Annotated in this window: 53 protein-coding genes (2 of these 53 only partly in view); 26 read left to right on the plus strand and 27 right to left on the minus strand. The window is 69.4% G+C overall.

Annotation, left to right across the window (positions count from 1 at the left end; all coding sequences use genetic code 11):
* From AB0M51_RS15180 to AB0M51_RS15195, 4 genes are all read left to right on the plus strand, one after another.
* On the plus strand, window positions 1-842 hold the 3' portion of the coding sequence (locus AB0M51_RS15180) for a helix-turn-helix domain-containing protein (protein ID WP_344188886.1). 106 nt of this gene lie to the left of the window's left edge; 842 of the gene's 948 nt are visible here — the last part of the coding sequence; its start codon lies beyond the left edge, outside the window; it ends in the stop codon at window positions 840-842.
* Between the two features lie 99 nt (window positions 843-941).
* On the plus strand, window positions 942-2,702 hold the full coding sequence (locus AB0M51_RS15185) for an ABC transporter ATP-binding protein (RefSeq protein ID WP_344188885.1): 1,761 nt from the start codon (window positions 942-944) through the stop codon (window positions 2,700-2,702).
* A complete protein-coding gene (locus AB0M51_RS15190; RefSeq protein WP_344188884.1) occupies window positions 2,699-4,477 on the plus strand; it encodes an ABC transporter ATP-binding protein in 1,779 nt (592 codons plus the stop codon). The genes AB0M51_RS15185 and AB0M51_RS15190 overlap by 4 nt, the downstream gene beginning before the upstream one ends.
* A 59-nt stretch (window positions 4,478-4,536) precedes the next feature.
* Window positions 4,537-6,315, plus strand: a complete 1,779-nt coding sequence (locus tag AB0M51_RS15195) for an alpha/beta fold hydrolase (RefSeq protein ID WP_344188883.1) — start codon at window positions 4,537-4,539, stop codon at window positions 6,313-6,315.
* Here the strand turns inward: AB0M51_RS15195 and AB0M51_RS15200 are convergent.
* From AB0M51_RS15200 to AB0M51_RS15210, 3 genes are all read right to left on the minus strand, one after another.
* A complete protein-coding gene (locus AB0M51_RS15200) occupies window positions 6,287-7,192 on the minus strand; it encodes an LD-carboxypeptidase (protein WP_344188882.1) in 906 nt (301 codons plus the stop codon). The genes AB0M51_RS15195 and AB0M51_RS15200 overlap by 29 nt on opposite strands.
* Before the next feature lie 10 nt (window positions 7,193-7,202).
* Window positions 7,203-10,532: a phosphodiester glycosidase family protein gene (locus AB0M51_RS15205; protein WP_344188881.1), complete on the minus strand. Its 3,330-nt coding sequence runs from the start codon at window positions 10,530-10,532 to the stop codon at window positions 7,203-7,205.
* Between the two features lie 151 nt (window positions 10,533-10,683).
* Complete coding sequence (locus tag AB0M51_RS15210; RefSeq protein ID WP_344188880.1) at window positions 10,684-11,007, minus strand: rhodanese-like domain-containing protein; 324 nt, start codon at window positions 11,005-11,007, stop codon at window positions 10,684-10,686.
* 131 nt (window positions 11,008-11,138) lie between these two features.
* On the opposite strand from AB0M51_RS15210, the gene AB0M51_RS15215 reads away from it, so the two are divergent.
* Both AB0M51_RS15215 and AB0M51_RS15220 read left to right on the plus strand, forming a co-directional pair.
* Window positions 11,139-11,972 (plus strand): NEW3 domain-containing protein, encoded by an 834-nt coding sequence (locus tag AB0M51_RS15215; RefSeq protein ID WP_344188879.1) that lies wholly within the window; start codon window positions 11,139-11,141, stop codon window positions 11,970-11,972.
* Between the two features lie 72 nt (window positions 11,973-12,044).
* The gene (locus tag AB0M51_RS15220) at window positions 12,045-13,001 is read left to right on the plus strand and encodes a hypothetical protein (protein ID WP_344188878.1); all 957 of its coding nucleotides are present in this window, start codon (window positions 12,045-12,047) and stop codon (window positions 12,999-13,001) included.
* Here the strand turns inward: AB0M51_RS15220 and AB0M51_RS15225 are convergent.
* Together AB0M51_RS15225 and AB0M51_RS15230 are read right to left on the minus strand one after the other, a co-directional pair.
* Window positions 12,994-13,434, minus strand: coding sequence for a DUF2871 domain-containing protein (locus AB0M51_RS15225; RefSeq protein ID WP_344188877.1), 441 nt, complete (start codon window positions 13,432-13,434; stop codon window positions 12,994-12,996). The genes AB0M51_RS15220 and AB0M51_RS15225 overlap by 8 nt on opposite strands.
* A 10-nt stretch (window positions 13,435-13,444) precedes the next feature.
* Entirely contained in the window at window positions 13,445-14,302 is an 858-nt protein-coding gene (locus tag AB0M51_RS15230) for a DNA-formamidopyrimidine glycosylase family protein (protein WP_344188876.1), read from the minus strand.
* 102 nt (window positions 14,303-14,404) lie between these two features.
* Between AB0M51_RS15230 and AB0M51_RS15235 the strand changes: the two genes are divergently transcribed.
* Window positions 14,405-14,545 (plus strand): hypothetical protein, encoded by a 141-nt coding sequence (locus AB0M51_RS15235; protein WP_344188875.1) that lies wholly within the window; start codon window positions 14,405-14,407, stop codon window positions 14,543-14,545.
* Here the strand turns inward: AB0M51_RS15235 and AB0M51_RS15240 are convergent.
* Window positions 14,502-15,359, minus strand: coding sequence for a class I SAM-dependent methyltransferase (locus AB0M51_RS15240; RefSeq protein ID WP_344188874.1), 858 nt, complete (start codon window positions 15,357-15,359; stop codon window positions 14,502-14,504). The two genes, AB0M51_RS15235 and AB0M51_RS15240, sit on opposite strands and share 44 nt — an antisense overlap.
* A 72-nt stretch (window positions 15,360-15,431) precedes the next feature.
* Here AB0M51_RS15240 and AB0M51_RS15245 point away from each other — a divergent pair, with 72 nt between their 5' ends.
* A complete protein-coding gene (locus AB0M51_RS15245) occupies window positions 15,432-16,601 on the plus strand; it encodes a DUF418 domain-containing protein (protein ID WP_344188873.1) in 1,170 nt (389 codons plus the stop codon).
* On the opposite strand, the gene AB0M51_RS15250 is transcribed toward AB0M51_RS15245, so the two are convergent.
* Complete coding sequence (locus tag AB0M51_RS15250; protein ID WP_344188872.1) at window positions 16,589-16,852, minus strand: hypothetical protein; 264 nt, start codon at window positions 16,850-16,852, stop codon at window positions 16,589-16,591. The two genes, AB0M51_RS15245 and AB0M51_RS15250, sit on opposite strands and share 13 nt — an antisense overlap.
* A 71-nt stretch (window positions 16,853-16,923) precedes the next feature.
* On the opposite strand from AB0M51_RS15250, the gene AB0M51_RS15255 reads away from it, so the two are divergent.
* The 5 genes from AB0M51_RS15255 to AB0M51_RS15275 all read left to right on the plus strand — a co-directional run bounded on the left by AB0M51_RS15255 (window position 16,924) and on the right by AB0M51_RS15275 (window position 21,679).
* The gene (locus tag AB0M51_RS15255; RefSeq protein ID WP_344188871.1) at window positions 16,924-17,877 is read left to right on the plus strand and encodes a helix-turn-helix domain-containing protein; all 954 of its coding nucleotides are present in this window, start codon (window positions 16,924-16,926) and stop codon (window positions 17,875-17,877) included.
* A 95-nt stretch (window positions 17,878-17,972) separates the two neighbouring features.
* Window positions 17,973-19,043 carry an acyltransferase gene (locus tag AB0M51_RS15260; RefSeq protein WP_344188870.1) on the plus strand — a complete coding sequence of 357 codons (1,071 nt, stop codon included), beginning with the start codon at window positions 17,973-17,975 and terminating at the stop codon, window positions 19,041-19,043.
* A 57-nt stretch (window positions 19,044-19,100) separates the two neighbouring features.
* On the plus strand, window positions 19,101-19,796 hold the full coding sequence (locus AB0M51_RS15265; protein WP_344188869.1) for a PadR family transcriptional regulator: 696 nt from the start codon (window positions 19,101-19,103) through the stop codon (window positions 19,794-19,796).
* A gap of 147 nt (window positions 19,797-19,943) precedes the next feature.
* A complete protein-coding gene (locus tag AB0M51_RS15270) occupies window positions 19,944-20,915 on the plus strand; it encodes an ATP-binding cassette domain-containing protein (protein ID WP_344188868.1) in 972 nt (323 codons plus the stop codon).
* Window positions 20,912-21,679 carry an ABC transporter permease gene (locus tag AB0M51_RS15275; RefSeq protein WP_344188867.1) on the plus strand — a complete coding sequence of 256 codons (768 nt, stop codon included), beginning with the start codon at window positions 20,912-20,914 and terminating at the stop codon, window positions 21,677-21,679. Before AB0M51_RS15270 ends, AB0M51_RS15275 begins: the two co-directional genes overlap by 4 nt.
* A 40-nt stretch (window positions 21,680-21,719) precedes the next feature.
* Here the strand turns inward: AB0M51_RS15275 and AB0M51_RS15280 are convergent, their stop codons facing one another.
* On the minus strand, window positions 21,720-22,778 hold the full coding sequence (locus AB0M51_RS15280; protein WP_363749484.1) for an adenosine deaminase: 1,059 nt from the start codon (window positions 22,776-22,778) through the stop codon (window positions 21,720-21,722).
* A gap of 65 nt (window positions 22,779-22,843) precedes the next feature.
* On the opposite strand from AB0M51_RS15280, the gene AB0M51_RS15285 reads away from it, so the two are divergent.
* On the plus strand, window positions 22,844-24,649 hold the full coding sequence (locus tag AB0M51_RS15285) for an ABC transporter ATP-binding protein (protein WP_344188865.1): 1,806 nt from the start codon (window positions 22,844-22,846) through the stop codon (window positions 24,647-24,649).
* A complete protein-coding gene (locus AB0M51_RS15290) occupies window positions 24,636-26,423 on the plus strand; it encodes an ABC transporter ATP-binding protein (RefSeq protein ID WP_344188864.1) in 1,788 nt (595 codons plus the stop codon). Before AB0M51_RS15285 ends, AB0M51_RS15290 begins: the two co-directional genes overlap by 14 nt.
* Here AB0M51_RS15290 and AB0M51_RS15295 read toward each other — a convergent pair.
* The gene (locus AB0M51_RS15295) at window positions 26,420-26,887 is read right to left on the minus strand and encodes a nitroreductase family deazaflavin-dependent oxidoreductase (RefSeq protein WP_344188863.1); all 468 of its coding nucleotides are present in this window, start codon (window positions 26,885-26,887) and stop codon (window positions 26,420-26,422) included. The genes AB0M51_RS15290 and AB0M51_RS15295 overlap by 4 nt on opposite strands.
* A gap of 112 nt (window positions 26,888-26,999) precedes the next feature.
* On the opposite strand from AB0M51_RS15295, the gene AB0M51_RS15300 reads away from it, so the two are divergent.
* Window positions 27,000-27,686, plus strand: coding sequence for a TetR/AcrR family transcriptional regulator (locus AB0M51_RS15300; RefSeq protein ID WP_344188862.1), 687 nt, complete (start codon window positions 27,000-27,002; stop codon window positions 27,684-27,686).
* Here the strand turns inward: AB0M51_RS15300 and aat are convergent.
* The gene (aat, locus tag AB0M51_RS15305) at window positions 27,679-28,344 is read right to left on the minus strand and encodes a leucyl/phenylalanyl-tRNA--protein transferase (protein WP_363749485.1); all 666 of its coding nucleotides are present in this window, start codon (window positions 28,342-28,344) and stop codon (window positions 27,679-27,681) included. The genes AB0M51_RS15300 and aat overlap by 8 nt on opposite strands.
* 119 nt (window positions 28,345-28,463) lie before the next feature.
* Here aat and AB0M51_RS15310 point away from each other — a divergent pair, with 119 nt between their 5' ends.
* Window positions 28,464-29,159: an EcsC family protein gene (locus tag AB0M51_RS15310; RefSeq protein ID WP_344188860.1), complete on the plus strand. Its 696-nt coding sequence runs from the start codon at window positions 28,464-28,466 to the stop codon at window positions 29,157-29,159.
* A gap of 11 nt (window positions 29,160-29,170) precedes the next feature.
* Here the strand turns inward: AB0M51_RS15310 and AB0M51_RS15315 are convergent, their stop codons facing one another.
* Both AB0M51_RS15315 and AB0M51_RS15320 read right to left on the minus strand, forming a co-directional pair.
* Window positions 29,171-30,010 carry a helix-turn-helix transcriptional regulator gene (locus AB0M51_RS15315; RefSeq protein WP_344188858.1) on the minus strand — a complete coding sequence of 280 codons (840 nt, stop codon included), beginning with the start codon at window positions 30,008-30,010 and terminating at the stop codon, window positions 29,171-29,173.
* Window positions 30,011-30,041: 31 nt separating this feature from the next.
* Window positions 30,042-30,968, minus strand: coding sequence for a hydroxymethylglutaryl-CoA lyase (locus AB0M51_RS15320; protein ID WP_344188857.1), 927 nt, complete (start codon window positions 30,966-30,968; stop codon window positions 30,042-30,044).
* 56 nt (window positions 30,969-31,024) lie between these two features.
* On the opposite strand from AB0M51_RS15320, the gene AB0M51_RS15325 reads away from it, so the two are divergent.
* Window positions 31,025-31,669, plus strand: a complete 645-nt coding sequence (locus AB0M51_RS15325; protein ID WP_344188856.1) for a GNAT family N-acetyltransferase — start codon at window positions 31,025-31,027, stop codon at window positions 31,667-31,669.
* A 56-nt stretch (window positions 31,670-31,725) separates the two neighbouring features.
* Here AB0M51_RS15325 and AB0M51_RS15330 read toward each other — a convergent pair whose 3' ends face one another.
* From AB0M51_RS15330 to AB0M51_RS15350, 5 genes are all read right to left on the minus strand, one after another.
* Window positions 31,726-33,030: a type IV secretion system protein gene (locus AB0M51_RS15330; RefSeq protein ID WP_344188854.1), complete on the minus strand. Its 1,305-nt coding sequence runs from the start codon at window positions 33,028-33,030 to the stop codon at window positions 31,726-31,728.
* Window positions 33,030-33,809, minus strand: coding sequence for a hypothetical protein (locus tag AB0M51_RS15335; RefSeq protein ID WP_344188853.1), 780 nt, complete (start codon window positions 33,807-33,809; stop codon window positions 33,030-33,032). Before AB0M51_RS15335 ends, AB0M51_RS15330 begins: the two co-directional genes overlap by 1 nt.
* Before the next feature lie 92 nt (window positions 33,810-33,901).
* Window positions 33,902-34,711, minus strand: coding sequence for an ABC-2 family transporter protein (locus tag AB0M51_RS15340; protein WP_344188852.1), 810 nt, complete (start codon window positions 34,709-34,711; stop codon window positions 33,902-33,904).
* Window positions 34,704-35,519, minus strand: coding sequence for an ABC-2 family transporter protein (locus AB0M51_RS15345; protein WP_344188851.1), 816 nt, complete (start codon window positions 35,517-35,519; stop codon window positions 34,704-34,706). Before AB0M51_RS15345 ends, AB0M51_RS15340 begins: the two co-directional genes overlap by 8 nt.
* Window positions 35,516-36,532, minus strand: a complete 1,017-nt coding sequence (locus AB0M51_RS15350; protein ID WP_344188850.1) for an ATP-binding cassette domain-containing protein — start codon at window positions 36,530-36,532, stop codon at window positions 35,516-35,518. Before AB0M51_RS15350 ends, AB0M51_RS15345 begins: the two co-directional genes overlap by 4 nt.
* Window positions 36,533-36,728: 196 nt before the next feature.
* Between AB0M51_RS15350 and AB0M51_RS15355 the strand changes: the two genes are divergently transcribed.
* Complete coding sequence (locus AB0M51_RS15355; RefSeq protein ID WP_344188849.1) at window positions 36,729-37,280, plus strand: MarR family transcriptional regulator; 552 nt, start codon at window positions 36,729-36,731, stop codon at window positions 37,278-37,280.
* Window positions 37,281-37,615: 335 nt separating this feature from the next.
* Complete coding sequence (locus AB0M51_RS15360; protein ID WP_344188848.1) at window positions 37,616-39,058, plus strand: molybdopterin-dependent oxidoreductase; 1,443 nt, start codon at window positions 37,616-37,618, stop codon at window positions 39,056-39,058.
* Here AB0M51_RS15360 and AB0M51_RS15365 read toward each other — a convergent pair.
* Window positions 39,039-39,650 carry a TetR/AcrR family transcriptional regulator gene (locus AB0M51_RS15365; protein ID WP_344188847.1) on the minus strand — a complete coding sequence of 204 codons (612 nt, stop codon included), beginning with the start codon at window positions 39,648-39,650 and terminating at the stop codon, window positions 39,039-39,041. The two genes, AB0M51_RS15360 and AB0M51_RS15365, sit on opposite strands and share 20 nt — an antisense overlap.
* 56 nt (window positions 39,651-39,706) lie before the next feature.
* Here AB0M51_RS15365 and AB0M51_RS15370 point away from each other — a divergent pair, with 56 nt between their 5' ends.
* The 4 genes from AB0M51_RS15370 to AB0M51_RS15385 all read left to right on the plus strand — a co-directional run bounded on the left by AB0M51_RS15370 (window position 39,707) and on the right by AB0M51_RS15385 (window position 44,422).
* Window positions 39,707-40,405 (plus strand): hypothetical protein, encoded by a 699-nt coding sequence (locus AB0M51_RS15370; RefSeq protein ID WP_344188846.1) that lies wholly within the window; start codon window positions 39,707-39,709, stop codon window positions 40,403-40,405.
* A complete protein-coding gene (locus AB0M51_RS15375; protein ID WP_344188845.1) occupies window positions 40,402-42,465 on the plus strand; it encodes a YhgE/Pip domain-containing protein in 2,064 nt (687 codons plus the stop codon). Before AB0M51_RS15370 ends, AB0M51_RS15375 begins: the two co-directional genes overlap by 4 nt.
* A gap of 61 nt (window positions 42,466-42,526) precedes the next feature.
* Window positions 42,527-43,924, plus strand: a complete 1,398-nt coding sequence (locus AB0M51_RS15380; RefSeq protein ID WP_344188844.1) for a ricin-type beta-trefoil lectin domain protein — start codon at window positions 42,527-42,529, stop codon at window positions 43,922-43,924.
* Between the two features lie 9 nt (window positions 43,925-43,933).
* Window positions 43,934-44,422 carry a DinB family protein gene (locus AB0M51_RS15385; RefSeq protein WP_344188843.1) on the plus strand — a complete coding sequence of 163 codons (489 nt, stop codon included), beginning with the start codon at window positions 43,934-43,936 and terminating at the stop codon, window positions 44,420-44,422.
* Here the strand turns inward: AB0M51_RS15385 and AB0M51_RS15390 are convergent.
* Window positions 44,409-45,284 (minus strand): DMT family transporter, encoded by an 876-nt coding sequence (locus AB0M51_RS15390; RefSeq protein ID WP_344188842.1) that lies wholly within the window; start codon window positions 45,282-45,284, stop codon window positions 44,409-44,411. The genes AB0M51_RS15385 and AB0M51_RS15390 overlap by 14 nt on opposite strands.
* Window positions 45,285-45,364: 80 nt before the next feature.
* Between AB0M51_RS15390 and AB0M51_RS15395 the strand changes: the two genes are divergently transcribed.
* Window positions 45,365-46,255, plus strand: a complete 891-nt coding sequence (locus AB0M51_RS15395) for a LysR family transcriptional regulator (protein WP_344188841.1) — start codon at window positions 45,365-45,367, stop codon at window positions 46,253-46,255.
* 27 nt (window positions 46,256-46,282) lie between these two features.
* On the opposite strand, the gene AB0M51_RS15400 is transcribed toward AB0M51_RS15395, so the two are convergent.
* The 8 genes from AB0M51_RS15400 to AB0M51_RS15435 form a co-directional block, all read right to left on the minus strand.
* Window positions 46,283-46,786 carry a hypothetical protein gene (locus AB0M51_RS15400; protein WP_344188840.1) on the minus strand — a complete coding sequence of 168 codons (504 nt, stop codon included), beginning with the start codon at window positions 46,784-46,786 and terminating at the stop codon, window positions 46,283-46,285.
* Between the two features lie 145 nt (window positions 46,787-46,931).
* Window positions 46,932-48,173, minus strand: coding sequence for a hypothetical protein (locus AB0M51_RS15405; RefSeq protein WP_344188839.1), 1,242 nt, complete (start codon window positions 48,171-48,173; stop codon window positions 46,932-46,934).
* The gene (locus AB0M51_RS15410; protein WP_344188838.1) at window positions 48,170-49,072 is read right to left on the minus strand and encodes a carbohydrate ABC transporter permease; all 903 of its coding nucleotides are present in this window, start codon (window positions 49,070-49,072) and stop codon (window positions 48,170-48,172) included. The genes AB0M51_RS15405 and AB0M51_RS15410 overlap by 4 nt, the downstream gene beginning before the upstream one ends.
* Before the next feature lie 10 nt (window positions 49,073-49,082).
* On the minus strand, window positions 49,083-49,973 hold the full coding sequence (locus AB0M51_RS15415; protein ID WP_344188837.1) for a sugar ABC transporter permease: 891 nt from the start codon (window positions 49,971-49,973) through the stop codon (window positions 49,083-49,085).
* Window positions 49,973-51,343: an N-acetylglucosamine/diacetylchitobiose ABC transporter substrate-binding protein gene (ngcE, locus tag AB0M51_RS15420; protein WP_344188836.1), complete on the minus strand. Its 1,371-nt coding sequence runs from the start codon at window positions 51,341-51,343 to the stop codon at window positions 49,973-49,975. The genes AB0M51_RS15415 and ngcE overlap by 1 nt, the downstream gene beginning before the upstream one ends.
* 112 nt (window positions 51,344-51,455) lie before the next feature.
* On the minus strand, window positions 51,456-52,124 hold the full coding sequence (locus AB0M51_RS15425) for a putative N-acetylmannosamine-6-phosphate 2-epimerase (RefSeq protein WP_344188835.1): 669 nt from the start codon (window positions 52,122-52,124) through the stop codon (window positions 51,456-51,458).
* Complete coding sequence (locus tag AB0M51_RS15430; protein WP_344188833.1) at window positions 52,121-53,008, minus strand: BadF/BadG/BcrA/BcrD ATPase family protein; 888 nt, start codon at window positions 53,006-53,008, stop codon at window positions 52,121-52,123. The genes AB0M51_RS15425 and AB0M51_RS15430 overlap by 4 nt, the downstream gene beginning before the upstream one ends.
* Complete coding sequence (locus AB0M51_RS15435) at window positions 53,005-55,659, minus strand: hypothetical protein (RefSeq protein ID WP_344188832.1); 2,655 nt, start codon at window positions 55,657-55,659, stop codon at window positions 53,005-53,007. Before AB0M51_RS15435 ends, AB0M51_RS15430 begins: the two co-directional genes overlap by 4 nt.
* 127 nt (window positions 55,660-55,786) lie before the next feature.
* Between AB0M51_RS15435 and AB0M51_RS15440 the strand changes: the two genes are divergently transcribed.
* Window positions 55,787-56,843 carry the 5' portion of a glycoside hydrolase family 172 protein gene (locus AB0M51_RS15440; RefSeq protein WP_344188831.1) on the plus strand. Its footprint extends 29 nt past the window's final position, so only the first 1,057 of its 1,086 coding nucleotides appear in the window; its start codon is at window positions 55,787-55,789; its stop codon lies beyond the right edge, outside the window.

Genomic DNA, 56,843 nt, shown 5'->3' on the forward strand with positions numbered 1-56,843 from the left:
CCGACCTGGGCGCACTGGTCGCCGACGGGCTGTTGAGGGTGGACGGCGGCCGGTACAGCGCCGTACCGCCGGCTCTTGCGTTGCAGGGCCTGATCGACGACCGGCAGCTCGAGCTGGATCGGGCCGCGGCCCGGGTGCGGGAGCTGGAGCGGCTGCACAGCACTACGCCGTACGGCGCCCGGCCGGCACCCGTCGAGTTGGTGGCCGGGTCTCAGGCGCACGACTACCTGCTCGCGATCCATCGGGCGACCCGTTCCGAAGTACGGGCATTTGAGACGCCGCCTTATGTGAAACCGATCTCAGTCGAGGACGCACAGCCGGTGGCCGCGGCGATACAGCACGGGGTCGCACACCGGATCGTGTACAGCCGGGCGGCGGTGGACGAGCAGGGACTGGACACGCTGCTGGTGACCCTGTCGGTCGGCGAGCAGGCCCGGGTGACCGGGGACGTACCGATGCGGCTGGCGATCTATGACGACCGGATCGCGACGTTGCCGGCGGTCACCGGTACACGTACCGACGAGGGGCTCCTGGTGGTCCGGCCGAGTGCTCTCCTGGACGCCCTGATCGCTTTGTTCGAACGGGTCTGGGCCTCGGCGCTACCGCTCACGCTGACCGCCGGGGAGACCGCCGGGACGGCCGACGCCGAGGACCGGGTCCTGGTCGCGCTGCTGTCGGCGGGGATGACCGACCAGGCGATCGCGCGGCAGCTCGGGATCAGTCTGCGAACCGTCGGCCGGCGGATCCAGCGGGTCCAGAACAGCCTGCACGCGGAGACGAGGTTCCAGGCCGGCGTGGCGGTCGGGCTGGCCCGATCCGGCACCGATCCGGACCCGGGATGAAAAGAGTTTGACGGGCTGTCGGCGGCGGCACCTAGGCTTGATCCATTCGCCTGGTCAGGCCTCTCTTTTCAACCCTTCTATGCCTCATTGCGAGACGTCATGTCGTTGCGCCTCATTCCGTTCGCCGATCCGGGTGTGCCCGATACCCGGTCCGGCCTCCGACTCATCATCTGGCTGGAGCATCAGCAGCTCCGCGGGCAGTTGCTCGCCGTGTTCTGGGGGCTGGTGTACTTCGGCGGGATCGCCGCCGCGCCGGTCGCGGTCGGGCTCGCCGTACAGGCGGCCATCGACCTGTCCTGGCCCAAGCTGATCCTGTCCGGCGGGCTGCTGCTCGCCTTCGGTGCGGCCAAGGCCGGCGCCGACTCCTTCTTCCACCGGGCCGTCGTGACCAACTGGATCAGTACGGCGTCCCGCCTGCAGCAGCTGCTGTTCCGCAAGGCCGCGGAGCTCGGCTCGCTGCTCACCCGGCGGATCGCCGCCGGCGAGGTCGTGCAGGTGAGCAGCGGCGACGTCGAGAAGATCGGCTGGTTCGTCGAGGTGCTCGGCCGGTTCGTGGCCGCACTGCTGACCTGCTTCGCGGTCGTCATCGGTCTGCTGCTGTACGAACCCCGGCTCGGGCTGGTGGTCGCCGTCGCCGTCCCGGTGCTGGCGTTCTCGATCGTCCCGCTGATGGGTCCCGCGGAGCGCCGTGCGGACGAGCAGCGGGCCAAGGGCGGCCGGGCCACCGAGCTCGCCGCCGACACTGTCGCCGGGCTGCGCGTGCTGCGCGGCATCGGCGGTGAGCAGCTGTTCCTGGAGCGGTACCGCGCCGCCTCGCAGGAGTACCGGACGAGCGCGGTGCGCAGCGCCCGGATGTGGTCGCTGATCGCCGCGCTGCAGGTGCTGTTCTTCGGGCTGTTCCTGGTCGTCGTGGTGTGGATGGGCGTCCGGCTGGTGACGTCCGGCCACATCTCGGTCGGCGAGCTGGTCACGACGTACGGCTTCATCACGTTCATGCTGGTGCCGCTGCACACGTTCGAGGAGACCGCGAGCGCGTTCATCTTCTCGAAGGTGTCGGCCCGCCGGGCGGCGCGGGTGCTGTCGCTGCAGCGGACCGACGAGACGAAGGCCACGGCCGAGGCGCAGCTGCCGGTGGGCGACCTCCTCGACCCGGTGACCGGCCTGCACGTCCCGGCCGGAAGCTTCACCGCGGTCGTCAGCGGCGACCCGGACGCCGGCGGTCTGCTGGCCGACCGGCTGGGCGGTCACAGCCCGACGGCGACCGACGAGGCCTCCGTGCAGCTCGACGGTGTCGCGCTGGACGACCTGCCGCTGGACTCGGCGCGAACGGTCGTGCTCGTGCAGGATAAGGACCCCGTGCTGTTGTCGGGGACGGTCCGCGACCTGTTCGACGTACCGGCCAGTGGTGCGGTCTCCGCGGAGACCGCGCTGGACGCGGCGCAGTGCGAGGACATCCTCGACGTCCTGCGGCAGACGCTGCCGGCGGGTGAGACCGACGCGATGAACGCGGTGCTGACCGAGCGGGGCAGGTCCCTGTCCGGCGGTCAGCGGCAGCGCGTGGCGCTGGCGCGGTCGCTGTACGTCGACCCGCAGGTGCTAGTGCTCGACGAGCCGACCAGTGCGGTCGACGCGCACACCGAGGCCCGGATCGCCGACGGCCTGCAGTTGCTGCGCCACGGCCGGACCACGGTGGTGTTCACGTCGAGCCCGCTGATGCTGGACCGCGCGGAGCGGGTGGTGTTCGTGCCGGACGGCCGGGTGGCCGCGGTCGGTACGCACCACGAGCTGCTGCAGAGCAATGTGCAGTACCGCGCGGTCGTCACCCGTGAAGAAGAAGCGACGTTCGAGGAGTCCGTGTGAAGCGCCCTGACTACGACCCGGCAGCCCCGCAAGAGGTAGTGCGGCTCCCGGTGGCGCAGGGCACGACGGTCCGCGCGTACATCAAGACGCTGTTCCGCAGGCACCGTCGGCAGTTCCTGTGGCTGACCGTGGTAAACGCGGTGGCGGCGCTGAGCGGCATGGTCGGTCCGTGGCTGCTCGGCAACGTGGTGCAGAAGCTGTCCGAGGGCCGCACCGACGTCAAGCTGCCGTCCGTCGTGATCGGGTTCGTGATCGCGCTCGCGGTCCAGACCGTGTTCACCCGGCTGACCCGGCTGCGCGGTGCGGTGCTCGGTGAGGAGATGCTCGCGGACCTCCGCGAGGACTTCCTGGTCCGCGCGGTCGGCCTGCCGCCAGGCGTGCTGGAGCGGGCCGGTACGGGTGACCTCCTGTCCCGGATCACCACCGACATCGACCGGCTGTCGCACGCGATGCGGGACGCCGTACCGCAGCTGACGATCGCGATCATCTGGGCGGCGCTGCTGATCGGGGCGTTGATCGTGACCGCGCCGGCGCTGGCGGTAGCTGTGGTGATCGCGGCGCCGATCCTGGTCGTCGGCGGCCGGTGGTACTTCCGCCGCGCGCCCTCGGCGTACCGGTCGGAGGCGGCCGGGTACGCCGCGGTCGCCTCGGCGCTGGCTGAGACGGTCGACGCGGGCCGCACCGTCGAGTCGCACCGGCTCGGGCACCGTCGCATCCAGTTCGGCGACACCCGGATCGGCCAGTGGGTCGCCTGGGAGCGGTACACGCTCTATCTGCGGATGATCCTGTTCCCGATCATCAACATCACCCACACGGTCGCGCTGGCCGCGGTGCTGGTCATCGGTGGCGGGTTCGCGATCCAGGGCTGGCTGACGGTCGGTGCACTCACCACCGGTGCGCTCTACATCCAGCAGCTCGTCGAGCCGGTCAACATGATGATCCGCTGGTACGACGAGTTGCAGGTCGCGCAGGTCTCGCTGGCGCGGCTGGTCGGCGTCCGGGAGGTCGAGACGGACGACCCGACCGGCGAGGACGAGCCGGACGGGCGGACCGTGCTCGCCGACGACGTACGGTTCGGGTACCTGGAGGGTCGCGACGTGCTGCACGGTGTAACGCTGACCGTCCAGCCGGGTGCCCGGGTCGCACTGGTCGGGCCGTCCGGTGCGGGCAAGTCGACGCTCGGCCGGTTGCTGGCCGGCATCTACTCGCCGCGCGTCGGTGACATCACCTTGGGCGGTGCGGCGCTGGACCGGATGTCGGCGGAGCAGGTTCGCAGTCACGTTGCCCTGGTCAACCAGGAGCACCACGTGTTCGTGGGCAGCGTGCGGGACAACCTGCGGCTGGCACGGCAGGACGCGTCGGACGCGGACCTGTGGGCGGCGCTGCGGTCGGTGGACGCCGACGGTTGGGTTGCCGGGTTCGACGACGGTTTGGACACCGAGGTCGGGTCCGGCGGGGTCTCGCTGACGCCGGCACAGGCGCAGCAGGTCGCACTCGCCCGGCTGGTGCTGGCTGACCCGCACACGCTGGTCCTGGACGAAGCGACCTCGTTGATGGACCCGCGCGCGGCCCGTCACCTCGAGCGGTCGCTGGCGACCGTTCTGGAGGGCCGGACCGTGGTCGCGATCGCGCACCGACTCCACACCGCCCACGACGCCGACGTGATCGCGGTCGTCGAGGACGGCAAGATCGTCGAACTGGGCGCCCACGACGAGCTCGTGGACGCCCAGGGCGCCTACGCCGCACTCTGGCACTCCTGGCACGGCGACCGCTGACAAGGAGACGAGAGGGCGGCCGGCGCCGGACGCCCTCTCCGTCGTGTGAGGATGGCCGAGTGCTGCTGACCACGTTGTTCTCGCTGCCCACCACGCTGGCTCTCGACATCGACGACTCGGGCCGGATGCTGGTGCTGTACGACGGCACCGGCACGCGTCAGGTCAACGAGGTCGCCCCGGACGGGACCTGGCGTGCACTGACCGACCTGGGCGACACCTGCCGCGGCGCCCGGTTCGTCCCGGGCAGCAGCCAGGTCGTCGTCGAGCACGACACCGGCGGCGACGAGCGCGGTCAGCTCTCACTGCTCGACCTCGCCGAGGACGGTCTCCCGACGCTGACGCCACTGGTCCACGACGCGGAGTACATCCACCATCTCGTCGCGGCCCGCGCCGGCCGGATCCTCTACACCACGAACCGCCGCAACGGCGTCGACTTCGACCTGATCGCCCGCGACCTGGCCCGCGGCACCGAGACCGTGCTGTACGACGCGGGCGGCTGGGTGATGGGGGTGGACCCGTCCCCGGACGACAAGTGGGTCGTCCTCTCGAAGGCCAGCAGCCCCGCGAACTCGATTCAGCTGCTGCTGGTCGACACGTCGAGCCGATCGATCACCGAGCTGACGCCCGCGGACGCGCACAACGACCAGGGCCCGGTCGCCTGGCTGCCCGACTCGTCCGCGTTCCTGGTGTCCACCGACGCCGACCGCGACCGCAGGGCTGTCCGCCGGTACGACGTGGCCGACGCGGCGTGGAACGACGTACTGGTGGACGACGCGCGGGACCTCGCCGCCTGGCCGTCGCCGGACGGCGTGCACCAGCTGGTCGGCGTACTCGAGGACGGCGAGGTGGCGCTGGCGCTGCACCGGCTGGAGGACGGCGAGCTGATCGCGCCGGTCGGCCTGCCCGCGGGCGGCTGTGCGGCGCTGACGATGATGACGCCGGACCCGATCTGGTCGGCGGACGGCTCGTTCGCGGCGATCACCTACAACTCGCCGGTCACCCCGCCGACGGTGTACCGGTACGTCCCGAACGGCGAGCTGACGGCGATCGACACGGTCGACGTCCCTGTCGAGCTGCAGCATCCGGAGAGCCTGCGGGTGCCGTCGTTCGACGGCGAGCAGGTCCCGGTCTTCGTGTTCCGGCCGACCGCTCCGGACCTCGGCTCCACGGTGGTCCACGTGCACGGCGGGCCCGAGGGCGCCGCGATGCGGATCTGGAGCCCGATCATCTCGTCGCTGGCCGGGGAGGGGCACACGGTCGTCGTACCGAACGTCCGCGGCTCGGCCGGCTACGGCAAGCGCTGGTACTCGCTGGACGACCGCGAGCTGCGGCTGGACTCGGTGAAGGACCTGGCCGCGATCAACGCGTGGCTGCCGACGATCGACGCCGACCCGCAGCGGGCCGCGCTCTGGGGCGGCTCGTACGGCGGGTACATGGTGCTGGCCGGGCTCGCGTTCCAGCCGGACCTGTGGGCGGCCGGCGTGGACATCGTCGGAATCGCCTCGCTGGTGACGTTCCTGGAGAACACCTCGGACTACCGCCGGGCGATGCGGGAGCGCGAGTACGGGTACCTGGCCACTGACCGGGAGTTCCTGGAGTTCGCGAGCCCACTCAGCCGGGTCGACGACATCCGGGCGCCGCTGTTCGTCATCCACGGCGCGAACGACCCGCGCGTGCCGTTGTCCGAGGCCGAGCAGATCACCGAGGCGTTGACGCGGCGCGGCGTACCGTGCGAGCTCCTGGTCTACCCGGACGAGGGCCACGGCCTGGCGAAGCTCACGAACCGCCTGGACGCCTACCCGCAGGCGTTCACGTTCCTGCGAGACCACCTGGCGTAAGGGTCCCGGCCGTTGCATCGAGCCGTACCGGAAGCCCCAGCGGTACGGCGAGGTTCAACGGCTCGTGCCCGATCGCCGCGCCTTCCACCATCGGGACGCCGAGCGGCTCGAGCCGCTCCCGGATGGTGTCGTCGAGGCCTTCCCCGCCGTCGCTGAAGTCACCGATCACCAGCCCCGTCACCTGGTCGAACCACCCGGCGCGCAGGAGCTGCGTGAGCAGCCGGTCCGCCTGGTACGCCTCCTCGTTGACCTCCTCGAGTACGACGACCCCGGCCGGCGGCGCGTACGTCGGCGTACCGACGCTGGACGCCAGCATCGCCAGATTCCCGCCGCGCAGCAGGCCCTCCGCCACGCCGTCGACGACAGTGCGAGCACCACGCAGGAGGTCCGTGACCGTCTCCGGCTCGAACAGCAACGCCCGCAACCGCTCACGTCCCGTGTCGTCCGCCAACTGCTCCACCGCAGCAGCCATCGGCCCGTGCATCGTCACGAGCCCCCGGGCGTTCAACGGCTCGTGCAACGCGGTGATGTCGCTGAACCCGACGAACCACTTCGGTACGGCGACCAGCTCGTCGAAGTCGACGTACTCCAGCATCCGCTGCACGCCGTACCCACCCCGCGCGCACAGCACCGCGGCGTACCGCGCGTCCAGCCACGCGTTCCGCAGGTCCTCGGCCCGGGCCTTGTCGTCGGCGGCCAGGTACTTGAACCGCTCGTGCCCGGCCAGCACCGACGGCATCACATCGACGTCGAGCCCCCAGGACCGGATGTACTCCACGCCGGCCGCAAGCCGCCCGCCGTCCACGCGCCCCGACGGCGCCACCACAGCAACCCGGTCACCTTCCCGCAGCCGCTGCGGCAGCACCACGTCGTTCACTCCGCTGACGCTACCAACCGACCTGGATGGTCGTGCTCTTGGAGACGCCGTTGACGGTCACGCCCAGCTCAGCGGTGCCCGGACGCAGGGCGCTCAGCTGCCCGGTGGCGGGGTCGTACGCCGCGACCGCCCAGAACGGCGCGCTCTTCGCGGCACCGATGTACATCGTCTGCGAGCCCCACCAGTCCGCCGAGACCGGGAACGAGACCGGGACCCGGCGATCTTCCTGGATGACGGTCGCGGCCGCCGTGGCGGTCTGGTTGCGGCGCATCGTGGCCGGGGCGGTCAGCTCGAGGGCGTCGACGTGCGGGCGCATCTCGACCTGGAACCACGGCCTGCTCGACGGGCTCGCCGAGGTGGCGATACCGACGAGTGCCCAGCCGGTGAAGCCGCCGGCGTCCGGCGCGGCCGCCGGGCTCTTGCCCGAGTTCCCGGTCAGCGGGAGCAGTACGCCGTCGGTGCGGGTCGCGGCGAACGTCCCCGCGTGCCCGGCCATGTACGCGGCCCCCTTGCCGGTCGACTTGCGGAAGTCGGCGAGCCACTTCACGATCATCGCGGCTTCCTTGCGATCTCCGAGCTGCGAGTTCTGCGTCGGCGACGGGTCGTCGATCGGGTGGTGCGCGAACACCACGACGTTCTGGATCGACTTGTCCCGCGCCGCCTCGTCCAGCTGCTTGCGCAGGTCCGCGATCTGGTCGAACCCGCCGGCCCGGAGCGAGCCGAGCGACGAGTCCCGCAGGACGAACCGGGTGCCCTTGTGGTCGAACGTGCTGGTCGGGTTGCCGAAGACCTTCTTCCACTCGGACAGGTCGCCCGGGCCGTACGTCTCGTGGTTGCCCGGCACGTAGTGCACCGGCACCTTGCCGGCCACCTCCTCGTCGATGACCTGCTTGGCCAGCGCGATGTCCGGGCCGAACGCGCGGTCGACGAAGTCGCCGTTGATCACCAGGAAGTCCGGGTTCTGCGCCAGCGCCTCGCGGATCGTCCGCCGGGCCTGCTTCACGTAGTCCGAGTTCGGGTCGTCGGCGGTGAACTGCGCGTCCGACATCACCGCGAACCGCCACCGGCCGCTCGTGGTCACGGTCCCGTCGGTGACCACCATCGGGTCGATCACCTTCGGCGGCGGGGCCATCGTCACCGGCGGCGCGCTGCGGACGGTCAGGTCGTCGATCACGATCCGGCCCGAGTACTGCCGGGTCGGCGAGGTCTCCACGACGTAGATCCGCCAGAACCGCAGCGGGTAGGTCAGCCCCGGCGGGATGTCCGCCTCGACGTACTTCCAGCCGGTCCAGTCGACGGCGGCGGCCAGGTTGAGCGTCTGCGCCGTACCGCCCGCGGCGTCGTACGCGTTCGCGCGCAGCCAGGCACCCTTGCCGTCTCCGTACACCCAGGCGCCGAGCTTCTGCGGCTGGCCGGGCAGCGTCTGCTGCGGGGTCTGCGAGAGGTACGCCGCCCGCGTGGCCGTGCTGCCGGTCAGCGAGTAGTCGAGGGCGATCGCCTGGCCGCCGTCATGTCCTTCGGCCGCGGACCGGGAAGCGGTGGCTGCGCCGGCCGGGACGGCGTTGGCGGCCCACTTGGTCACGTCGTCGAGGCTGTCGACGACAGTGCTGGTCAGGCCGGCCGTGATGCTGAGCTGCGTGCTCAGGGTGCCGACCGTCGCGGTCACGACGGTGGCCACGGCGTCGTCGCCCAGCGCGCCGACCTCGAAGCCGTTGCCCTTCGCAACTACCTTGATCTTGGTGGCGTCGTAGCTGAGCTTGACGTCGCGCGGCTCGATCCAGGTGGAGAACCCGTCGGCGTCGTACCCGTCGACCTCGAAGAACCCTTTCGCGTTCGAGTCCGCGAGCGACACCTGGCGGGTCGACGGGGCCAGCCGGGCCGGGGTGCCGAGGACAGTCATCGGGAACCTTCCGTTCGCCGTACCGCGGGTGGCGGTGACGATCACGTCGCCTGCGCGCCGGCCGGTCACCACGCCCTGCTGGTCGACACGGACGTTGCTGCCCGCGTACCAGGACGGCGTACCGGAGGCGGGGGCGTACGTCTCGTCGTACCCGGTCGCCTTCAGGACCCGACTGAGGCCGGTGAGGACGCGGGAGCTGCGGGAGATGTCGGTGTCCGGGCCTTCGGAGGAGGTGCCGACCGCCTCGACGCGGAAGCCGTCCAGCCGGCCGCTGCCCTTGACCGGCAGCAGGCCGAGACCGTTGGGGATCAGCCGCTCGTTGCCGTCGGACGGGTCGTTGACGACGTCCGGCGCGGCCTTGCCCGGCGTGCGGGCGAGCATCGTCGAGGAGCCGCCGCCGTCCAGGTTGAGCGCGTCGTCAGCACCGAGGCTGATCATCAGCTGGCCCATTTCCTTCAGCGACAGACCGCGCGAACCCGTCGCCCGGCCGTCGACGGTCAGCAGGATCATCCGGCTGCCGTCGGCGTCGAACCCGATCGCGGTCCGCGGCGCCAGGTCGGCGTCCGGTACGTCGGCCGGGACCTTGCCGTCCTTCGCGAGCTGGTAGTTGCCGCTGACCGCGGCCGCGACGTCGGCGGCGTCCGGGCGGAGGCCGTACGCGATGTCGACCTTGTCGCCGACATGCAGCGCGGTCAGCGCGTCGGCACCGGCCTCGCGACCGATCAGCGCCTGCTCGTTCGCCGCCAGCGGGGTGGTGGCCGGAGTGGTGGCGGAAGAGGCGACCACTCCGTCGCGAAGGATCACCTCGCGGACGGTCGGCAGGCCGTCGACGGTCCGGGTCCGGGCCGCGTCGCCCCACTCCGGGGTGTAGAGGCCGATCCCGCCGGAGTTCACGGCCGGCGAGTTCAGGTTGGTCAGCTCGAGCTTGGTCGGCCCATCGGTAGCGGTGCCCTGCAGGAACAGCTGGGCGATCTTGCCGAGCCCGTCCTTGCCGATCACCGCGGTGTCGTTGTGCCCGGCGGCCGGCGCGTTCACCAGCTTGCCGGACTCGACCCCGACGCCGAGCGGCGCGTTCGTGTCGTTGATGTCGAAGAAGTCGCCGTTCACACCCGCGATCGCGCCCCGGCCGGCCAGCTGCCGGCTGAGCGGCTGCGTGCCGGAGATCTTCCCGGTGTTCACCAGGTCGACGGTCACGCCGTGCTTGCTCAGGTCGGTGTCGAGGATGTCGCCGCGCTGCCAGCCCTTCGGGTCCAGCCGCTCGAACGACGTGTAGTTCGCCCCGGGCGCGACCGGGCTGTCGGACCGCGACGTCAGGACGCCGTTCTCGGCGATCGCGGCGTCCGGGATCCCCGCGGGCTGACCGACCGCCGGACTGACCAGCACGCCGGCCAACAGCCCACCCACGCCGATCGCTGTGGTCAAGGGACGGATGAGCGACACAGGAGCCTCCCCACGGTGGACGGACGCGGTCATCCGACGCCGCGCGCGCTACCGCCTTATGAGCCGCAGGTGTACGCCGATCGACCGACCGGTGACAAACTAACCCCTGCGGTCACCGTGCGGAAGGTTTTCTTCTCAGTCCGTCAGTCCGTCAGTCCGTGCTGACCGGGCGACCGGAGATTTCCCAGGCGTGCATGCCGCCGTCCAGGTTGATCGCCTCCCGGCCGACCTGGTTCAGGAACTGGGTGGCCATCCCGGAACGGCCGCCGACCGCGCAGACGCAGAGCACCTTCTGGTCCAGCGGCACCTCGCCGACCCGCTCCTGGAGCTCGCCGAGCGGGATGTGCGTGGCGCCCTCGATGTGGCCGCGGTCCCACTCGTCCGGCTCGCGGACGTCGAGGACGAACGCCTCCGCCAGCAGCGCGTCGTCGAGCTCGCTCACCACGACCGAGGGGATCTCCTGGTTCCGGAACATGCACCCAGCATGTCAGACACCCGGTAGGCGCCGCGTCACGGCCGGTGCCGTACGGCGGTTGCCGGCCTGGACCGGATAAAACGTTGACCCCGGAGGGTGGATCCAGGACCGTAGGCGCAGGGAGGTCGCGGGTGGCGCTGATTCAGGGGATCCCGGGGGAGTTCGCACCGCAACCGTGGGGTGAGGCGATCCTGCGGAGCCGCGAGCTGTTGCTGCTCCGGATCGCCTGCCGTCCCCCGGACCACGAAGTACGGCTGCCGGGACTGGCGACCACGCCGCGGCACGTCGTCGAGGACCACAGCGGGCGGGCGCTGACCTGGCGCCGGGACGGCGACGACCTGGTGGTCCGGCTGCCCGAAGCCGGTGATCCGCCGGTCGTCCGGGTCGCGTTGGCCGGGAAGCTGCGGATCGTCCCGGAGGACACGGTCACCGCGAACGCCGACGGCGTCTGGGACCTGACCCCGGCCGGCCCGACCGCACACCTGGTGGCCCGGCGCGCGGCCGACGTCGCGATCCGGTTCTTCGGCATGATCGAACCGGACAGACCGCACCAGATCCGGCTCGCCGGCCGCCGGTACGGCGTCACCGGTCACCAGCTCACCCGGACGACGATCGGCCCGTTCCCGATGCCGGAGCGCCGCGTCGTACCGCTGGCCGTACCGACCGGTGTACGCCGGATCCTGGTCGCGCCGGTCGGCACGGCGCTGGCGTCGATCCACCCGGGCCGCGGCGAGCTGACGGTGGTCGTGACGAACTTCGGCCGTACGCCGGCCCGCGGCGAGGTGGAGCTTCCGCTGCCGTCGGGCTGGTCGGCGTCCGCGCAGGTGTGGCGGTTCGACGGGCTCGAGCCCGGACAGTCGATCGGCTGGGCCGTACAGGTCACCGGGACCGGCAAGCACGAACTGCGCGCGAGGCTCGACGCGGGGCGCCGCTCGGCATCCTCACCGTACGTCGTCCACCTGTGACCGCTTGCATTCTGAGAGCGCTTCCCCTCTACTGGCAGTGATCGATCTACCGCCCCGATCGAGGAGTCACGCATGCCCACGAAGGTATCCAGAAATTCCGTCCGCCTGCTCGCCGCCGGGATCCTGCTCGTCACCGGCGCCACCGTCACCCCGGCGACCGCCGTACCGGCCGGTGACGCGACCACTGCCGTACGCGCGCCCGCCCTTCCCGCCAAGGCCCCGGCCGGTGCGCTCGACGCGACCGGGTACTGGACCGCGGAGAAGATGCGGAACGCGATCCCTGCCGATCTTCCGACGGGAACCGCAAGTCCTGCAAAACAAGGGACTTCGAGCGGTGTCGCGTCCAGACCGGTGGCGCCGCGGGCCGGGTACAAGCTCGCGAACGACGTCGTACCGAGCACGGCAGGCAAGCTGTTCTTCACCGACAACGGGCTCAACTACGTGTGCTCGGCGTCGACGATCAACAACAGCTACAAGAACCTGATCATCACCGCTGGACACTGCGTGCACAGCGGCCAGGGCGGCGGCTGGCACTCGAACATCGTGTTCGCGCCGGCGTACTACAACGGCCAGTCCGGGTACGGCCTGTGGAACTGGAGCCAGGCGCGGACGTTCAACTCCTGGATCAGCAACAGCGACTTCACCCACGACCAGGCGTTCGTCACGCTGCAGCAGCGCAACGGCGCGAACCTGATCGACGCGGTCGGCGGGAACGGGCTGGTCTGGGGGAACGGCCAGAGCCAGGCCGGCACCCGGATCTGGGGCTGGCCGGCCGAGGCGCCGTACAACGGCGAGGTGCCGTACTACTGCGACGGCACCACGTACGCGTGGGGCACCTCGGACGCGGCGCTGACCTGTTCGATGAACGGCGGCGCGAGCGGCGGGCCGTGGCTGAAGGACCGGATCGACGCGAACCTCGGGTACGTGTTCGCGGTGACCTCACGCCGGACGACGAGCGGTACGCCGACCTTGCTGTCGACGCCGAACACGGCCGACGTGAAGACGATGTTCGACCAGATGACTACTTAGCTTCCTCCAGCTTCCCGGCCTCGGTCTCGGCCTTGGCCGGCAGGCACTTGCCGAGGTTGATGAAGAAGAAGATCAGGCCGAGGGTGATCGTGACGTGCCCCAGCCCGGAGATGCCGTCCAGCGCGGCGCCGGGCTGGTGGCCGAGCACGACCATCGTCCCGCGGAGCAGCATCATGCCGACGGTCAGCGCGAGCCCCGCGTTGTAGACCCAGAAGAACGCGGTGAAAAGCTTGCCGTCCGACAGCGTGAACAGCTTCTCCAGCGCGAGCACGATCAGGAAGAACAGCATGCCCAGCGCGAGAATGTGAGTGTGGACGACGCTCAGCTGGGAGTCGCCGGTGAAGTCCTTGGCCTTGGTGAGTTCGCGGTAGTACAGCCCGCTGATGAGGCCCAGAATCATGTAGACGTGTGCTGCCACGTAGATCTTCCGCATGCGCGGGAACCTACTTCAGGAGCTTCGACAGCCTCCGGTCGGCCAGTGGTTTGCCACCGGTCTGACAGGTCGCGCAGTACTGCAGGGAGGAGTCGGCGAAGCTCACCTCGCGGACGACGTCGCCGCACACCGGACACTTCTGGCCCTTCCGGCCGTGCACCCTCAAGCCCGACTTCTTCTCCGACTTCAGGTCCTGGACGGCGAGCCCGGCGGACCGGTCGACGGCGTCCTGGAGGGTTTCACGCATCGCGTCGTACAGCGTCTTGAGCTCGTCGTCGGACAGGTTCGACGCCGGTTTGAACGGGCTCATCTTCGCGACGTGCAGGATCTCGTCGGAGTAGGCGTTGCCGATGCCGGCGATCACGGACTGGTTCCGCAGGACGCCCTTGAGCTGGACGCGGCCCTCGCGTTTCAGGATCGCGCCGAAGTCGTCGAGCGACAGCGTGAACGGGTCCGGCCCGAGCCGGGCGATCCCCGGGACCTCGGCGGGGTCGCGCACGACGTACACCGCGAGCTTCTTCTGCGTGCCGGCCTCGGTCAGGTCGAACCCGGAGCCGTCGTCCAGCACGGTCCGGAGCGCGATCGGGCCCTTGCCCGGACGGACGAGCCCGGTGTTCTGCTCTTCCTTCCACCGCAGCCAGCCGGCCCGCGCCAGGTGGATCACCAGGTGCACGCCCTGCGCCGAGAAGTCCAGGAACTTCCCGTGCCGCTGCACGTCGTCGATCAGCAGCCCGGCCATCGCCGAGATCGGCGGGTCGTAGGTCTTCAGCGCGCTGATCGCGGTGATGTCCGCCCGCACGAACGCATGCCCCACCGCCCGCTCCCGCAGGAACACGGCCAGCGACTCCACCTCCGGCAACTCAGGCATACCCCTAGTGTGCCCGACGCCAGGGACAGTTCCGGTGGATCACCCATGGAGGGGGGTTGTCACGGCCGGTAGCGTCGGTGGCAACCGAGTAGGGAGGCCCTGATGGGGTTCGTGAAGACGTTGGTGAAGGGCGCCGTGGTCGCCAAGCTGGTCCAGGTCGCCCAGCGCGAACTGAGCAAGCCGGAGAACCAGGCCAAGATCAAGCAGGCTTTCCAGAAGGTGCAGCAGCGGCGGGCGTCGTAGGTTTGTGCGCCTGCAGGGTGTAGGTGGCGGCCAGGCGGTGCGGGTTCTCCGTCAGGCGCCACTCACCGGTCGCGTCCTCGGTCATCAGACCGGGGAGCGCGTTCCAGGGCGCGCTGTCGTGCTCGGCCAGCGAGTCGAACACCAGCCCGGCCCGCTGTACGGCGGTGATCGTCTCGCCGAGCCCGTGACTCCACTCGTGCGTCGCGGTGCTGGTGAACTCGGCGTCGGTCTCGACGTACGTCCCACCCGCGTCGCCCACGCTCGGTTCTTCGGTCTCGAAGTACGGGTAACGCACGTCGAGGTACCGCTCACCCGGCTCCAGGGTCCCCAGCATCGGGTGGCCCTCGCGGACGAACAGTCGCCCGCCCGGCTTCAGCAGCCCGGCGACCACCTCGGCCCAGCGCGCGATGTCCGGAAGCCAGCACAAGGCCCCGATGCCGGTGTAGACGAAGTCGTACGACGCCGCCCCCAGCACCCGCACCGCGTCGTAGACGTCCGCGACGTGCGCATCCAGCGACAGCCCGAGCCGCCCGGCCAGCGACCGCGCGTGCTCGATCGCCGGCGCCGAGAAGTCCAGCGCACTCATCCGCGCCCCGAGCCTCGCCAGTGAAACGGTGTCGGTGCCGATGTGGCACTGCAGGTGCACACCGCGCAGGCCGCTGACGTCACCGAGCCGCGGCAGGTCGAAGCGCACCACGCCACTCAGGTACGCCGGGTCCGTGAGGAACTGCGCCACGTGGTAGTCCGGCGATGCCACGTGCGCCGGGACCCGTTCGTCCCAGTTGGTCCTGTTGACGTCTCGGTAGTCGGCCATAGAGCTAAGTCCACCTTCAAGGAGGATCCAGCGCTACTGCTTTCGGCGGCCGGCGCTGATGTGCTGGGTGGCATGGGCCAGGTGCTGGAGCGGGCGCGGATTCAGGATGTCGATGCGCTGCGGGGGTTCGCCCTGCTGGGCATCTTGGTCGTGAACATCACGTTCGCGGCGTCCGGGTATCCGATTCACGTCGCGGAGGACCCGGCGTACAGCTCCTGGCTGGATCATTCGGTGCGGTGGCTGTCGTCGGTCTTCGTCGACATGAAGTTCTATCTGCTGTTCTCGTTCCTGTTCGGGTACAGCTTCCAGTTGCAGATGCAGGCTGCGCAGCGGGTGGGCGCCTCGTTCCGCCCGCGGATGTTGCGTCGACTGGGCGGGCTGTTCGTGCTCGGGGTGCTGCACGGCATCTTCCTGATCACGGGCGACATCTTGAGCGTCTACGCGATCATCGGCCTGCTCTTGGTGGCCATGCGGCGGGTGAAGGATCGTACGGCGCTCCTGGTCGCGGGAGCGATCTACGCGTACCTCTTCGTCACCCTGGCGATCGCGGCGCTCTTCCTGGACACCTCAGCGGTGCTGGACCCGACCACAGCAGTAGCGGCCGCACAGGGGACGGCCGCGAATCTGGCGGGCTCGTTCAGCGACGTCATCGGCGAGCACGTCCGCGCGTTGCCGACGTACGGCCTCTCACTGCTCACCGTGCAAGGCCCGACCACCCTGGCTGCGTTCTTGGTCGGCATGGTGGCCGGCCGGCGCCGTCTGCTGCAGAACGTCGACGGATCCGACGCACTGCTCCGGCTGATCCAGCTGGTCGGTTTCGCCATCGGGATCACCGGCGGGCTCGTCTACGCGTCCGGCGGCAACGGTGACACCCGGGCGGTGCTGATGAGCGTGATGACGGCGCCGTTCCTGACCGCGGCGTACGTCGCGTCGCTCTTGCGGATCATGCACTCCGACCGCGGCGAGGACCTGCGCCGGCTGCTCGCCCCGGCCGGGCGGATGGCGCTGTCGAACTACCTCGGCCAATCGGTGGCGACCCTGCTGATCTTCACCGGGGCCGGCTTCGGGCTGGTGGGGCAGGTGTCGCCGTTGGAGACCGTGGGCTTCGCGGTCGGGATCTTCGTGCTGCAGGTGATGCTGAGCCACGCGTGGCTGAGCAGCTTCCACTACGGCCCGGTCGAAGGGTTGCTGCGAGCGGTCACGAACGCGACCGCTCCCAGCTGGCGTGCTCAGGCCGCGTGACGGCCGTGGGTGATGCGGGCGGTGCGGATGGAGTGCACCGTCCCGGTGGTCGAGGCGGGCCTGGCGGTGAAGGGCTTGGCCGTCGCGCCGAGCGCGAGCAGGTCGAGCTTGGTCCGGGCCACGTCGCGGTCGTCAGCGATCCAGGAGCCTCGCGGTCCGGCCGCCGGACCGGTCGAGTTGCGCCTGTTGCTGACCTCCAGAGCCGCGATCACGGCCAGTACGAGAAGTACGAGAACTACGTATCCGGTCATGGCAGTAATGATTCTATCTTCCAGATCCTGCCACCAGTGGCACTATTGACATAGTCCGATAAAATTCTGCCATGCTGCAGAAGATCGCGGTCGTGCTGATGGAGGACGTCGCCCTGTTCGAGTTCGGCGTCCTCGCCGAGGTGTTCGGACTGGACCGCACCGACGACGGCGTACCGCCGTTCGACTTCAAGGTCTGCTCGACCACGCCGGGCGTCCCGATGGAGACCAGCACGCACTCGCAGGTGATCGCGCCGTACGGCCTGGAGGAGCTCGAGGACGCCGACCTGATCGGCGTCCCGGCGACCACGTGGCGGCACGCGTACGACGAGCGCATCCTGGCGGCGCTCCGGAAGGCCGAGGCGCGCGGCGCGATCCTGCTGACGGTCTGCTCCGGCGCGTTCGTCCTCGGCGCCGCCGGCCTGCTCGACGGGCGGCCCTGCACCACGCACTGGCGGTACATCGACAAGTTCATGGACCAGTTCCCGACCGCGAAGATCGACCCGGACGTGCTGTTCGTCGACGACGGCAACATCATCACCAGCGCCGGTACGGCGGCCGGCATCGACGCCTGCCTGCACCTGGTCCGGCGCGAACTCGGCAGCGCAGTCGCGACCCGGATCGCCCGCCGGATGGTGGTCCCGCCGCAGCGCGACGGCGGCCAGCGCCAGTACGTCGAGGTCCCGGTGCCGGAGTGCTCCGCAGAGAGCCTGCAGCCGGTGCTGAACTGGATGATCGACAACCTCGCCGTCGAGCACACGGTGCCCGCGCTGGCCCGGCGCGCCCAGATGTCCGAACGCACCTTCGCCCGCCGCTTCGTCGCCGAGACCGGCACAACCCCTCTCAAGTGGGTCACCACCCAACGCGTCCTCCGCGCCCGCACCCTGCTCGAACAGACCCGGATGGGCATCGAGCAGATCGCCACCGAGTCCGGCTTCGGCACCGCTGCCCTGCTGCGCCACCACTTCCGCCGCGTGGTCGGCGTACCGCCGCAGGACTACCGGCGGACGTTCCAAACCGCAGGCTGATGTGAGGAAGGCATCACCGGGTCGATTTGCATCACCACCCCACGCTCTGCCTAGGGTCACAAGGGGGTAACGAGCGACGCGTAGATGGAGTGGTTGTGACGACGCCGGACCGCCCTCCGGGAAGAACCGCACGCAGGCTGAGCTGGGACGTGGTGCGCGTCCTGTCGGTGCTCGCCGTGATGTTCACCCACACGACCTACATGGGTCCGTTCCTGCACCCTGAGCTCGGTGCGCCGCTCGGGAAGTACCCCTTTCAGGTCGGCGCCAGCATCCTGCTGGTGATCAGCGCGTACTTCGTCTGCGTGACGATCCGGAAGGGGTCCACGCCGCGCTGGCTGTGGCGCCGCGCCTGCCGGGTGCTCCCGCCGTACCTGGCCGCCGTGCTGATCACGTACACACTGCTGCTCTTCTTCGGGCCGCGGAACTGGACGCTGCCGACCCGGCACGACCTGTGGGGCAACCTGACGCTGGCCGCCTCGTTCGACCCGACCGTGCAGCTCATCGACGGCTCGTACTGGACGCTGCCGTTGCAGTTGATGGCGTTCGCCGCGGCGGCCCTGCTCTGGCCGCGCGGCATCGGACCGCGGATCACCACGATGCTGTGGATCATGATCCTCGCGCCGGTCGCCCTGCAGTGGAACGGCCGCATCGACCACAGCCCCGTCTGGGTGATCCAGCTGTGGAACGGGCTCGGCATCCACCGCCTGCAACTGTTCGCGATCGGCATCGCGATCTGGCTCTGGTCGAAGCACCGGATCGGCGTCCTGCATCTCGCCGCCTTGCTCGTGGCGACGGTCTTCGCCCAGCACGCGCACACCGCGGACCTGCCGTCCTCGCTCGGCATCGGCGTACTGCTGGTGCTCGTCGCAGTGGCCGCCCGCGGCCCGGAATGGACGGTGTTCGCGCGGTTCAAGCGGCCGATCCAGTTCCTGGCGCGGATCTCGTTCGCGCTCTACCTGCTCAACCAGGTGATCGGCTACCTGATCGCGTACCGGCTGATGGAGCTCGGCGCAGATCGGCTGACCCAGATCGTCGGCGCCACGGTGGGCGTGGTGGGTCTCGCCTGGCTGCTCACGAAGTACGTCGAGGAGCCGACGTACCGCACCCTCGCCGCCCTGCCGGTGCGCGGACTGGGGGCCCGGGCGTTCGCCTGGCTGAATACTTGACATCGGATACCCGCAAGCTAATACTCGATTTCGAGTAATCGAGATCGAGGGGGTGTCATGGCCCGACGCAAGGTCGGCAATCCGCTGGCGTTCGCCGTGCTCGGCAGTCTCGGCGAGCGGCCGATGCACCCGTACGAGATCTCCACGATGCTCCGGGCCCGCGGCAAGGACCAGAGCATCAAGGTGAACTACGGCTCGCTCTACTCGGTCGTGTCCAGCCTGGAGAAGCACGGCTTCGTCGAGGCGCTGGAGACGGTCCGCGAGGGCAACCGGCCGGAGCGGACGGTGTACCGGATCACCGACGCCGGCCGGGCCGAGTTCGAGGACTGGCTCACCGAGCTGGTCGGTACGCCGTCCCGCGAGTTCCATCCGCTGGAGGCGGGCCTGGCGTACCTGCCCGGCCTGCCGCCCGACCGGGCCGTCGAGCTGCTGGAGCAGCGGCTGGCGGTCGTCGACGCGGAGATCGAGCAGGCGGTCACGGCGCACGGGCAGATGGAGGCCGTCGGCTTCCCGCGGATCTTCTGGGTCGAGTCGGAGTTCCGGCTGGCGCTGCTGCGCGCGGAGTCGGCGTACGTCCATCAGCTCGCCGAGGAGATCCGCACCGACCGGCTCGGCGGGTCGAAGTTCTGGCGGATGGCCTGGAAACGCTATCTGGAGGACGGCATCGCCCCGGGCGACCAGTTGAAGGATCCGGTCAAGTACTTCGGGGAGGAGTTCGCCTGGATGCGGGCGATGCCGCCCGAATCGCGATAAGCAGGGCGGCCCTCGCTCCACGGTGCGGCAACACCGGGACCAAGGGCCGCAGTTCCTCGAGTCGGTCCGAAGACCTGGCACCCAAGGCGCAACCATCAGGATAGCCAGCCCGACGACCGGCTCTCGCACCCACAAGGGAGTCATCTGATGGCTACGCATGCCGTCGAAGCGGTCGACCTGGTCAAGACGTACCCGGCCGGCCGGAAGAATCCACCGCTGCGCGCGCTCGACGGCCTGACCGTGAGCGTTCCGGAGGGCATGGTCCTCGGCCTGCTCGGGCCGAACGGCGCCGGCAAGTCCACCACCGTGAAGATCCTCACGACCCTGTCCCGGGCCGACTCGGGCACCGCCAGGGTCGCCGGGTACGACGTGAGTCGCGACCAGGACAAGGTCCGGCACGCGATCGGGTACGTACCGCAGAAGTCCAGCTCGGACCCGATGGCGACCGGCCTGGAGAACCTCGTGCTCAGCGGGCGCATCTACGGCCTGTCCCGGGCCCAGGCCGTGCAGCGTGCCTGGCAGCTGCTCGGCAGCTTCGACCTGGACGGCGACCGCACGGTGAAGACGTACTCGGGCGGCATGCAGCGCAAGCTGGACGTCGCGCTCGGGCTGGTCCATCGGCCGAAGGTGCTGTTCCTCGACGAGCCGACCACCGGCCTCGACCCCGAGGCCCGCGCCGATCTGTGGAACGAAGTACTGCGGCTGTCCGGGCAAGGGCTGACCGTGCTGCTCACCACGCACTACCTGGAGGAGGCCGATCGGCTGGCCGGTCAGTTGGCGATCGTCGACCACGGCAAGATCGTTGCCGAGGGCACCCCGGAGTCGCTGAAGGCGGCCTTGCGTGGCGACTCGGTGCAGGTCGAGCTCGTCGACCCGGACACCGACGGGACGGTCCGCGCGCTGCTCAGGCAGTTGCCGGGCATCGGGGAGATCGTTGTCGAGGGCAACACGTTGCGCGCACGGGTCGACCGCGGCGCGACCGCCGTACCGGCCGTGCTGGGAGTCCTGGAGGACAAGGCGATCCCGGTGGTCGCCGTCACCGTGTCGCGGCCGTCACTTGACGACGTGTACCTGCAGCACACGGGCCGGTCGTTCAAGGTTGCGGAGGCGGCGGCATGATCGCGCACACGGGTCTGATCCTCGGGCGCTGGACGCGGGCGTCGTACCGGCAGCCGGCGTTGATCGCGTTCACGTTGATCCAACCGGCGATCTGGCTGCTGCTGTTCGGGCAGCTGTTCCAGGGCGTCGTACACATCCCGGGATTCGGTGACTCGTCGTACATCGCGTTCCTGACGCCGGGGATCGTGATGATGACGGCGCTGATGACGAGCGGCTGGAGCGGTACGTCGTTCGTGCAGGACATGGAGCGCGGTGTGATGGACCGGATGCTCGCGTCGCCGATCAGCCGTGGCGGGTTGATGGCGGGGCAACTGCTCAGCAACGCGACGACCACGTTGATCCAGACGATCCTGGTGTTCGCGATCGGGTTCGCGGCGGGGGCGCGGTACGACGGCGGGATCGGCGGCTACCTGGTCACGATCCTCGCGTCGGTGCTGGTCGGTCTCGGGTTCGGGTCGCTGTCGAACGCGGTCGCGCTGCTCACCCGGCAGCAGGAGGCGCTGATCGGGATCTCGCAGTTCGTCTCGCTGCCGCTGACGTTCATGTCGTCGATCATGATCGACCCGCGCGTCGCACCGCACTGGGTGAACGTCGCGGCCCGTTTCAACCCGGTCGACTGGGCCACGATCGCCGCCCGCCAGGCCCTGGCCGCCTCGCCCGACTGGTCGTCGGTCTGGCGGCACTGCGCTTACCTGCTGGCCTTCACGTTGATCGTCGGCTGGCTTTCGACCCGAGCCTTCCGGACGTACCAGCGCTCGGTGTGAGTCGCACCAAGCCCCCACACAGCCGCTTTTTCTTTGTTTTCTAGTGTGAGTCGTACCAGGGCTTGATGGTGTTGTTGATGATCGCGAGCCGCTCGTCGAACGGGAGGAACGCCGACTTCATCGCGTTGATCGCGAACCAGCGCAGATCGGCGAGGTCGTAGCCGAACGCCTCCGCCAGCAGGGCGAGCTCGCGGCTCATCGACGTACCGCTCATCAACCGGTTGTCGGTGTTCACCGTCACCCGGAAACGGAGCTTGGTGAGCAGGCCGATCGGGTGCTCGGAGATCGACGCGGCGGCGCCGGTCTGCAGGTTCGAGCTCGGGCACATCTCCAGCGGGATCCGGCGGTCCCGGACGTACGCCGCGAGCCGCCCGAGCTCGACCTTGTCGCCGTCCTGCGTGATGTCGTCGATGATCCGTACGCCGTGCCCCAGGCGGTCCGCGCCGCACCACTGGATCGCCTGCCAGATCGACGGCAGCCCGAACGCCTCGCCGGCGTGGATCGTGAAGTGCGCGTTCTCCCGCTGCAGGTACTCGAACGCGTCCAGGTGCCGGGTGGGCGGGAAACCCGCCTCGGCCCCGGCGATGTCGAACCCGACCACGCCGGCGTCCCGGTACGTGACCGCCAGCTCGGCGATCTCCATCGACCGCGCCATGTGCCGCATCGCGGTCAGCAACTGCCGTACGACGATCGGCCGCTCGGCCACCGCCATCCCGTGCTCGAACCCTTCCCGCACCGCGTCCACGACCTGCTCGAGCGTCAGCCCCCGATGCAGGTGCTGCTCCGGCGCGTAGCGGATCTCGGCGTACACCACCCCGTCCGCCGCCAGGTCCTGCACGCACTCACTCGCGACCCGCTTGATCGCCTCCGCGGTCTGCATCACCGCCACGGTGTGGTCGAACGTCTCCAGATACCGCTCCAACGACCCGGAGTCCGCCGACTCGACGAACCACGCCCCCAACTCGGCCGCGTCACTCCGCGGCAACCCGTGCCCGATCTCCCGCGCCAACTCCACGACCGTCTCCGGCCGCAGCCCCCCGTCCAAATGGTCATGCAGCAGAACCTTCGGCGCCGCACCCAACTCCTCAGGCGTGATCATGCCGCCATAGTGCCATCCGGCAAACGTTCAAGACTTGTGTCGGTCGGGGGTGTCATCGTGAGGAGATGGTGAGTCGGCTGCGGGCGCGTGCTGAGTGGCAGTTCTTTGCTGTGTTGCCGCGGGCTGATCGTGGGCTTGCTGCGGCGTGGTGGGTGTTGCTGATCGCTCGTGGGGTGCTTCCCGCGGTGTTTGCGATCGCGATGGGGTGGCTGGTCGGCGCGGTTCAGCATCGGGCCGCGCTGGCTGCTCCGCTGAGCTTGATGGGGATCACGTTCGTGCTGTTGCAGGTGCTGACGCCGGTGCATCAGGCGGTCAGCGCCAACCTCGGGAACCGGGTGTCGGCGTACCTGAACGACGCGCTGGCCAAGGCGTGTGTGGGGCCGCCGGGGATCGGGCATCTGGAGGATCCGGGGCTGAGTGAGGACCTGACGGTGGCGCGGGAGTTCGACCGGGGGCAGACCGGGCCGCCGATGTACCTGAACGTGGACTTCGTCGCGGGCAGCCTGGTGGAGCTGGTCGGCGGGCTCGCGTCGGCGATCGTACTGTTCGGGTTCACCTGGTGGGCCCCGTTGGTGCTGGTCGCCGGGTGGGTTTCGACGCATTGGCTGCTCCGCGAGAGCGGTGTCTGGAAGGACCGGAACACGGCCGAGGTCCGCTCCGCGCAGCGGCATGCGACGTACGCGTACGAGCTGGCCGTGGAGCCCGGCGCGGCGAAGGAGCTGCGGCTGTTCGGGCTGGCGGACTGGACGGTGCAGCGGTTCACCGAGCGGCGCCGGCGGTTGTTCGAGCTGCAGTACGCGGCGACCCGATTGCGGGAGCGTCCAATGATCTGGAGCCTGCTGATCATCGCGGTGGCCAATGGGCTGGTGTTCTGGGCGCTGGGCGCGGCCGCGATCGGCGGGAGCCTGCCGCTGGATCGCCTGGTGGTGTTCGCGCAGGTGTCGATCGGCGTCGGGATGATCGCCTTCGGCGGCCTGAACTGGGCCCTCGACGGCGCGGCCGCACCCGTTGCGGCCGTACGTCGGCTACAACCAGCGATGGCTCCCGCCGGAGCACTCCCGGTCCGCACAAGTGCGGTCGACGCGGCCGCCGTAGGTGCGGTGAGGGTTGAGCTTCGGGGGGTGAGGTTCGGTTATCCACACGCTGATCGGCAGGTGTTCGAGGGGCTGGATCTGACGATTCCGGCTGGGTCCTCGCTTGCGGTCGTCGGGCAGAACGGGGCCGGGAAGACCACGTTGGCCAAGTTGTTGTGCCGCCTGTACGACCCCGACGCGGGGACGATCCGCGTCGACGGCGCCGACCTCCGCGACCTCGACGTCGATGCCTGGCGGACCCGGGTGACGGCGGTCTTCCAGGACTTCCTCAAGCTCGAGCTGCCGCTGCGGGACAACGTCGCTCCGGCCGGTGCGCCGGAGGAGGACATCCGGGCCGCACTCGCGGACGCCGGCGCGGCGGACCTGGCCGACCTCGACACCCGGCTGGCGACCGGGTACGGCGACGGCACCGACCTGTCCGGCGGGCAGTGGCAACGGGTCGCCCTGGCGCGGGCGCTGTGCGCAGTACGGCAAGGCGCCGGGCTCGTGCTGCTCGACGAGCCGACCGCGCAGCTCGACGTACGCGGCGAGGCGGCGATCTTCGACCGGATCCTGACCGCGACCCGGGACGTCACCACGATCCTCATCTCGCACCGGTTCTCGACCGTCCGGCACGCCGACCGGATCTGCGTCCTCGAGCACGGCAGGGTCGTGGAGCTCGGCAGCCACGACGAACTGATAGCTCTCGGCGGGCGGTACCGGACGATGTTCGACCTGCAGGCGCAGCGGTTCGCCGCCGAGGTCGACGAGGAGGGGATGAGCTATGACACGCTCTGACGACCTGCCGAAGGCGATCCCCGCGATGTGGCGGCTCTGCAAGCTCGGCTACCAGCACGAGCCGTGGCTGTTGGTCGCGGCCTTCGCGATGACGCTGCTGGCCGCCGTACCCGATGCGCTGCTGGCGTTGTGGCTCAAGATCCTCGCGGACGGCGTACTGCGCGACGACCGTCGCGCTGCCCTGCTGGCCGCGGGTGGCCTGGCGTTGTCGGTGACGGCGACGTGGTTCCTGCGCACACTGTCGACGCGGATCTCCCGGCGATTCCGGGACCGGGTGACGATCATGCTCGAGGCGCATGTCGCCCAACTGCAGGCGTCGGTCGCCACGGTCGAGCACCACGAACGGCGCGACTACCTGGACCGACTGTCGGTGCTGCGCAAGCAGGTGTTCGTGCTGGACCACATGTACATGTCGCTGTTCTCGACCTGCGGCTGGATCCTGCGGCTCGGCGTCACGGTCGCGCTGCTCGTGTCGATCCACCCCGCGCTCGCGCTGCTGCTGCTCTTCGCACTACCGACCGTCCTCAGCTCCAGCTGGCGCCCGGGCGTCGAGCGCGAGGTCGAGGAGCGGTACGCCGCTCACTTCCGGCTGGCCGAACACCTGTTCACGACCGCGACCACACCAGCACCGGGCAAGGAGGTCCGGGTGATCGGCATCGGGCCCGACCTCGTGACGGGCCGGCGCCGCGAGTGGGAGCAGTGGTACCGGCCGATCGCCGCCGCGCGCTGGACGAGCGCGGTGTGGCACGGGATCGCCTGGGCGATCTTCGGGGCGGCGTACGTCGGCGCGGTGCTGTTCGTCGCGGTCGGGCTGCACGGGTCGGTCGGCAACGTGTTGCTGATCCTCGCCGCCGGTGCGCGGTTGTCGTCGTACATCGGTGCGACGGTCGGAGAGATCGGGTTCCTGCGCGGCATCTGGCTGGACGGGTCGCGGCGGCTGGTCTGGCTGGAGAACTACGCGGCCTCGTTCGACAAGTCCGCCGACCAGCCCGCGCCGGAGCGGCTCGTCGACGGCATCCGGTTGGAGAACGTGTCGTTCTCGTACGCCGGTTCCGATCGCCCGGCGCTGGAGAACGTCGACCTGCGACTTCCGGCCGGAAAGGTGATCGCGGTCGTGGGCGAGAACGGTGCCGGCAAGTCGACGCTGGTGAAGCTGATCTGCAAGCTGTACGAACCGGCCGCCGGACGGGTGTACCTGGACGATCAGCCGCTGGACCGGATCCCGGCGGAGGCGTGGCGGGCGAAGATCGCGGGCGCGTTCCAGGACTTCTTCCGGTTCGAGTTCCGCGCCGCACACAGCGTGGGACTGGGCGACCTGCCGCGGCTGGACGACGTACCGGCGGTGACGACCGCAGTCGGGCGGGCCGGGGCGGAGGACGTGCTGGCGCGGCTCGAGTCGGGGCTGGACACGCAACTCGGCGCGACCTGGCCGGACGGTGCGGAGATCAGCTTCGGGCAGTGGCAGAAGCTGGCGTTGGCGCGCGGGTTCATGCGGGACCGCCCGTTGCTGCTGGTGCTCGACGAGCCGACCGCGGCGCTGGACGCGGAGACGGAGCACGCGCTCTTCGAGCGGTACGCCGCGGCCGCGCGGGACAGTACCGACGGACGGATCACGATCCTGGTCTCGCACCGGTTCTCGACGGTCCGGATGGCCGACCTGATCGTCGTCCTGGACGGCGCTCAGGTCGTCGAGACCGGGACCCACGAGGAACTGATCGCCCGCAACGGGCACTACGCCGAGCTGTACCGGATCCAGGCGGCGGCCTATCACTAGTTGATCTTGAAGACCGGGACGCCGGGGGCGATGTGGCGCAGGACCTCGTCGGGAGAGTTCTTGCTGACGTCGCCGCTGAAGAACGCGCCGACCTCCCACGCCCACTCCTTGAGGTACGTCCGGAGCGCCGGAATCTTGTCCGCGTCCGCGATCTCCTCAGCGGTGAAGGTCTCGATCTTGCGCCCGAGCTGCAGCCGGCCGGTCCCGCTGGCCCGGAGGTTCTTCACCCACTGGGTGTGACCGCGCGGAGCGACCAGGTACCGCTGCCCGTCGACGGTCAGCAGGTTGACCGGGGTGCTGCGCCACTCGCCGGACTTGCGGCCCTGGACCGAGAGCACCCGGCTGCCCATCACGCTGAGCCCGAGCTTCGTCAGCCGCGCGACGATCCGGTTGAAGACCCGCATACTGCCCTCGTTGGCGGTGATCACGCGCTTGCTGTCGTAGGTCTGCTTGTACTCGGTCATGGCGGGCTTCCTCCGGCTTGACGAGAGCGGTGCTCTCTGTTGTGATCAGTGAACACCGGATCGCTGCTCATTGTCAAGAGCACTGCTCTCGGCTTTGTGGCAGACTGACCGCATGAACGCCGGACGTACTGCCCGTGAACGTGCCCGGGCCGAGCTGACCGACGAGATCAAGGCGGTCGCCAGGCGGCAGTTGGCGACCGTCGGCGCCGAGGCGCTCTCGCTGCGGGCGATCTCCCGCGAGCTCGGCATGGTGTCGTCGGCGCTGTACCGGTACTTCGCGAGCCGCGACGAGCTGCTCACCGCGCTGATCATCGACGCGTACAACGCGCTCGGCGCGGCGGCCGAGGAAGCGGCGACGGCGGGCGACCCGGTCGAGGAATGGCTCGCGATCTACGCCGCCGTGCGGGGGTGGGCGCGAAGTTATCCACAGGAGTACGCGCTGATCTACGGGTCCCCGATCAGTGGGTATCAGGCCCCGCAGACGACGGTCGAGCCGGCGTCGCGGGTGCCGTTGGTGTTGCTCGGCTTGCTGCAGCGGGCCCAGGCGGCCGGGCGGCTCGCCGTACCCGACGATGCACCGGAGCCCGAGGGTCTGTTGGCGCACCAGACGGAGGTGCTGCGCGCGCTGGCGCCGGACGTGCCGCCGGCGCTGCTGGTACGGGCGGTGATCGTCTGGACGCAGCTGTTCGGGATGATCAGCTTCGAGCTGTTCGGTCAGCTGGTCGGGTCGATGGATCCGGCGGACGAGTTCTTCGCGTCGACCGCCCGGCAGATGGCGGCGTTCGCCGGGCTCAGGTAAAGGCCTTCGGCAGCGGTACGTCGACGGCGCGGGCGACCCGTCGTACGTAGGTCTCCCGCGGGATCGAGACCGCGCCGAGCGTCGCGAGATGGTCGGTCACCCATTGGATGTCGAAGACCCGGTCGGCGGCGTACTCGTCGTTCAGCAGTTCGATCGTGCCCGCGACGGCCGCCTTCGAGCCGTCGGTCTGGTGGTGGAACATCGACTCACCGGCGAACAGCCCACCGATCGCCACGCCGTACAGCCCGCCGGCCAGTTGGTCGCCGTTCCAGGCCTCGACCGAGTGCACCCAGCCGAGGCGATGCAGCTCGGTGTACGACGCGATGATCTCGCTGTCGATCCACGAACCCGGCCGGCGCGGGTCAGCGCAGGCGCGGATCACCTGGTCGAACGCGGTGTTCACCCGGATCTCGAACTTCGCCCGCGCCCGCCGCAGCGACCGCGTCGGCCGGTACCCGTCGACCTCGATCACCCCACGGTCGACCGGCGACCACCAGAGGATCGAGCCACGATGGTCCGGCATCGGGAACAACCCCCGCCGGTACGCCGCCAGCACCGTCCCCGGCGCGAGATCAGCACCCCCCGCGACCACGTCACTGCTCCCGGCCACGCCCACAGGCGGAAACTCCCACTGAGTCGGAGCAGGTTCGATCGGCACCCGACCATTCTGGCCTAGGGGACACCTAGGGGTTCTCCCGAGTGGCGAGGGGCGGGGAGGCACGTACAGTTGAAGCACGTCCGGGTTCTGACGCGTGGGGCCGGGCGGGAAGGAGCACCGTGGCCGGAGTAGCCAGGTTCGTCGCCAGTAGTCTCGCGCCCGCAGCCCAGCGGTTCGCCCCGACGGCAGCCGGCGGCGTGTTGCGTCAGATCCTCGAGGTCTCGATCGACGGGTACCAGCGGTTCCCAGGCGCGGAGCGGATCGCGGACAACAAGCTGGAGCGCTGCGACGGCGACGTGACGCTCGCGATCGACGCGGTGATCGACCAGCACATCCGGCTCGCCGGCGTGCAGGGGTTCGCGACCAGCATCGGCGGTCTGGTCACGCTCCCGGTCGCACTGCCCGCCAACCTGACCGGGCTCGCGGTCGTGCAGTGCCGGATGGTGGCGGCGATCGCCCATCTGCGCGGGTACGACCTCGACGATCCCCGCGTCCGGACGGCGGTGATCACCTGTCTGCTCGGCGAGGACGGGGTGACCGCCCGGCTGAAGAAGTCCAGTCTGGTGTCCTCCCCACTGGCGATCGCGACCGCGCCGGTGTTCGACCCGGAGCTCGACCGGCAGGTGTCGGGCGAGGTCGTCGCGGAGCTGATCGGGCGGATCAGCGGCAAGCGGATGGCGCTCACCGTCACCCGGCGCGTGCCGCTGCTCGGCGGTGCCGTAGGCGCGGGCGTCGACGGTTGGTCGACGTACCGGATCGGTCAGTTCGCGGACAAGAGCCTGATCCGTCGCATCCGGCGCCCGATCGAGCCGTAAGGCGGTCAGCCTCAGGCTGTGCTGTCGGCCCGCTGCCGGCGGGTGAGTGGCAGTTTGGCGCGGGTTTCCTCGTCGGCGGGGGTTTCCACGAAGAGGACCAGGTCGGGGTGTGCCGAGACGGCCAGTTCGGTGACGATCAGGTTCAGCTCGCCGACCCGCGGGTTGTCGATCCGGCGGTGCCGCGGCGTACAGGCCGACACCTCGTGCCGCGACCAGAGCTGCGCGAACTCAGGACAGATCGACCGCAGCCGGGCGAGGTCCGTCTCCCAGTCCGGGTCGCCGACGTGTTCGCCGTACGCCGACCGCAGTCGACCGACCAGATACGGCACCTCGGTGTCGTAGTTGAGCAGCTGCTCACGCGCGGACGGCTCGGTGATGATGCACCACAGCAGGTTCTTGTGGATGCAGGGCAGCTGGTGCCAGTCGTGGAACAGGTCGTGGTACGCACGGTTCGCCCGGACGATGTCGAACCGGGCGTTGGTGATCACCGCCGGCAGCGGATCCAGCCCGTCGAGGATCTCTTCGAACACCGCCTCGCCGGCGCAGTCCGTCACCCGCGGCAGCCGCACCGGCGTCGCCTCGGCCAGCCGGTACAGATGCTCGCGCTCCACCGGCGTCAACCGCAACGTCGACGCGACCGCGTCCAGCACCTGCCCACTGGCGTTGATCGGCCGCCCCTGCTCCAGCCACGTGTACCAAGTCACGCCGACCCCGGCCAGCTGGGCCAGCTCCTCCCGCCGCAATCCCGGCGTACGCCGCCGTCCACCCCCGGGCAGCCCCACCTCCTCAGGCGTGACCCGCGCCCGCCGCGCCTTCAAGAATTCCCCAAGCTCAACCCGCTGCGCACTCACCCACCCAGCTTCCCGGCCGCCACCGACACTTTCAGCCGGCGAGGGCCTGGACCACGCGGCTCGGGGAGGGTTTACCCAGCTGGTCAGCCATCCAGGCGGACGTGGTGACGAGCTTTTCGAGGTTGACGCCGGTGTGGATGCCGAGGCCGTTCAGCTGCCAGAGCAGGTCCTCGGTGGCGAGGTTGCCGGTGGCGCTCTCGGCGTACGGGCAGCCGCCGAGGCCGCCGGCGGAGCTGTCGACGGTGGTGACGCCTTCGCGGAGCGCGGTCAGCGTATTGGCGAGGGCCTGGCCGTACGTGTCATGGAAGTGCACCGCGAGTTTGTCCACAGGTACACCGGCGGCGGTGAACGCCCTGATCAGCGCGGTGACCTGCCCCGGGGTGGCGACGCCGATCGTGTCGCCCAGCGAGAGCTCGTGGCAACCGAGCTCGACGAGCCGCGCGCCGACCTTGACGACCTGGTCGATCGGTACGTCGCCCTCCCAGGGGTCGCCGTAACACATCGACACGTACCCGCGAACCGTCCGCCCGGCGTCGAGCGCCCGCTGGATCGTCGGCGTGAACATCGTGAACTGCTCGTCCAGCGTCGAGTTCAGGTTCTTCGCCGCGAAGGTCTCGGTCGCGCTCGCGAAGATCGCGATCTCCCGGACGCCGGCGGCCAGCGCGCGGTCGAGGCCGCGCTCGTTCGGGACCAGCACCGGGGCGCGGACACCGTCGGGCAGATCGAGCTGCTCGAGGAGCTCAGCCGCGTCGGCCAGCTGCGGGACCCACTTCGGGTGCACGAAACTCGTCGTCTCGACCGTGGTCAGCCCGGCGTCGACCAGCCGCCGGATGAACTCCGCCTTGACCGCCACGTCGACGATCGCGGACTCGTTCTGCAACCCGTCGCGCGGGCCGACCTCGTAGATCGTGACCCGGTCGGGCAGTCCCTCGGCCGTGACCAGCTGCGGTTCGCGCATCCTGCTGCCTCCTCGGCGGTCGAGCGTGCCGCGGGATCTCCGCGACAATGCTCCTGATGACAACTCTTGCTGCCATTCTGCGTGCCGCCGAACGCGGCGTCTTCCCGGCCCCGGATCTCGGCGTCTCGGTCGTCCCGCCGCCGTCGGAGCGGGAATCGTGCGTGGTGTCGTTCACCGGTCACATCGTGATCGCCGCCGACGTCGATCCGGCCTGGGTCGCGGAGCGGGTGCCGGACGGCGACCTGTGTGCTCCGACGAACCCGCCGTTCCTGTCCGCGCTGGAGCAGTTCACCGGCCGCCGGGTCGGCGCACTCGACGCGATGCTGCTCGCCCCGGCCCTCACCGACCCGGAAGACCGCAGCGCGGCCACCGCCGGCCTCACCGAACTCCAGGACCTCGACCACCCCCGAGTCGACCGCGCCTGGCAGTACCGCGACGACGTCCGGGTGTACGTCGACGTCCACGAGGGCCTCGTACTGACCGGCCGTGGCCTGGCGGACCGCCTGGAATGCGCCGTCGAAGTACCTCCGAACGCCCGTCACCAAGGCCACGGTCGGCGGCTCGCGCTGGCAGCCCGGGCCCTGATCCCGCCGGCCGCCTCGATCTGGGCCCAGATCACCCCCGGCAACGCCGCGTCCCTGCGCACCTTCCTGGCCGCCGGCTACAAGCCGATCGGGTCCGAGGCCCTGCTTCTCAAGTAGCCAGATCCACAGCTGTGGAAAACCCTGGGGAAATCGCTCACAAGCGTGCCTTACCGCTACCCGGCCCCGATCGGGCCGACGGGTTCCGGAGTGCGGTCCTGAGCCGATGACTCTTGGCTGTGGCTGAGACGCGAGGACCGGCTGCCGGAGCGGCCGGCCATCGGGCCGCTCGCGGACGGTGTCGTGACCGCACCGCCCCCGGACTCGCCGGCCGAGTGCGAGGCTGCTCCGGCGACCCCGCCGGCTGCCTTTCGCGCGGCGGCCAGACCGACCCCCGCCGGGCCGGCCACTGCCCCGGCAGCCTTGCCGCCGGCGAGCGCCGCACCGGTCGCACCACCGCCGCCACCCGTCGAGCCGGCGGTCGCACCCGCGGCCCCACGGGCCGATCCACCGGCCGAGCTGCCAACGTTCACCGCTCCGGTCGCCATGCCGCCCGGGTCCGCGACCGAGCTGCCCGTCGCGGAACCTCCACCGGCCACGGCCGCGGTCACCGGCACCATGAAGCGCAGCAAGGCGGGCAGGGCGACGATCGCGAGCAGCAGCATCATCATCCCGGTCATCGCCGGCACCACGCCGTTGTCGGCATTGCCGCCGCTGCCTCCGGCGGCGGCATGGTCGTGCCCCACCTTCATCGCAGCCGCATAGACCAGCGCCGCCGCGGGTTTGTACGCGACGAAGGCCAGCGACCAACCGCAGAACTTGCGGAACCAGTTGCGGCCGATCTCGGTGTTCGTCGCGGCGGCGGCCAGCGGAAATGCGCCGGCGAGCAGCACCAGCAGCGCCGACCGCACCAGCATCAGCACGATCTGGATCAACGAGGCGACGATCACCATCAGACTGCTCAGGATGGCCAGCACCGCGGGCATGCTGTCGGCGACCAGGCTCTGCACCTTGCCGTCACCGCTCACCGGGCCGCCGAACGCGGAGGCCAGCGACATGCCGTGGGCCACCTTGTCGATGATCGCGACCGAGAACCCGTCCGACCACGAGATCAGCAACTGCAGGGTGGCCGTCCCCATCCCGGCCACGACCACGAAGGTCAGCATCGTCTTGAGCAGGTCCTGAAGGGGTTTCGCCCGCTGCTCCCAGGCGATCCGCATGCCGGCAATGATGATCGCGACCGCGAACACGGCACCCGTGACCCCGAGCAGGCTCGAGTGCAGGAACTCGACGGTGGGGCTGTTCGCCCACGTCTGCTCGTTGGCCACGGCCGGGGTGTCGGGCCGGAGCCAGAAGGTCATCGAGTCCAAGGTGCTCAACGCACCCTTGGAAACCTCCTGGCGAAGCTGGTCGACGGCATTGGTCGCGACCGACTGGAAGCCGTCCTTGATGTAGCACCCGAGGTCCATCTTTCCGCACATCAGACACCACTCCAGGCAACGAAGTCGGACAGGTCACGGTGCTGGGCGAACGGCGCTCCGACCGGATCGCCTGGCGCCGGCGGCTGCAGGCGCCAATCGCCCGCCTGCCACACGAGGGTCAGCGTGAGACTCATGTACGCCGTGTCGACGGGCGTCGCCAGCATCAGGCTGACCCGATCCGCGCCGGCGTCGATGATGCGGTACCCGGCGAGCTGCGGCACGCTGTACCCGCTGGTCGTGTCGTCGGCCTGGAGCTCCCGGACCAACGCGTCGGCGTCCGGGCCCGGGACCATCAGCCGGCGCGCGGTGGCGACGACGTTCTCCTGGTCGGCCATCGCCGCATAGGCGCTGTACGCGGCGTACACCGCGCCGGTCGGCGAGTGCGCGAAGCACCGGCGGAAGCCGTCGCCGTCGGTCACGGCCGGGCCGTACTTCGCGGCACGCGGTACGACGATGCGGCGGCTGACCTCCCAACTGTCGGCGGCCGGCGCCCTGCCCGGGATCGCCTGGTCCGCGGCGGCCGGGCCGCAGCCGGCGGAGTCCTGCGAGCGGCCGGGCGCCGCCGAACCGGCCGGCTGCGCGGGCTCGGTCGGCTCGCCGGACGCGGCGGCGGCGCTGACCGACCCGGCGGCCTGTCGCTCGCCGGCGGGCGTCGAAGCGGAGGACGACCGGCCGCCGACGAGCAGCGCCACCCCGCACAGCAGCACCGCGCCGATGACGATGCAGGCCGCGACGAACCCGCGCCCGAACGGCGACTCTTCCTCGCTCGTGTCGCTCATCTGACTCCCCGATCCGCCGGTTGAGAACCTCACGGATCAAGGTTGGCAAAAATCGGGACGGCGCCGCGGAAGTTATCCACAGGCCCGAATCGTCAGCTCCCGGGGCTCGTGTATCTCGGCATCATCTTGGAAAAGAAGCCGTAGCCGATGGCCAGGACGAGCGCGCCGGCCAGCGGGGAGGCGGTGGTCAGCCAGGAGGGAAGTGGGACGTCGGCGGTGCGGTGCAGGAGGACGGTGGCCGGCAGGAAGGAGATGAAGGCCATCGGGAAGGCGGTGCAGAAGGCGTAGAAGGCCGGCCGGCCGAACATCGTCAACGGGTAGCCGGAGAACTGGGTGATCGAGCTGTCGGCGAAGATCCGAAGGGAGAACGTGGACGTGGCGACGAAGGACAAACCGCAGAAGAAGGTTGCGATGCCGGTTTCGATCAGGCTGCCGCCGATCACTGCCAACAGCAGATAGGCGACCTTGACCGCGTCCCAGTCGACAGGCGCCTGCCGGCTGAAGATGACCAGCGCGCCGACACCGAGCAGCGCGTCGCCGAGCGACATCAGCGAGAACCGTCGCGTGACCAACTGCAGGAACGGGTTCACCGGCCGCAGCAGCACCCGGTCGAACTCGCCGTCGCGGACCATCTCGTCGGTCAACATCAAGGCCCCGAACGGAACGACGTACAGCGCATGCGAGGCCAGTCGCATCGCGAAGACGAATGCCACCTCCGGGAAGCCCCAGCCCGCGATCAGGCCGAACTTGCCGAGCAGTACACCGAGGAACAGCAACTGCGTGCCCTGAAAAGCGACGCCACCCATCAGCGTCGTCCAGAAGTTCACGCGGTACTGCAGCTGGGCCCGCAGTGCGGCGCGCTCGAGGATCAGGTACTGCCGGAACCACGAGGGCTCAGCCACCCTGCACCACCACCTTGTGCCGCGCGCGGCGCCACACCAACTCGAGGAGGAACGCCAGTACGACGACCCACACCAGCTGTACGCCGACCAGCGCGAACGCCTCGCCGCCCCGCAGCCGGCCCAGGTAGATCGACACCGGGGTGTAGACCTGCGCCTGGAACGGCAACCACTCGACCGACGTCCGCAACCAGCCCGGCATGAACCACAACGGGATCAGCGACCCGGAGAGGAACGCGCTCCCGAACCGGTAGACGATCAGCGGCCCGCTGACCTCGAGTGTCCAGAACGTCACCATCGACACGATCAGGTTGCACAACATCGCCACGAGTACGCCGCCCACCGTGGCGACCAGCGAGAGGAGGAACGCACCCGCGCTCGGCGGCAGCACCAGCGCACCGACGACGCCCGCGGCCGCGAGCCCGATCGCGCCGAGCGGAAGCCGGCCGAGCAGCACACCGAAATTCTGGCCGAGGACCTGCCAGATCAGGCCGAGCGGCCGGGTCAGGTCGGTCGCGATCTGACCGTTGCGGATCCGCATCGGCAACGACGAGAACTGCCATGGAAGGAGCACCGACTGCAGACACGCCGCAATCGCCGCGTACGCGACCGCAGTACGCATGTCCACGCCGGCGACCGGCCCACGGCCGCCGTACACGATCCGCCAGACCGCGATCGCGAGCACGACCTGGATCACCAGCGTCACCGCGCCGGTGATCAGATCGCCGCGGTAGATCAGCACGGATCGCGTCCCGGCCCGGGTCATGCCCCGGAAGGCCCGGAGCCGCGCTGCCTGTTCCGCCGTACTCACGTCAGCAGTCCGTCGTACAGCTGCGAGATCACGTCGGTGAGCCGTGGATCCACGATCGACAGCTCGTCGACCTGGTAGACCTGCGACGCCCGGGCGATCAGCTCGGGTGTGGTGACCTCCCGCGGGTCGAAGCGCAGCACGACGCTGCGGTCCGGGTACGGAAGCACGGTGCCGGCCGCGCCGGCGTCCACCTCGGTCGCGAACGGGATCTCCGCGACCCGGCGGATGCTGCGTTCGGCGAGTGTGAGGACGAGGAACCGATGCGGCATGAAGCGTTCCTTCAGCCGGGACAGGTCACCGTCGTACAGCACGGTGCCGGAGTCGATCACGATGATGCGCTGACAGAGCCGCTCGACGTCGTCCATGTCGTGGGTGGTCAGCACGACCGTCGTGCCCGCGGTCCGGTTGGTCTCGGCGATGAACTCGGTCAGCCGCGCCTTGGCGACCACGTCCAGTCCGACGGTCGGCTCGTCGAGGAACAGGATCGACGGCTCGTGCAGCATCGCGGCGACCAGGTCGCCCCGCATCCGCTGACCGAGCGACAGCGAACGCACCGGTGTGTCCAGGAACTCGGACAGGTCGAGCAGTTCGGTGAACAGCCCGACGCGCTTGCGGTACGTCGACCGGTCCAGGTCGTAGAGGTCCGCCAGTACCTCGAACGAGTCGCGGAGCGGGAGGTCGTACCAGAGCTGCGTCCGCTGACCGAACACCACGCCGATGTTGCGGGCGTTCCGGGCACGGTCGCGGGACGGCTCCAGCCCGGCGACCCGGCAGACCCCGGACGTCGGCGTGAGAATCCCGGTCAGCATCTTGATGGTCGTCGACTTGCCGGCGCCGTTCGGGCCGAGGTACCCGACGAGCTCACCCGGCTCGACCGCGAAGTTCACGCCGTTCACCGCGCGGGTGATGTCGCGCTTGGTGCTGAACAACGCGCGCAGGCGTGGCAGACGGCCCGGCAGAACCGCCGGCCGGCTGAACTCCTTGACCAGGTCGGCCGCCTCGATCACTGCCATCCGAACCCTCCCCAGCGAGCGCGTCCGGTCATCCTGCCACCGTTCCGGCGCCGCCGCAGTACGAATTTCACCGTTCTAGACCGGATATGGTTCAGGTTGTCCGTTACGCTCAGGAGGTTTGCGGTTCTAGGTCGATCTGTAGCCGAAGGGTCACCCCGTGTAGCGAAGTGAACTGGTCAGCTAATAGAGTCCGCGCATGACCATCGCGCCTTCGCTTTGCTCGCCCCTAGCGCTCGCCGATGCAGAACCCACTCGCGCCGCCGAACCCTGGGAAAGCGACGTGCTGACGGCCTACGGGCTGCTGCGAGAAGCAGCTGCCGAGCTGGATCACCTGATGCGCCATTCTCTGAAGCGCAGTGGACTGCAAATGGCAATGTTCGAACTGTTGCTGCGGCTGGCCCGCAGCAACGGGGAGAAGCAGCGTCTGACCTCCCTCGCCAGGGAGCTGACCGTCACCACAGGTGGCATTACCCGTCTGGTCGACCGAGCCGAGAACCTCGGCCTGGTCCGCCGGGAGCCGTGCCCTGACGATGCCCGCGGCTCGTTCGCCGTCCTGACCGAGGAGGGGAAGCGGCGGCTGCGCGACGCGCTGCCGGATCACCTGCTCGAGATCGACAGCCTCTGGATGTCCCAGTTGGCGGACGAGCGCGACGTCGTCCTCGGAAAGCTCCGCCGGGTCCGGGACAACGCCCGTCGGTGGCCGAACGGCCGCCCGGGACTGGGGCCGATCACGCCCGACCGGATCTGACCAGCACCACAACTTCACCAACCGTATTACCCGCGACTAACGGATGGGGCGCCCGACTGGTGTCGGGCGCCCCTTCGCGCAATCGTTGAGAAGTGAACCAGCGCCAACCCGGCACCCCCGACACCTGGCCGACCTATATCCCGGGCAACCCAGGCCCCGCCAGCACACCAGATGCCGGGCAAGCAGGTAAGCAGACGGGCGATCGATCCGAGACCGGCGGCGACGGCGGTCGGACGACAGAACCCGGCGGCGTGCGGCCCGGTGGGGTCGGGCGGCGGGGATTGTGGTGGCGGGGAGCTGTCGGGGGTGTGCTTGCGGCGTTGGCGGGGTTGGCCGTGGGTGGGGTGGTTGCAGCCGTCCTGGGAACGCCGCAGACGCCGGTGGTGGCGATCGGGTCGGCGTTCATCGACCGGGTGCCGCCGTGGTTGAAGGATCTGGCGATCTCCTGGTTCGGGACCCATGACAAGACCGCGCTCCGGGCCGGCATCCTGATCGTCGTCGCACTGCTGGCCGCCGTCGGCGGGGTTCTCGCCGTACGCCGGTACTGGGCCGGCGCGCTGATCACCATCGCGCTCAGCGGCGTCGCCGTGGCGGCCGCGTTCACCCGCGCGGACTCCGGCCAGACCGGGTTCCTCCCGTCTGCACTGGCGGGCATCACCGCACTCCTGGTACTGCGCCTCTTCAGCCGGCGCCTCGAACCGCTCGTCGACTTTCCCGACGACGCCGTCAGCCGCCGTGGTTTCCTCCAACTCTCCGCCGGCGTGGCCCTCGGCTCGGCCGCGTTCGCCGGTCTCGGCAAGGTCGTCGGCGGGAACCGCGCCGCCGTCGCCGACGCCCGCAAGCAACTCCAGCTCCCGAAGCCGCCGACCCTCACGCCACCACCGGGCGTCCAGGCACAAGGCGCCGTACCGTGGGCCACGTCGAACGCGGACTTCTACCGCATCGACACCGCCCTCTCGGTCCCGCAGATCGTCCCCGCGGACTGGAAGCTGCGCATCCACGGCATGGTCGACCACGAGCTCAACCTCTCCTTCGACGACCTCCTCCGACGCCAGGTCATCCACAAATGGGTGACGCTCACCTGCGTGAGCAACGAGGTCGGCGGCGACCTGATCGGCAACGCGCTCTGGTCCGGCGTCGTACTCAAGGACCTGCTCCAGGAGGCCGGCCCGTCGAAGGCCGCGGACGCGATCAAGTCCACGTCGAAGGACGGCTTCACCGCCGGTACGCCGTTGCCGACGCTGCTCGACGACCGCCAGGCGATGCTCGCGTTCGCGATGAACGGTGAGCCGCTGCCGGTGGAGCACGGCTTCCCGGTGCGGATCGTCGTACCGGGCCTGTACGGCTACGTGTCGGCGACGAAGTGGCTGGTCGACATCGAGGTGACGCGGTTCGACCAGTTCGAGGGGTACTGGACGCCGCGCGGGTGGTCGGCGCTCGGGCCGATCAAGCTGTCGTCGCGGATCGACACCCCGCAGAACAAGAAGGTTGCGCCGGGCCCGGTGACCGTCGCCGGCGTCGCCTGGGACCAGCACGTCGGCGTCTCCAGGGTCGAGGTCCGCGTCGACGGAGGCCCATGGCAGGAAGCAACACTGGCCGCGGACCCCTCGGTGGACACCTGGCGGCAGTGGCACTGGACGTGGAACGCGCCGCACGGCATGCACATGCTGCAGGTACGGGCGTTCGACGCGCAGGGCAATCCGCAGGTCGAGTCCTCCGCGCCGCCCGCCCCGAACGGCGCGACCGGCCTGCACACGGTCAGCGTGAAGGTCGGCTGACCGCCTCCAGCACCATCGGCAGGAACGTGTGCTCCAGCGTCCCCGCCGGTACGTCGTCCGGCTCGAGCAGGCTCTGCGACCGGGCCCCTTCGTGGACGGCGATGACCATCCGGACGAACTGCTCCGCCGGGACGGTCAGCTCGAGGCCGCTCGTCTCGGTGATCTGCTCGACCAGCCGGGTCAGGCTCTCGCGGAACATCGCACGCTGCTTGTTCAGCGCCTCGGCCGCCTCCGGGTCGCGCAGTGCGTGCAGCGTGAACTCCGCCGAGATCAGGTGCCACTGCCGTTGGTCAGGCGCCGTCTCGTCGAGCAGTCCGAGGACGGCGTCGAGCAACGTGCCGGGCTGACTGGCGAGCTCCGGCAGCAGCGCCTCGATCTGCTCCAGCAGCCGGTCCGTCGTCGCCTGGAACAGCGCGAGCACCAGCTCGTCCTTGGAGCCGAAGTTCGAGTAGAAGGCGCCGCGGGTGAACCCGGCACGCTCGCAGATGTCCTCCACCGACGCGCCGTGGAACCCGCGCTCGGCGAACACCTCGAGGGCGCCTTCGAGAAGACGTGCCCGCGTGTTCGAACGGCGCCGCTTGGGAGGTTCCATAGGAGTAGGATACAGTTCTGTATTGAATACACAACCGTATTGAACGGGGATGCAGGATGGAGCTCGAGGCCGTCGGGATCAGTGTGCGTGGCCCGCACGCACCGATGCTGCTCGCCACGTCGGTGTCGGTCGCGGATCATCAGGTGGTGCTCCTGACCGGTTATCCGGGCCCAGGACACGTGGCCGCGGCACTGGGACTGTCCGGGCGGCTCAAGCCCGACACCGGCACGGTCCGGTTCGACGGCAAGGCTGACCTGGCGCTGCTGCGCCGACGGGTCGCCGTGGTCGACGCCCCTGGCATCACCGAGCCGGACGACGCGCTGCCGGTTCAGACGGTCGTCGGCGAGGAGCTGGCGATCGCCGGCCGCAAGGCGGGGCGTAAGGCTGTGCTGGAGTGGCTGAACGAGCACGACGTGACAGAGCACGCCGACAAGCGGTTCGAGCACCTGCCGGTCGCCGTGCGGACCAGACTGCTCACGGAGCTCACCGTCGCGCGTCCCGACGTACAGGTGGTGATTCTGTGCATGCCGGATCGCCATGGTGGCGATCCGCATGACTGGTACGAGCTGGGGCGCGGGCTGGCTGCGGACGGGTACGGCGTGATCATCACGTGCGCCGACGCGTCAGCGCGACTCCTGGACATCAAGGCAGCGCGCATGGGTGACACAGACCAGCCTGACCCGGTGCAGGTCGCACCTATCGCTCCTGTTGAGCCTGTGGAAGCAATTGAGGAAGAAGAGGAGGCAGAGGCGTGACCGCGCTGCGGATGGCCCTGAGTGAGTTGCGACGTCTGACGGCCGGGCGGCTGCCCAAGCTGGCCGTGGTCGCGCTGCTGCTGGTGCCGGTGCTGTACGGCGGCCTGTACCTCTACGCGAACCACGACCCGTACGGCAGGCTCAACAAGATTCCGACCGCGGTCGTCGTCGAGGACCAAGGTACGACGCTGGCGACCGGCGAGAAGCTCAACGTCGGACCCCAGGTCGCGGACGAACTCGTGAAGTCGAAGAGTTTCGACTGGCACCAGGTGGACCGGGCGGATGCGACGCAAGGCGTCTCCGACGGGAAGTACGAGTTCGCGTTGGTGCTGCCGAAGTCGTTCTCGGCGGATCTGGCGTCGAGCGCGGACTTCAAGCCGCGGCAGGCCGAGCTGGAGCTGCTGACGAACGACGCCAACAACTACATCGCACACACGATCGCCAACCAGGTCGTCGCGCAGGTGACGAAGACGGTGGCGTCACAGGTGAGCGAGACGGCCGCGTCGCAGCTGCTGGCCGGCTACAACACCATCCACAAGCAGATCAGTACCGCGGCCGCCGGAGCCGCGCAGCTGCAGACCGGGTTGACGTCCGCGGCAACGGGTGTCACGAAGCTGCAGACGGGTGCGACGCAGCTCAACACCGCGCAGAAGCAGCTGTCGACCGGTGCGACACAGCTGGCCAGTGGCGCAACGCAGGCGTCGCAGGGCGCGTCGTCGCTCGCGAGTGGAGCCGCGCAGCTCGACAGCGGCCTGGGAACGTTGAAGGACAAGACCGCTTCGCTGCCGAAGCAGACCAAGCAGCTGGCCGACGGCGCGGATCAGGTTGCTGATGGCAACGAGAAGATCGCCGGTGTCGGCAAGCAGGTCGCGACCGCGTCCGGCACGCTGGTCCAGGACCTCAAGTCGTTCGACGCCCAGCTGGCCGCGAAGCTGAAGGAGCAGGGCCTCAGTCAGCACCAGATCCGGGTGATTCTCCAGGAGACGGCGAAGCTGCGGACTCCCGTCGTACAGGCCAACACGAAGATTCAGTCGACATCCAAGCAGCTCAACCAGCTCGCGACCGGTGCGCGGAAGGTGTCCGATGGCGCGTCCGAGTTGGCCAAGGCGACGCCCGCGCTGACCAACGGAATCAGCACAGCCGCCAACGGTGCGCACCAGCTCAACACAGGTGCCACCCAGTTGAAGACCGGTCTGGGCACGCTGCAGACCGGTGCGCAGAAGCTTGCTGCCGGTGAGAAGCAGGCCGTGACCGGCCAGGGCCAGTTGCTGACCGGTGTGAACAGTCTTGCGACCGGGATGGGTCAGCTGAAGACCGGTGCGACCCAGCTGAACACAGGGCTCCAGAACGGTGTCAAGCAGATCCCCAACCCGACTGCTGCCCAGCGCAAGGCAGTTGCGGAGACGCTGGGTGCTCCCGTGACGCTGCAGAACGTCTCTCAGGCCACGGCAGACAGCTATGGTGCCGGTCTGGCGCCGTTCTTCCTCAGCCTGGCCTGCTGGATCGGGGCGTACGTCCTGTTCCTGCTGGTCCGTCCACTGTCGCCGCGTGCGCTGGCCGCGCTGCAGTCGCCGTTCCGGGTCGCTCTCGGCGGTTGGTTGCCTCCGGCCCTCTTCGGCGCGGTGCAGGCGACGCTGGTGTTCGTCGCCGTCGTACTCGGCCTCGGCATCAACGCCGCGCATCCGTGGCTGACGGTCGGATTCCTGATCCTGACGTCGTTCACCTTCGTCGCGATCCTGCACGCGCTGTCGGCCTGGTTCGGCGCGGTGGGCAAGTTCCTCGGCCTGGTGCTGATGGTGGTCCAGTTGGTCAGCGCGGGCGGTACGTTCCCGTGGCAGACGATCCCGGCGCCGCTGTACTTCTTCCACCACGCACTGCCGATGAGCTACGCGATCGACGGCGTCCGGCACCTGATGTACGGCGGACCCGGCGCGTCGCTCGGGCGGGACCTCCTCGCGCTGGGGGCGTGGTTCGTGGTCGCGATCGCCGCCTCCACCCTGGCCGCCCGCAAGCAGCGGGTCTGGCCGGCGAAGAAGCTGCAGCCGGAGCTCGTGCTGTAGACGCTCAGTAGTCGGCGCCGAGGCATTGACGGGACGAAATGTTTGCGTGAACATCGGCGGCATGAGATCACCAGCCCGGCGCCTCGCCGCCGCGACGCTCGCGGTCGCCGCCGCCGTCACAGCGCTCACCGTCCCCCCGTCCTCGGCGGCCCCGCTGCCCGGCAACACCGGCGGGTTCCGCGGTGTGAACTGGGCCGATCCGCGGGACAACTACGCCCACGACGCGGTCGTACCGTCCGGCCTCAGTACGGCGGACGACTACGCGACGACGTACCGCAAGGCGGACGGGATCGTCGGAGAGTTCCACCAGGAGCTGAAGGCGAACACGGTCCGGCTGCCGATCAACCCGTCCAGCGTGGGGACCGCCTGGTGGAACTCGTACCGCGGTGCGATCGACGCCGCGGTCGGGCGCGGGTTCAAGGTCATCCTCAGCTACTGGGAGGCCGACAACGCCAAGGACGGGCGGGTCGACGACCCGACGGCGTACGCGGCGATGTGGGACACCGTGGTCAAGGCGTACGGGAAGAACCCGCACGTGTACTTCGAGCCGATGAACGAGCCGTTCGGGTACTCGCTGACCGACTGGGTCTCGCTGACGTCGGCGTGGATCGCCCGGCACAGCGACGTACCGCGGAGCCGGATCGTCATCTCCGGCACCGGGTACAACGACAACGTGACCGGGGTCGGCGCGGCACCGGAGCTGCAGGGGACACTCCTGTCGCTGCACTTCTACGGGTTCTGGGCGTCCGACACCACCGAGGCCGCGTGGCTGGCGAACCTGCGGCCGCGGATCGGGTCGTACGGGTCGCGGACGATCATCGACGAGGCCGGGTCACCCATGACGATCGGGCTGAACTACGGCAACCACGAAGGCAACGTGTACACGTCGTACCTCGGCGCCCTCACCCAGGTCGCCCGTGAGAACGAGATGGGCATCGTGTACTGGCCAGGACTCCGTACGGGTGATTCCTACTCGATGACGACGCAGGTGGGTCCGGCTGATCTCCAGGTCAACAGCCGGAGCGGGCTGGACCAGCTGTGGTGGGGCTGGCGGTTGCTGAAGGACGAGCCGACCAACACACTGCCGCCGTCCCCGCCGGGCCAGCCGCTGCGCGGAGTCGCCAGCGGCCGGTGCACCGACGTACCGGGGTTCTCAACAGCACCTGGTACGTCGCTTGACCTGTGGGACTGCAACAACGGCGGCAACCAGTCCTGGAACTACACGGCGACAAAGCAGCTCACTGTGTACGCCGACAAGTGCATGACGGCCGGCAGCTCCGCCGTGACGATCGAAAACTGCACAGGGGCGACCAACCAGGCGTGGGAGCTCAACGCGGACGAGACGGTGACAAGTGTGGCCGACCCGACGCGCTGTCTGACCGCAGCAGGCACCAGCAATGGCGCCGCGGTCGTAACGGCCGCCTGTAATGGATCTGACGACCAGAAGTGGACCCGTTAGAGTCCCTGTGTGGAGGACTTGGTACGTACTGCAGGGGAACGTGAAGTACTAGAGGCCTTTCTGGAATCACATCGGCAGGTCGCGGTGGAGAAGCTCCGCGGCCTGTCCGAACAGGACGCCCGACGCCGGCTGGTGCCTTCGTCGACCACGCCGATCGGTCTGGTCAAGCACCTGACCGGCGTCGAGCGCAACTGGTTCCAGCACATCGTCGCCGGGCGGCCGCGGTCCGAGATCGCCGGCGAGTCCGCGGGTGGGCCGGACAGCTGGGAGATCGCCGACGACGAGACGATCGACGGGATCATCGCCGCCTACGACGAAGCGTGCACCGAGTCGCGGCGGATCGCCGGCGCGCTGACGCTCGATGACGTCGTACCGCATCCGCGCGGCGGCGAGGTGTCGCTGCGCTGGGTCTACGTGCACCTGATCCGCGAACACGCCCGGCACGACGGCCACGCGGACATCCTGCGCGAACAGCTCGACGGCGTCACCGGGGCGTGACCGGCTCGGCCCGCGGAGGTGTCAGGCAGGCAGTCTCCCGGTGACGGCGTTCGATGGATTGACCCCAGGTGGTGCCGGCCAGCATGAGGACGGCGCCGAGCACGGCCGGTACGGTCAGCCGCTCGTTGCCGAGACCGATGCCGATGGCAACGGCCCAGATCGGCTCGGTACCGAGCAGCAGACTGGCGCGACTGGCCGACGTACGCTGCACCGCCCACGTCTGCGCGAGAAATGCGAACACGCTGCAGAACAGGGCCAGGTACGTCATCTGCAGCCAGGTCGCCGGGGCCGTCGGCAGGTGGGGCAGGGCGGGTACGACGAAGAGCGCCGTACCGACGAGGGACTGGATCGCGGTCAGTTGGAGCGGACGTATGTCGCGGGCGAGGCGGCCGACGAGCGCGACATGGCCGGCGCGTACGACGGCGGCCGCGAGCATCAGCAGGTCACCGACGCCCATTTGGTGGAGGCCGTTGCCGGACATCAGCAGGCCGACGGCGAGCACGCAGACCGAAGCAGCCAGGTAGAACCTCGGCGGCATGCGACGGCGGTCCATCAGCGGCGTGAGAACCAGCGTCAGGCTGATGATCAGGCCGGCGTTCGCGGCGGTGGTGTGGGTGACGCCGTACGTCTCGAGGATCAGCACCGCGGCTTGGGTGAGGCCGAGGATGAGTCCTGTCCGTAACTCGGCGCGGTTGGCTCGTCGCGCGGCGGGAAGCAGCGCCAGGGCGGAGATGCCGTAACGGAGGAACAGCACGGTGAGTACGGGCAGGGTCGCGGTGGCGGTCTTCGCGGCGAGATAGCTCGAACCCCAGACGACCGCAACCAGCAGCAGGACGAGGTCGATACGGCGGGATCCGGGCACGGGTCAACGGTGACCGATTCCGATGTTGTAGCCAAGACCGAAGTTCTTCAACGAGGATGTAGCGGGCCTACAGTGTCATTGTGGACGAGCGACAGTTGCGGGTTCTTCGGGAAGTCGGTGAGCTCGGCAGCGTGACGGCTGCCGCCGAGGCGTTGCTGGTCACTCCGTCGGCGGTGTCGCAGCAGTTGAGGTTGTTGCAGCGTTCGATGCCGGTCCCGCTGACCGAACGCTCCGGCCGGCGGGTCGTCCTGACCGCCGCCGGTCAGGCGCTCGCGAGCGCCGCGGCGGATGTCGAGTCCGCGCTGGCCCGGGCGAGGCATGCCGTCGATGAGTTCGTAGACCGACCCGACGGTTCGGTCTCGGTCGCGGCCTTCCACAGCGCGGCGGCCTCGTTCTTCCCGCTGCTCCTGCGGGCCGCTGCCGAGTTGCACCTGCACGACGAGGACGTACCGCAGGACGACTTCCCGCCGCTGACCCGCGAGTACGACATCGTGCTGGCGCATCGCCTCGACCACGCGGAGGCTTGGCCGCGTACGGTCACCGTCACCCCGCTGCTCCGCGAGCCGCTGGACGTCGCCGTACCGGTCGGCCATCCGCTGGCGGCCAAGCGCATCCTCACCCCGCGCGACGTCGCCCACGAACCGTGGATCACCGTCCACGACGGCTTCCCCCTGATGGCCACCATCGAGGCCATCGGCGCCGCCGCCAACCACCGCCTCGACCTCGTCCACCGCGTCAACGAATTCACCGTCGTCACCGAACTGGTCGCCGCCGGCGCCGGCCTCGCCCTCATCCCCCGCTGGACCGCCCGCCCCCACCCCGCCGTCTCACTCCACCCCCTCCGCGGCGTCCACACCCTCCGCCACATAGACGCCCTCCACCGCCCCGAACACACCGCCCGCACCGCCGTCCGCACCACCCTCACCCAACTGGTCAAGGCCGCCCGAACCATCCGCACATCGCGAGGCTGAGTCCACAGCGCCGGAGCACGCGCTGTCTCATGCCGCCCAGAGATCTGCCACCAGGGCGATCTGGTTCGGCAGGTCGATCGTGTCCACCTGGAGGCGATGGTCGGCGTACGGCGGGTTCGCCGTGTCCATGGCGTGGAGCATTCGGAACTCGGCGTCGGTGAGCCATACCTTGCGCGACGCCGCCCGCCGCAAGGCCTCCGGCAGGTCGACGATCAGGTGAACGATCAGGCAGTCGGGTAGCTCCTGCTTGTACAACTCGGAGGTCTCGGGCGTGAGCACGTCAGCGATGACAACCTCTACGCCCGCAGCCAGGAAGTTGCGGGCGATGCCGCACGCGTTCACCACGCCAATCCGCTGCTGCTTACGTCCTTCGGCGCCGTTCCACGGAGCCGCGGCGCCGGACACGACAAGCTGCCGTACGTCGTCCACATCCACGAAGGCGCAGGTCGCACGCCCTTCCGCGAGAGCCCGGCCCGTCACACTCTTCCCGACCGCAGGCCCACCCGTGAGAATCAACGGCCGAAGTGGCATCACTCCTCCTGTCCGCGCCGAAGACCTATCGTGCCGAGCGGCGGCGGCGTCCCGGGTGATGCGCCGCCCCGTCCAGTTTGGGCATTCGAGGGCTCATCTTTGAGCCCGACAGGGGTTGCAGGCGCGAAGCGGCCGCGGGGATGCCTCAGGTGTTGACGAAGTTGGCGGTTTCGGTGATGAGTTGGTTGGTGGTGGGTTGGTCGAAGAAGGTGATGAGGGCTTCGTAGGTGCCGGCTTCGGCGGCGGACGGGTCGACCACGTAGCCGTAGTAGCCGTCGGTGTAGCCGACTACCCGGGTGATGGGGTGGGTGCTGTCGGACTGGAGGCAGGCTCCGTGGACCGCGAAGAGTTCTACCGGCAGGTTGATCCAGCAGACGTCGCCCATGGTGACGGCGCTGATCGGGAGGTCGAAGGCCGGGGGGAGGGCGGCGGCGGCCATCAGGGCTTGGCCGCGGGCGCCGTCGAGGCGGGTCTGGGAGATGCGGCCGGAGGGGTCGTCGGTGCCGTTGACGTGGCTGGCGGCGGCGGAGACGACCCTTTCGGCTTCGGCGGCGGGTGGGATGTTGCGGACCGGCAGGGTGAGCGTCGTACGGCGGATCGCCGGTGGGGACTGGGGGAGTTCGAGGCCGGGGTGGGCGAGGGCTTCGCGGACACGGCCGGCCAGCAGCGAGCCGAGGCGGTTGACCTCGGCGGCGCCGCGGCCCTGGCGGGTGAAGCGCGGACTGACGTCGCCGGCCGCACCTTGGAGGAAGCCGACGACGGCGGGGGCGAGCGCGGCGCGGGCGGCGCCGGGCCAGTCGGCGGAGTACTTCATGTTCTCGGGGCCGTACGTCGTGGGGTGGCACGCGAAGTCCAGCAGCACCGCTTCGAGGGAACCCGAGAGCGAGTGCAGTGCGAGGACGCCGGCGGTGTTGTCGTGCGGCCCGTTGCGGCGGTGCCGGTTGGTGCCGACGCCAACGACCTCGACGGATCGCCAGGACGCGGTCACCGGTTGCCGCTCGAGCCGGACCGACTTCACCGCACCGAGCAGCGCGTCGACCAGGTCGCATTCGCGGGCGGCGGGGATCACCGGGTGGATCTCGCCGGTCCAGCCGGACGGACCGGAGTGCGTGTGCGACGCGGACACCACGACGTGTGACGGAGGGATGCCGGCTGCCGACGCGGCCGCCGAGGCGAGTTCGGAGACGAGTTCGCGGCCGACGGCGATCGCGTCCAGCGTCAGCCACAGGACGCCCGGGTCGTCGGTGCTCGACAGCCAGATCAGGGTCGCGTTCAACGGGTCCGCCGTACCGGTGGCGACTCCCGCGCGGGCGGCGTACCCGTCGAGCCGGTGACCGGGCGGTGGGGTGACGTCCAGGGACGTCGCGGCCAGGAGGAGTTCGGTCACTTGAGGGCTCCCGCGGTCATTCCGGCGCTGATCTGACGGTGGAATCCAAGATATACGGCCAGGACCGGAATTATCGAGATGGTCAGTCCGGCGAACAATCCTGAGAAGTCGCTGTGATAGCCCTGGGTGACCGCGATGTTCGCCAGCCCCTGGGTGACCAGGTACCGGCTCTCGTCGGTGTTCAGCACCAGCGGAAGCAGGTACTCGTTCCACATCCCGAGGAACTGGAAGATGCCGATACTGACCAGGCCGGGCCGGGCGAGCGGCAACATGATGCGAAAGAGCACACCCCAATGAGAACACCCGTCCACAAGTCCCGCTTCGGCAAGCTCCTTCGACTGAGTCCTGAAAAAAGCCGTCAGGAAGAACACGGAGAACGACATCCCGTGCGCCGCGTACACGAGGATCAATCCCAGGTACGTGTTCAGCAGCCCCAGGTTCTGTACGACGAAGAACAGCGGCACCAACGCCAGGAACCCCGGGAACACCATCCCCGCGACGAACACGTAGTACAGCACCCGCGACCCCGGGAACTCGAACCGCGCCAGAACGTAGGCGACCGCCGACGACAACAGCAACGTCAGTACGACGCCGCAGCACACGACGACGACGCTGTTGAAGAAGTACGAGCCGATGTGCGACTCGTTCCACGCACGTGAGAAGTTGTCCCAGCGCCACCGCGACGGCAGGCTCCACGGGCTGGTGAAGATGTCCTGGTCGGACTTGAACGAGCTGAGCACCGCCCACAGCAACGGGAACACGACCATCGCGCCCCACACCAGCAGGAACCCCTGCGACACACCGCCGAGCACCCGCGCCCCGACGGCACCCCGGGCCGGGCCGGAAGACGGAGGTACGGCGGGAGCGGTCGACCGGGTGGGAGACGTCAGAAGAGCCACGGAACCCTCCTCAGTACTCGACCCGCTCGCGGCGGGTCAGCCGGAACGTGAGCAGGGTCAGGATCATGTTGATCAGGAACAACGTGACTCCGATCGCGGACGCATAGCCGAACTTCCCGTACGAGAAGGCGTTCGTGTACATGTACAGCGAGATCACCTGGGTGGCGTCGTCCGGACCGCCCGGCCCGACCGACAGGATCTTGACCAGCGCGAACATGTCGAGCGCCCCGATCACCTGGAACGCGAGCGCGGTCTGCACCGTGCTCCAGATCAGCGGCAACGTCACCCGGAGGAAGGACTGCACCGCGCCGGCCCCGTCCAGCAGCGCCGCCTCGTAGAGCTCGCGAGGGATCGCCGCCATCGCGGCCGTGAACAGTACGACGTAGAACCCGACGCCGCCCCACACCACCACGGCCATGATCGAGCCCAGCGCCGTACGACCGTCACCGAGCCAGAGCCGGGTCAGACCGTCGAGCCCGATCGCGCGCAGGAACCCGTTCAGCAACCCGTTCCGCGGCTCGAAGACGAACTGCCACAGCACGCCGACGATCGCGATCGACAGCACGCCGGGGAAGAAGTACACGACCTTGTAGATCCGCGAACCCGGTACGCCGCCGCGGTAGTTCAGCGCGGCCGAGAAGAACAGCGACAACGTCACGATGATGATCGGCAACGACACCAGCAGGAACAGGTTGTGCCGCAACGCCACCCAGAACACCGAGTCGTGGAACAGCGTCACGAAGTTCCCGAAGCCGATGTACTGGTAGCTGGCCGACAGCCCCTCCCAGTTGGTGAACGCGATCGGGAACGCCTGCACGTACGGCGAGATCACGAACACCGCGTAGACGGCCAGCGGCACCAGCAGCAGGCTGACGATGAAGCGGTACTTCCCGTGGTGCATCAGACGTGGAACTTCTTGATCGACGGATCCTTGGCGGTCTCGTCGGCGTACTTCTGCATCTGCTTGCTCCACCCGTCCGGTGTCAGCTCGCGGTTCATCAGCGCGGCCATCGCCTTGTCGGAGTTGTCGAGCAGCTTCTTGTACCAGAGCCGCCACTGCCAGTCCGCGAACATGTTGGTGCCGGCGGCCGTGATCACCGCCTGCATGGACTTGTTCGCCGACGACAGCTCGAGGCCGTCGCTGGCACCCTTCACCACGGTCAGCGACTTGGTCACCTTGGTGAAGTTCTTCATGCACTGCTTGGACAGGATGATCCGCAGCAGCTCCAGCCCGCCCTGCGGGTTCTTCGCCTTGGACGGCACGATCAGCGCACCGCCCGGCCCGCCGGTGACGGTCTCGAACGGCGCCTTGTCCGCGGACGACATCCCCGGCACCGGGACCATCGTCATGCCGAGGTCCTTCGGGGCGATGTCGCCGAGCTCGTTCTCCAGCCAGCCGCCGCACGGGATGAAGACCGCCTTGCCCTGTGCCCAGTACGTCTGCGACTGGGTGTGGGTCAGGGCCTGCGAGCCTTCCAGCAGGTAGCCCTTCACGGCCAGCTCCTGGTAGCCCTCGGCAGCCGCGATCAGCGCCGGGTCGCGCCACGCGTTCGGCTCCAGGTTGTCGACCTTCTTCTTCAGGTCCGGGCCGGCCGCCTTGTACGCCGTCATCAGCATCGGGTTGGTGAGGTACCCGGGGAACTTGCCCTGGTACGTCCACGGCGCGATGTCGGTCGTCTTCTTGATCTCCTCGCAGAGCGCGAGCATCTCGTCCCAGTGCTTCGGGTACTCCCAGCCGTGCTTGTCCATCAGCGGTTTGCTGTACCAGATCCCGCCGACGCCGAACACGTACGGCATCTCGTACTTCACGCCGTCGTACCGGCCGGCCTCGGCGACGCCGGGGAGCAGCGTGTCGCGGACCTTCTTGCCGGGTTCGTCGTACGCGTCCATGTCGAGCAGCGAGCCGATGTCCATGACCTGCTTCTGCGCGGCCAGCGTGGCGCCGTCCAGGCCGACGTTCTCGATCAGGTCCGGCGGGTCGCCCTGGATGAAGCGCGGCTGCAGCTGCTGCTGGAGCTGCTGCCCGCTGGTCAGCTTGACGTCCGCCTTCGGGAACTCCTTGCGGTAGAGATCCAGCGGCATCGTGGTCCATTCCTTGCCGTAGCCGCCGTCGAAGTTGAAGAACTCCAGCGGCTTGCTGCCGTCCACCGACGATCCGCCGGCAGCCGGTGCGCTCTTGCTCTGGACGGGCTTCGCGCAGGAGGCGAGCGTGGCGACGGCGGATCCGGCCAGGGCGGCGCGGAACAGGGTACGGCGGTCGACCTCGATCATGATGACGAGTCCTCTCAGGGCGTTGACTGGCTCATGGATACGCCGGTCAATGCAGTGCGCGGAAGGGGATTCGACCTCGGTCGACAAGATCGACTAGACCACTGTTCGTGGTTTATGACAACGGGACAGCGGCGACCAGCCGCGCGGTGAGATCCATCGGGTTGGTGATCGCGTGCCCGACCACGACGGCGTACGCGCCCGCATCGCACACGCTGCGGACGTCTTCCGGGGTCCGGATCCGGCCCTCGGCGACGACCGGACAGTCGAGTTTGGCCGCGAGCTGCCGAACCAGTTCGACGTCCGGTCCGGTCGGCGGACGGCCATTGGTATAGCCGGACAGCGTCGTCGCCACCACGTCGGCGCCCGCGTCCCGGGCTGCCAGACCGGCGTCGAGGGTGTCCACGTCGGCCATCACCGGTACGCCGAGCTCGGAGTGGATGCGGGCGATCTGTCGCGCGACCGGCTGCCCGTCGGGCCGTGGGCGCAAGGTCGCGTCCAAGGCGATCAGGTCGGCGCCGGCGGCCACGATCCCGACCGCCGCGTCGTACGTCGGGGTGATGAACACGCCGGCCGGGTCGCCGAGCTTGTGGATGCCGATGATCGGCAGGTCGGTGACCGCCCGGATCGCCGCGACGTCGCGCGGCCCGTTCGCCCGGATCGCGCCCGCGCCGCCGGCCTCGGCGGCCTGCGCCATCAGCGCCATCCCGGCCGGGCCGTGGAACGGGTTCTCCGGACCTGCCTGACAGGACACCGCCAGGGTGCCGGGGGCAAGGGTTCTCATCGACGGTGCGTCACAATCAGGTCGGCGTACGTTCCGGCGGGTCCGGTGGCCAGGCGTTCGGCGCCGTCGAGCGAATTGCCGGCCGCGGGGGAGAGTTCCGCCCGCGCGGGAAGGGCCGCGCGGACGGGGGCCAGGAGTTGTTCGCCGGCACCGGCGAACAGGCCGCCGACACAGGCGACCGGTACGGCGCCTTCGCCGGCGAGCTGGGCGACGGCCGCGGAGATCGTCTCGGCGATGTCGGCGGCCGCCCGGACGAGGAGCTCGTGCGCGACCGGATCGCCTTCGGCGGCGCAGCGCAGTACTTCGGGGGCGAACCGCGCGACGTCGTCGACCAGCGTCGACGAGCGGTAGAGCGTCACCGGGTCGAGCGACGTGTCGGCGAGCTTGGTCGCGGGCCCGCGTCCGTCCCGGGCCCGCTGTACGGCGACCAGCCCGGCGCGGCCGATCGCGAACGCGCTGCCCGCGTCGCCGAACAGGTACCCGTGCCCGTCGAGCTTGCGCCAGGTCCCGTCCCGGTCGACCGCGAGACAGACCAATCCGGTGCCTGCGGCAACCACTACGCCGTACCCGTCCGGGAGTGCTCCCGCGTGCGCGGTGACCATGTCCTGCGTCAGCCGTACCTCGTCCGCGTCCAGCAGTTCGGCGACGTCCGCCGCCAGCCGTTCCGCGGCACCCGGTGCCTGTGGATAACCGGTGAGACCCAGCGCGACGACCTCGACCGGCCCGTTCAGCTGAGCCTCAGCCGCGGCGGCACGGATCGCGTCGAGGAGTTTGGGCATCGCGTCCGGCCCGTGGGTGTAGCCGGGCCCGCTCCCGACCCGGCCGGACGGGAGAACCCGGAGGCGGAGGGCGGACTGCCCGCCGTCGATAGCGATCTGCGTCATGCGGTGATCCAGTGTGAATAGTCTTGCCAGGGAAGGTGCCAGCGGTTCACTTTGCGGGTCCGGCGGTCCTGGCCGGCGGTGTCGTTCGCCACCAGGCGGACCGAGCCGAGCTTTTCGTCGTACATCACGGCCGGGGAGCCGGTGAAGTGCAGCGTACCGACAGGTTCCCACGGGGTGTGGCCGCCGCGGACGTCGATCATCGAGCAGTGGTGGATGCGGCGGTCGGCGCCCAGGACGTACACCTCGACCGCGTCCGCGCCGGGGTTGAAGGCAACCACCGGGTCGTCGGCGAGTTCGAGGTCGCCGAGCTGCTGCCAGCGGCCCTGCCCGACGCGGTCGTCGAGGTAGGTGTGGTGCAGGTGGTTGTCGGCCCCGCGGACGTAGATCTCGTACGAGTTCACCGGCTCGTTGCGCGCCCACGCGGGCTCACCCACGGCGCGCAGGTCGCCGAGGACCGCCGGTACTCCGCCCTGGACCCGGACGATCCGTCCGTCCTCACGACGGTGGAAGGCGGGCTCGGCGGGCTCGCCGCGCCGGATCGAGTCGAACTCGGCGCGCACCGAGGCAACAACCGAGGCGGCGCCGGTCGCCGACGCCGCGGCGGCGGGAGCAGGCGGGAAGAACGGCCTGCCGTGGAGGTATTGCATGGCGGCTATCAGCGTCGGCGCGACCGACCACCCGGTCTCCACGCAGTACGGTCCCCAGCCGATGTCGGCGTTCGAGCCGAAGTACTCCCAGGCGTCGAAGTCGAAGGCACGCTGCCAGGTCCCGTCGAGCTGGTCGTCGTCCGGGTCGTCGATCTGGATCCGGCTCAGGTAGTCCAGGACGCCGTGCGCGAGCTCCTCGAAGACCGGTTCGCCGGTGATCTGGTGGACGATCGGCAGCGCCCAGGCGGCGAACGGTGTGCCGTACAGCTGGTCGGTGACCGGGTCGCCGTTCGCCTGGAAGATCGACGCCTCGTCGACGCCGTACGCCTCGTTGCTCGGCGGGCACTTGCCGTCCCACTCGGCGAATCCGCCGTCCGGGCCTTGCCGGCTCTTCAGGTACTCGGCGAGGTCGAGCATCGTCCGCAGGTACAGGGGTTTGCGGGTGTAGAAGTACCCGCCGGCGAGCGGCAGGAGGAAGCGGCCGGCCTCGCAGGTCCGGCTGGTTTCGAGGCGGGCGCGCGGGTGGTGGGAGGCCATGTGGTCGAGTCCGCGTTCGGCGATCTCCAGGTACGACGCTTCGCCGGTGATCCCGTACGCGTAGAGGTACGCGCACAGCGCGGAGCTCTGCCAGTGCGACGTGAGGTCGAGGCCGTCCTCGATCGGGCTGCGGCCGAACTCGTCCCAGCCCTTCACCATCAGCGTGGACGGGGTACGCCACGGGTCCACCTGGAGGCCGAGTTCGGTGTTGGCGGTGCGGATCAGGGACTCCACGCCGCGGAGACCGGACTCGAGGTGGCCGGAGATCAGGGCGAAGAGCGAGATCCAGCCGCCGTCGTCGGCGAACAGGTTGTTGGTCGCCGTGAGGTCGGTGCGGGCGCCGCGTGGTTCGAAGGCGCCGTACAGGTAGTTGCGGTCGGTGAGTTGTTCTTCCTCGACCACGTGGCGCATGAGGTTCTCCGCGACTGTGTGGCCGCGGGTCTCGCCGGTGAGGTCGGCGTACATCCGGAACGCGTGGGCGGTCTGGGTGTAGCAGTCGCCGCGCGGGACCGGGCGGAAGGGCAGTTTGCCGTCGAAGCCGATCTCGTTGGAGAAGCCTTCGGCGACGCCCTCCGAGCCGTCGGGGGCGTCGTAGAACATGCCGGCCCGGTCGAACCAGGCGATACCGCGGTCGATCATCCGGCGGTAGCGCTCACGGCGGGGGCCGACGGTGATCGTGGTCGTTTGGTTGCCGACGGCGAAGGTGTGTTCGCCGTCCGGGAGAACCGACGGCTCCGATTCGTATCGGCCGGGTGAGGCCTCGACCAGTTCCAGGTCCGTCTGTGGTTTCTCGGGCCCACGGACGACGAGCTTCACGGGTTCGCCTGATGCCACCCAGACGTGGGGTTCGGTGAAGACCTCGAGGTCGGGCGGGGCGTCCGCTCCGACGAGGTTCGCCGAGATGAGCTGCAGGAGGCGGCGCCAGCGGCGTACGGGTTTGTAGCGGCCCTGGATGTGGTGGCTGAGGGCGGTGGTCGCGTAAAGGAGGCGACCTGTGCCGACGGGGATGTCGAGGAGGGCGGGGAAGGTGTGCTCGGGCGGGCCGAAGACCGCCTTGTGAGTGCCGGCGACCGAGCCGTAGGTGAGCAGCTCGGTCGCGCCTTCCGGGGCGACCACCTCTTGGGCGCGGGAGAGGTGTTCGTCGAGGATGCTCAGCGGTTCGATCCCGGTCAGCGCCTCGCGGGTGAAGATGCGTTCGATGTGCGCGTCCCGCACCGGCCCGCCCGGCAGGAAGCCGTCGTCGACCGCGAACTCGACGTACGCCGTCCCGCCGCCGCGGACGTACTCCGCGAGCGGAGCCGAGGCGAGCCGCGTCGGCTCCGGGTAGTTCCCGGCGAGCACGACCACCGCCCGGTACGCCGTGAGGTCCGCGGGCAGCTCGTCGTACCGGACGAACAGGAGACCGGCGGCGGCGAACGCGGTCGCCGGGCCGGGAGGACCGATCAGCGCGACAGACGAAGCAGACACCGGTTCACTGTTACCGACGAATCGCGCTCGGTAAAGCACCTTGGGTAGACCACTCGACCGAAACCGGAGCCAGCGGTCTCATGCGACCAGGTGTGACAGGGCGGAGCTCGCCCTAGGGTCGTCGGGTATGGGTGACTTCAACGGTCTCGACGTACATCTCGGCAACCTGGCGCGGCTGTCGTCCGCGCGCTCCTACTCGATCAGCGCGGAGAACCCGGACGGAGCCAAGGGCGGCGGTGCGCGGGCGACCGAGGGCGTGCTGTCCCGGCAGGCGCGCGACCTCGGTCCGGGCTGGAAGATCCAGCCTTGCGTCAACCTCGCGCCCGAGTCGACCACGACGCTCGCGGAGATCGACGGCGCGGGCGCGATCACGCACATCTGGATCACCGTCGACTCGAACACCTGGCGTTCGCTGGTACTGCGGATGTACTGGGACGGCGAGGAGACGCCGTCGGTCGAAGTACCGCTCGGTGACTTCTTCTGCAACGGCTGGGGCCGGCACTGCCAGGTCAGCTCGATCCCGATCGCGGTGAACCCGAAGGGCGGGTTCAACAGCTACTGGCAGATGCCGTTCCGCGCCGGCGCCCGGATCACGATCGAGAACCTGCTGGAGACGGAGATCGAGAACTTCTTCTACCAGGTCGACTTCGTCCGCACCGAGGTCCCGGCGGACATGGCCTACTTCCACGCGCAGTTCCGCCGTTCGAACCCGGTCCCGTACGGCGAGGTGCACACGCTGCTCGACGGCGTCCGCGGGCAGGGGCAGTACGTCGGGACGTACCTGGCCTGGGGCTGCAACAACAGCGGGTGGTGGGGCGAGGGCGAGTTCAAGTTCTACCTCGACGGCGACGACGAGTACCCGACGATCTGCGGTACCGGTACGGAGGACTACTTCGGCGGGGCGTGGGGGTTCGAGCATCCGGCCGGGCAGTACGCGCCCTTCACGACGCCGTACCTCGGGATGCCGCAGGTGATCGAGCCGGGCGGGTTCTTCGACAACCAGCAGCGGTTCGGCCTGTACCGCTGGCACATCCAGGACGCGATCCGCTTCACCGAGGACCTCCGCGTCACCGTGCAGGCCCTCGGTTGGCGCCGCGACGGCCGCTTCCTCCAACTCCAGGACGACCTCGCCTCGACGTCGTACTGGTACCAGACCGAACCACACGCCCCGTTCCCGACACTCC

Source organism: Kribbella sp. NPDC051137, from assembly GCF_040682535.1.
Classification (GTDB): Bacteria; Actinomycetota; Actinomycetes; order Propionibacteriales; family Kribbellaceae; genus Kribbella; species Kribbella karoonensis.

Bases quoted from the DNA above. Each gene is read 5' to 3' on its own strand.
- AB0M51_RS15185 (WP_344188885.1), top strand. From the start codon at position 942: ATGTCGTTGCGCCTCATTCCGTTCGCCGATCCGGGTGTGCCCGATACC.
- AB0M51_RS15210 (WP_344188880.1), bottom strand. From the start codon at position 11,007: ATGTTCCGGAACCAGGAGATCCCCTCGGTCGTGGTGAGCGAGCTCGAC.
- AB0M51_RS15220 (WP_344188878.1), top strand. From the start codon at position 12,045: ATGCCCACGAAGGTATCCAGAAATTCCGTCCGCCTGCTCGCCGCCGGG.
- AB0M51_RS15225 (WP_344188877.1), bottom strand. From the start codon at position 13,434: ATGCGGAAGATCTACGTGGCAGCACACGTCTACATGATTCTGGGCCTC.
- AB0M51_RS15230 (WP_344188876.1), bottom strand. From the start codon at position 14,302: ATGCCTGAGTTGCCGGAGGTGGAGTCGCTGGCCGTGTTCCTGCGGGAG.
- AB0M51_RS15235 (WP_344188875.1), top strand. From the start codon at position 14,405: ATGGGGTTCGTGAAGACGTTGGTGAAGGGCGCCGTGGTCGCCAAGCTG.
- AB0M51_RS15240 (WP_344188874.1), bottom strand. From the start codon at position 15,359: ATGGCCGACTACCGAGACGTCAACAGGACCAACTGGGACGAACGGGTC.
- AB0M51_RS15245 (WP_344188873.1), top strand. From the start codon at position 15,432: ATGGGCCAGGTGCTGGAGCGGGCGCGGATTCAGGATGTCGATGCGCTG.
- AB0M51_RS15250 (WP_344188872.1), bottom strand. From the start codon at position 16,852: ATGACCGGATACGTAGTTCTCGTACTTCTCGTACTGGCCGTGATCGCG.
- AB0M51_RS15255 (WP_344188871.1), top strand. From the start codon at position 16,924: ATGCTGCAGAAGATCGCGGTCGTGCTGATGGAGGACGTCGCCCTGTTC.
- AB0M51_RS15265 (WP_344188869.1), top strand. From the start codon at position 19,101: ATGGCCCGACGCAAGGTCGGCAATCCGCTGGCGTTCGCCGTGCTCGGC.
- AB0M51_RS15270 (WP_344188868.1), top strand. From the start codon at position 19,944: ATGGCTACGCATGCCGTCGAAGCGGTCGACCTGGTCAAGACGTACCCG.
- AB0M51_RS15275 (WP_344188867.1), top strand. From the start codon at position 20,912: ATGATCGCGCACACGGGTCTGATCCTCGGGCGCTGGACGCGGGCGTCG.
- AB0M51_RS15280 (WP_363749484.1), bottom strand. From the start codon at position 22,778: ATGATCACGCCTGAGGAGTTGGGTGCGGCGCCGAAGGTTCTGCTGCAT.
- AB0M51_RS15285 (WP_344188865.1), top strand. From the start codon at position 22,844: ATGGTGAGTCGGCTGCGGGCGCGTGCTGAGTGGCAGTTCTTTGCTGTG.
- AB0M51_RS15290 (WP_344188864.1), top strand. From the start codon at position 24,636: ATGACACGCTCTGACGACCTGCCGAAGGCGATCCCCGCGATGTGGCGG.
- AB0M51_RS15295 (WP_344188863.1), bottom strand. From the start codon at position 26,887: ATGACCGAGTACAAGCAGACCTACGACAGCAAGCGCGTGATCACCGCC.
- AB0M51_RS15300 (WP_344188862.1), top strand. From the start codon at position 27,000: ATGAACGCCGGACGTACTGCCCGTGAACGTGCCCGGGCCGAGCTGACC.
- AB0M51_RS15320 (WP_344188857.1), bottom strand. From the start codon at position 30,968: ATGCGCGAACCGCAGCTGGTCACGGCCGAGGGACTGCCCGACCGGGTC.
- AB0M51_RS15325 (WP_344188856.1), top strand. From the start codon at position 31,025: ATGACAACTCTTGCTGCCATTCTGCGTGCCGCCGAACGCGGCGTCTTC.
- AB0M51_RS15330 (WP_344188854.1), bottom strand. From the start codon at position 33,030: ATGTGCGGAAAGATGGACCTCGGGTGCTACATCAAGGACGGCTTCCAG.
- AB0M51_RS15335 (WP_344188853.1), bottom strand. From the start codon at position 33,809: ATGAGCGACACGAGCGAGGAAGAGTCGCCGTTCGGGCGCGGGTTCGTC.
- AB0M51_RS15350 (WP_344188850.1), bottom strand. From the start codon at position 36,532: ATGGCAGTGATCGAGGCGGCCGACCTGGTCAAGGAGTTCAGCCGGCCG.
- AB0M51_RS15355 (WP_344188849.1), top strand. From the start codon at position 36,729: ATGACCATCGCGCCTTCGCTTTGCTCGCCCCTAGCGCTCGCCGATGCA.
- AB0M51_RS15365 (WP_344188847.1), bottom strand. From the start codon at position 39,650: ATGGAACCTCCCAAGCGGCGCCGTTCGAACACGCGGGCACGTCTTCTC.
- AB0M51_RS15370 (WP_344188846.1), top strand. From the start codon at position 39,707: ATGGAGCTCGAGGCCGTCGGGATCAGTGTGCGTGGCCCGCACGCACCG.
- AB0M51_RS15380 (WP_344188844.1), top strand. From the start codon at position 42,527: ATGAGATCACCAGCCCGGCGCCTCGCCGCCGCGACGCTCGCGGTCGCC.
- AB0M51_RS15400 (WP_344188840.1), bottom strand. From the start codon at position 46,786: ATGCCACTTCGGCCGTTGATTCTCACGGGTGGGCCTGCGGTCGGGAAG.
- AB0M51_RS15415 (WP_344188837.1), bottom strand. From the start codon at position 49,973: ATGCACCACGGGAAGTACCGCTTCATCGTCAGCCTGCTGCTGGTGCCG.
- ngcE (WP_344188836.1), bottom strand. From the start codon at position 51,343: ATGATCGAGGTCGACCGCCGTACCCTGTTCCGCGCCGCCCTGGCCGGA.
- AB0M51_RS15425 (WP_344188835.1), bottom strand. From the start codon at position 52,124: ATGAGAACCCTTGCCCCCGGCACCCTGGCGGTGTCCTGTCAGGCAGGT.
- AB0M51_RS15430 (WP_344188833.1), bottom strand. From the start codon at position 53,008: ATGACGCAGATCGCTATCGACGGCGGGCAGTCCGCCCTCCGCCTCCGG.